Here is a 54,891-nt window from a genome sequence, read left to right as displayed (position 1 = left end):
GGCCAAGGTGGTGGTGATTGCCGCCGGCGGCGGCTCCTTCCAGCCCAAGCGTCCGCCGATCCCCGGCATCGAGCCCTATGAAGACAAGAGCGTCTTCTATTCGGTGCGCCGGATGGAGGATTTTCGCGGCCACGACCTCGTCATTGTCGGCGGCGGCGACTCGGCGCTCGACTGGACGCTGAACCTGCAGCCGGTGGCAAAGAGCGTGACGCTGGTGCACCGGCGGCCTGAGTTCCGCGCCGCTCCCGACAGCGTCAACAAGATGTATGCCATGCAGGAGATGAAGCAGCTCGAATTCCAGGTCGGCCAGGTGACCGGATTGACCGGTGCCGACGGCCAGTTGTCATCGGCCACCATCAAGGGACCGGATGGCGACGTCGAGGTGCCTTGCACGCGCATGCTGCCGTTCTTCGGCCTGACCATGAAGCTCGGACCGATCGCGGAGTGGGGTCTCAACCTTCACGAGAACCTCATTCCGGTCGATACCGAAAAATTCCAGACATCGGTGCCCGGCATCTTCGCGGTCGGCGACATCAACTGGTATCCGGGCAAGCTGAAGCTGATCCTGTCGGGTTTCCACGAAGTGGCGCTAATGGCGCAGGCCGCCAAGCGCATCATCAGCCCCGGCGAGCGCATCGTTTTCCAGTACACGACCTCATCGACCAGCCTGCAGAAGAAGCTCGGCGTCTCCGGCTGAACTTTACTCGGCCAGCATCGGCGCCGCATTGTCGGCGTAGCCGCGAAGCTCCTTTTCGGGCATCAGCGTCAGCGTGATCAGCCCCAGCAGCAATGTGGCGGCGGCGACGGCAAAGATCATCACGAACGGCTCGACCGTCGCGCTATGGCCAGCGATCCGCACGCCTTCACCGGCAAGCGGCAAGCCGTAGCCCAGAGCGACCGCGCCGAGCATGGCGACCCCAAGCGCACTGCCAAGCGAACGCAGGAATGTCAGCACGCCCGTCGCGACGCCGAGATGCACGCGATCGACGGCGTTCTGGACCGACACGGTGGTGACCGGAAACGTCGTTCCGGTTCCAAACCCGATGCAAATCGTCAAGACCTCGACCTCCAGCAGCGTTGCATATCCTGCGACGACGGCCAGCAGGCAGAGGCACAGCATGCTGAAGACGACGCCCACCATCGCAATGCGCTTGTAGTGGGTGAAATGCGGGATCATACGCCCGCTGAATGCCGCGCCGCCGACGGTCCCCAGCAGAAGCCCAAGCATCGCGATGCCCGACTCCGCTGCCGACAAGCCGAGCACCGCCTGAAGATAGACGGGCAGGTACACAGCCATGCCGACGCTTGCGGCCTGAAGCAGGAACATCGAAAGCGTGCCCGCCAGAACGATTGGATTGCCAAGCACTTCGAGTGAGATGAGCGGCTCGGCGGCGCGCATGAGCCGCAAGGCAAAAGCGCTCCAGAAAATCGCCGAACCGCAGAGAACGCCGATGACTTCAAGCGAAGTCCAGGGATAGGCGCTGCCGCCCCAGTTCAAGGCGAGCAGCAGCAGCGCCGTGGCAATTATCAGAAGCAGCGCGCCCAGGCCGTCGATGCGATGGCGCTTTGCGGCAATGGGCAGTTTCTTGAGCGGCTTGTTGATGATCGCCATCGCAAGAAAACCAAGCGGAATGTTGATCCAGAAGATCAGTGACCAGTGCAGGTGCTCTGCGAAAGTGCCGCCGAGCAACGGACCGGCAACGCTGGCGACAGCCCATGTGCCGGAGAACCAGGCGGCATAGCGTGCCCGCTCGCGCGGCGGCACGAGATCCCCGACGACGGTCTGCGTCAAAGCGAACAAGCCGCCGCCACCGGCGCCCTGGATCGCCCGCCCGACAACCAGCACAAACATGTTGGGAGCCATCGCACTGACCACCGATCCCGCCAAAAAGATCAGGATCGCGGCATAGACGGTCGGCCGGCGGCCGTAGACGTCGGAAATCTTGCCGTAGAGCGGAGCCACCGCGGTAGCGGTCAGGAGATAACCGGTGACGATCCATGGCAGATAGTGTGCGTTTCCGAGCGCATGCCCGATGGTCGGCATGGCCGGCGCGACAATGGTCTGATCGAGTGCCGCCAACAGCATCGACAACAGCACGCCGCCGATGATGGCGTTCTTTTCGCGCTCTGTTATCGGCGTGCCGGTTTCCGCCATCGTTTTCTCATCGACAGCCTGGTCCATGATCGTTCATCCATAAGCTTGCGATTTGACCGGCGCTGTTCAGCCGCTCCGGCTTCATGACCGTTTGGATCGCATTGGTGTTTTAAGCTCGTCTGGCGAGCCTGATATGTCGTCCCATATAGGCCGGTTTCGACGGCGGCTCGAAAGTTTTTCGAATCTGGCACTACGCTTCGGTGAATTTGGCTTTCAGTTCGGGTGCGTTCAGGCCGGCGGCAGTCGTCCGTTGCCGATGCGCTCCATGCGGTAGCGCAGCAGCCGCAAGATGCGGCTTTCGAAATTGACGCTTTCGACGCGGTCGAACTGAAGCTGGGCGCGGTCGTGCCTGGCCAGAACAGCCGCGGTGATCGCGGCCGCCTTGGCCTTGGCGGCGTCGCAGTTCTTTTGCGGGTAGGTGGCTTTCAAGGCCTCTTCGAGTTCGCCGCCATGGTTCTTGGCGATTTCGACATGGCGCTCCTCATGGCGCTTGATGTCGGCCGACAGCGTATCCCAGAACAGCCTGACATCGGCATCGGCCTTGCGCGGCCGGCGCCACTCGGGAAGGATCACCTTCACCTTGACGGTCACCACCGCGTCGGCAATCCGGCAGGAACTCGGTGTCTGCGCATAGCTGATGCGGGTGGTGAACGCCATTTGCGTGGCGCCCGGGTGCCGCGTGCCGGTGCTTTTCACCTCCGGCCCGCGTTTGGAGAGTTGTGCCTCGATGTCATCGAGCGTGCTGCCGCCAATGGCGAAATAGCTGTACGTCTTGACGAGATTGGCCGCCGCCGCCGGGTGCGGCGTTATGGCGAGCAGCAGCGCGCAAGCCAAGGATTGTTTCACGCCCAAGGACTGTTTTTTCATGCCAAGTATGGATCGTTTCATCATGTTGCCTCTTCGACCACCTTGCTTTACGGCCGTTGCCGGCGCAATGAAATTGATCCGCCAGGGATCACACATGATTGATGAACTCCATGGTCGATGAGCAATGACGGCCAGGCGATGGCAGTTGGCGCATGGACGCCATCTCGACCTTGGCGGCAAGGCCGTGGTCGTCGGCATCCTCAATGTCACGCCCGACAGCTTTTCCGACGGCGGCCAGTTCGACGCCCCTGAAAAGGCGCTGGCCCAGGCACGCCGCATGATCGGGGAAGGGGCACTGGTTGTCGATGTCGGGGGAGAATCGACGCGCCCAGGTGCTGCCGCGGTATCGGCCAGCCAGGAACAGGCCCGCATCCTGCCGGTGATCGAAGCGCTGGCGGGCGTGAACGAGGTGCTGATTTCGGTCGATACCTATCGCGCCGACACGGCGCGGCTGGCGGTCGCCGCCGGCGCGCATATCGTCAACGATGTCTGGGGTTTGCAGCGCGAGCCCGATATTGCTCGTGTCGCCGCCGATACCGGTGCCGGGCTTGTCATCATGCATACCGGGCGGGATCGCCAGAAGCTGCCGGACGCGATTGCCGATCAGTTGGCATTCCTGCGAAGGTCGCTGGAAATCGCCCGCCAGACCGGCATCGCCGATGATCACATCGTGCTCGATCCCGGTTTCGGATTCGCCAAGGAGACGGCGGAGGAAAATCTCGACCTGATGGCACGCTTTTCGGAATTGCATGCACTCGGCCTGCCGCTGATGGCCGGCACGTCGCGAAAACGCTTCATCGGCACGGTCACCGGCCGTGATGCCGCCGACAGAGGGGTCGGAACAGCGGCGACCAGCGTCATTTTGAGGCTCCAGGGCGCCGATCTGTTTCGCGTCCACGATGTCGCATTCAACGTGGACGCATTGGCGCTCGCCGATGCTATGCTGGCGCGTCAAACCGACCGGGCGAGAAACTGACCGATGTATGTCATCCGCATGAAGAACTGCGCTTTCTTTGCCCGGCACGGCGTGCTGGACGAGGAGGAACGGCTCGGCCAGCGCTTCTATGTCGATGCCGTTCTGACCGTTGATCCAGGCCGGGCGCTTGCCGAAGATTCGATCGAGGATACAGTCCACTACGGCGTTGCATTCAGCGTCATTGAAAAGATCATCACCGGGCAGCGCCGTTTTCTGATCGAGTCGCTGGCGCTCGAAGTGGCCCGTGCGCTGACGGCGCGTTTTCCGCAGATAAAGAAAGCCGAGATCACGGTGCGCAAGCCGAACGCACCAGTGCCCGGCGTGCTCGATTATGTCGAGGTGACCGTTGTCTGGCCCGAATAGTACCGTTTATCTCAGCCTTGGCGGCAATCTTGGCGATCCGGCGAAATCCATGAGCGCGGCGCTGCGCATGCTGGATGCCGACGCGGATACGCGTGTCACCGGCGTCTCCTCGCTTTATCGCACACCGCCCTGGGGCAAGCTCGATCAGCCGGATTTTCTCAATGCGGCCGCCGAAATTTCCACCGTGCTTGCACCGCGTGCCTTGCTCGACCTCTGCCTCGATGCGGAGCGCAAGCTGAAGCGGGTGCGCGAGGAGCGGTGGGGGCCGCGGCTGATCGACATCGACATTCTGGTGTTCGGCGACCGCGTCATCCACGAGACCGGGCTGGAGGTGCCGCATCCGCGCATGCTGGAGCGCGCCTTCGTGCTGGCGCCGCTGGCCGAGATCGCGCCCGGCCTGGTTGTCAGCGGTCGCAGCATCACCGATCGCCTGGTCGCCGTCGATACCTCAGGCATCGAGCGATTGTCGTCCGGCCGGGATTGGTGGCTGGCCTAGGTGCGTTGATATTCAGGTGATACCGGCCTGCAAACGGCGCAGCGAGGCCTCTAACCCGAGAAGCCGCCACCATCCAGGAACGTCTGCTCCTGCGAGGTGGTTTCGCGGCCAAGCATCTTGTTTCGATGCGGAAAACGGCCGAATTGCTCAATGATATCACGATGTTCGACAGCATACTTCAGATAGGGCTCGGCTCTGGCCTCCGTCAGCTCGACCGAAATATCCTGGTCGGCCAGTAGCTCCGAATGCTCATAAGGCAGGTAGAGGAAAACGCGGAGTTCTTCCTCGAGTGCCAGGTCATGACCAGCCGCGATCGCCTTCTCTGCGAAATATCTGGCGAGCGGATCGGTCGCGTACATATGGCCGGTGCCGCGAAAGCAGTTCCGCGGAAACTGGTCGAGCAGGATCATCAGCGCCAGCGCGCCTTCGGCATGTTCCAGCCAGTCGTCGCATTCACGCCGCGCGGCGGCGTAGTGCAGGTCGAGAAAGCGGTCGCGGAATTCGGCATCGAATGCTTCGTTCTTCTCGAACCAGGCATCCTCGCCGGCATCGCGCCAGAATTTGGTGACCGACAGGGCTCTGCTGTCCAATTCCATACCTAATTCCTTGCTCAATCGGCGGGTTCGGACTTGTGCAGCACACCCGCGGTCTCTTCGTTGAGTGCCTGACCAGGCCGGCGCGGCGTCGAGAGCGGTGTCGGAATCGGCGTGCCGATATTGCCTCTCAGGAAGCGCTGTCCGGCGCGAATGCCTTCGGCGAGCTGGGTTTCGAAGCGGTCGGTGTCGCGGCGCCTGACATCTTCGATCGTTTCAGCCACGTCTTCGGGATCGACGCCCAGAGATTCCAGGGCCGAGCCGCCGAAAACAAGTGCGGATTCGAAGGTTTCGCGAAGTTGGTAGTCGACGCCGGCACGTATGAGCTGCAGCGCCGTTCCACGGTCGAATGCGCGGGCCAGCACGGTGAGCAGTGGGAATTCGGCTTTGATCAGCTGGGCGATGCGAACAGCCACATCGGCCTTGTCGACGCAGATCAGCACGGCGCGCGCCCGGCCGGCACCGGCGGCATGCAGGATGTCCAGCCGCGTGCCGTCGCCATAGTAGACCTTGAAGCCGAAATCGGCCGCCGCCTGGATCATTTCGACGTCATTGTCGATGATCGAGACGTCGATGCCGCGCAGCAGCAGCGGCTGGCTGGCGATCTGGCCGAAGCGGCCGAAGCCGATGATCAGCACGCTGCCGGTCAGGCCATCGGCGACGTCGACGCCGTCGAGCGACTGCTCGTCGCGCGGCGTCAGATAGCGCAAGGCGATGATGGCCAGCGGCGTCAGCACCATGGAGATGATGACGATCGCCGTCAGCGTCGCATTGGCGTTGCCGTCGATGATGCCGACCGCCGCGGCCGCCGAATAAAGGACAAAGGCGAACTCACCGCCTTGCGCCATGAAGACCGCGCGCTCAAGCGCCTCGCGGTGGCTGGTTTTCAGGATGCGGGCGACGATGTAGATGCCGAATGCCTTCATCACCATGTAGGCGACGACATAGATGGCAATCAGCCGCCAGTTCGCCGCGACCACATGCAGGTCGAGCGACATGCCCACCGCGAGAAAGAACAGACCGAGCAGGATGCCGCGAAACGGTTCGATATCGGCTTCGAGCTGATGGCGGAAGGTCGATTCGGACAAAAGCACACCGGCCAGGAAGGCGCCCATCGCCATCGACAGGCCGCTGAGCTGCATGGCGAGCGCGGATCCGAGAACGACCAGAAGTGCCGCCGCCGTCATCACCTCGCGGGCACGGGCATCCGCCAGGATGCGGAAGAACGGATTGAGCAGATAACGGCCGGCCACAACCAGGCCGACGATCGCGGCGAGGCCGATGCCGACCTCGGTCAGCCGCTCCGATAGGCTGGTGTCGGCACCGCCGGGCGCCAGAAACGCGATCAGGGCCAGCAGCGGCACGATGGCAAGATCCTCGAGCAGCAGGACCGATACGATGCGCTGGCCTTTCGGCGCGGCGATTTCGCCGCGTTCCTCGAGAAGCTGCATGACGATCGCTGTCGAGGTCAGCACGAAGCCGGCGCCGGCGACGAAGGATTGCGCGATTGGAAACCCTCCAGCCATGCCGACCCCGGTCAGAAGAAGCGCGCAGACGCCGACCTGCAACGCACCGAGGCCAAAGATCTCGCGGCGCAGGCCCCAGAGCCGCGATGGCTGCATTTCCAGCCCGATGATGAACAGGAACATCACCACGCCGAGTTCGGCGACATGAAGAATGGCTTCCGATTCGGAAAAGACGCCGAGGCCGAACGGGCCGATCACCACGCCGGCAGCCAGATAGCCGAGGATCGAGCCGAGGCCCATGCGCTTGAAGATCGGAACGGCGACGACACCGGCAGCAAGCAGCGCCACCACCTGAACCAGATCACTGCCCGATGCTTCCGCCGCCATGCCTCTTGTCCCTGTGTCTTGCAGCACTCCTTGCATGCAGTTGGAGCGGGAGGCAAGGCGAGAAATCTGCCGGAAAGGGTAGGGTGCCGTTGCAGTGATTGACCTGGTGGAGCAACGGTCCCCGCTTGCCTGCCGGACGTTCGGCATCTATATCACGTATATGCCTGACTATTCGTCCCGCACGTCTGCGACGCCACATATCCCGATGGATGCGCTCAGCGAAGTTTTACAAGACTTTCGCTTGAGTGGTGTCAACTATGGCCGCTGCGAGCTCCGGCACCCATGGAGCATAGACTTTCCGCAACAACAGCTGCTTCGGTTTCACTTTGTCGGCCAGGGCCCGTGCTGGATTCATACTGAATCGCAAGGCTGGCAGGAGTTGCGCGATGGCGATCTGGTGCTGCTGCCGCAAGGCATCGCCCATCGGCTGGCGAGCGCGCCGGACGTTGCAGGGGACTCGCTCGAAGGTTGCCAGGTGATCAAGTTGGGGGGCAACGTCTGCGAAGTGGTACGGCAAGGAACGGGCGCGACGAGCACCCTTTTCTGCGGCTCCATGGCCTTGGACTCCTATGCGCTCAACCCATTGATCACGTTGATGCCGCCTGTCATCAAGGGTTGCGACGTGGCCGGCAATGACCCGGTCGTCGGTCCTTTGCTGGCGGCCATGACGGTGGAGGCCTCGCAGCCGCAGATGGGCAGCGCCACGATTCTATCGCGTATGGCCGACTTGCTGACGGCCCGGCTCATACGCTGCTGGGTCAATTGCAACGGAGCATCGACCACCGGTTGGCTCGCAGCCATCCGCGACCCCCATATAGGCCGCGCTTTGGCGGCCATGCACCGCGACCCCGGCCACAACTGGACGCTGGGAAGCCTGGCCGGCGTGGCAGGCCAATCGCGTTCGATTTTCGCCGAGCGTTTCAGTGCGGTATTGGGAGAGGGTGCCGCACACTATCTCGCCCGCCTGCGTATGCAGCTTGCCCGCGAATTGCTGGGCCAAAACGGCTTGTCGGTTGCCGAAGTCGCTACCCGTTTGGGCTATGATTCCGAGGCATCCTTCGCGCGCGCGTTCAAGCGCATCACCAATGTCTCGCCGGGCGTTGTGCGTCGCACAATTCCCGGACGAATGGATATGAATTTCGGATTCTAAGATACATATCATCCGAGCGGACTCGCCTATTTAAGACCTCCAAACTTTGGAGATCTTTCCGTGACTGACACAACATTACAGATTGAAGACGCCGCCATTGGCCTTGATGCCGATGCACCAGCCGCGTGGAGTTCAGCCACCTGGTTCGCGGTCATTTCATTGGCGGCCACCAGCTTTGCCCTGGTGTCGGCCGAATTCCTGCCCGCAGGTCTGCTGACGCCAATGGCACGCGATCTCGGCATCAGCGAGGGGACGGCCGGCCAGGTCGTCACCGCCACCGCTTCCGTCGGCGCCGTGACGGCCATGTTGAGCAATGTTCTCATCGGCCGCTTGAACCGCAAGGCGGTGCTGGTTGGTCTCAGCGCTCTTGCGGTCGGTTCCAATATCCTGGCGGCGCTGGCGACCGATTTCTGGCTGTTGCTGTTGGGCCGGGCCGGGCTGGGCATCGCTCTCAGCGCTTTCTGGGCACTTTCGGTCGCCGTCGTGGCGAGGCTGGTTGGCGCCAATGCGACAGGTCGGGGCATGGCGATCGTCACCCTCGGCGTCTCGCTTGCTACCATTGCCGCACCGTCGATGGGCGCGCTGATCAGTGACTGGATAGGGTGGCGCAGTGCCATGGCCATGACGGCGGGGCTGGCCGCGCTTGCCATGCTGCTGCAGTTTCTCAGCCTGCCGACCTTGCCTGCAACGGCAAGCAACAGCCTTGCAGATGTATTTCGGCTGACCCGGCGGCGCGGCATCCAACTCGGCATGCTGGCCATTGTTTTGCTGATGACGGGGCATTTTGCCGGCTCGGTCTATGTGCGTCCCTTCCTCGAACAGGTGACACTCCTTACAACCGGACCGATTGCCCTGGCTCTGCTCGGGTTTGGCATCGCTGCCGTGATCGGTAATGTTGCCGGCGGCCGCATGGCCGACACCAACATCCACATGGCCCTCGCAGTCACCGCGGCGTTGATGGCGGTTGCGGCACTTACTTTGGTGCTTTGGGGCTCGCATATCGGCGTTGCCTTCGGTTTCGTTACGCTGTGGGGTTTCGCCTTTGGCATGGCGCCGGTGGTGCTGCCGACCAATATGTCGCGCGCGGCGCCTGATGCGCTGGAGGCAGCGGGCAGCCTGATGGTCACCTCTTTCCAAATTGCCATCACCATCGGCGCGGTTGTCGGCGGCTATGTCGTGGACACCTATGGCGCGACTGGGCCCTTGACTCTGACTGCTATCCTTGCCGCATCGACCGCCGTCTTGGCGCTGCTGCAGCCTCGCAGCTGAACTTTGCAGCCGCCGACACAGTAGCCTCAAATCCTGCCGCCAGCGATGTTGCAGGCGCGATACACAAGTTGAGGCCGGGAACACGTTGCATCTTGCCGCAATCGAAGGCTAAGGACGCTCGGCTTCGGCCATTGGAGGGTGATCGACGATCAAGTCGCGCCCTTTTTGAGGAGATGACTGACATGAAGAAGTTTTTGTTTGTTGCCGTCGGCCTGGCGGTGCTTGCCGGTTCGGCTTGCTCGAAGGCGCCTGAGTGCACGGCGGAGATCGCAACCAAGAAGGCGCAGGACATGGCTGCAGCACTTCAGGAGGCGATCACCAAGGACCCGGCCAAGGCGGCTGATCTGACCGCCAAGGTCCAGGCGGTGACAACCAAGTATCAGGGCACCACGACGTTGGCCGACGCCTGCAAGGCCTATGACGAAGTGACGGCCGCGATCAAGGGCTGACACCCTGATTTGAGATCAAGGCCTAAGCGCCTGATTCGATGGGCTCAAGTGAGAGGGCGGTGACCGTTGGGTCGCCGCCTTTTTCTTCGGATTTTTCAGTTCGGCGCGATTTCAGTTCGGCGCGATGGAACCGACTTCGACCGCGTCGACCCGCTTCAGGCTCATGCCGATCACCGGCACCAATTGGTCGTTGACGCGCACGGCGATAGTCACCGTCATCGAATTGTCGTCAGGGATGCGAGCCTGCATGACGCCGCGCAGCTGGTTGCGGTTGATGGTGAAGACCACCTTGCGGGGATCGACGACGTTGCCGCCGATGATGTCGAGGCCGGAACCGGTCGCGCCACCCATGAAGCTGCCCTTGTAGCCCTCGCGGCCCTTGCGCTCGATCTTGGCCGACATTGGCTGGGTGAACATACCGACCCGGCAGCCGCCGTCGAGCGACATGCCGACCTTGCCGTCGGGCGTCGAGCCGGTGAAGCTGCAGTTGAACTTGGTGCCCTTGTACTTGCCGGCGACGATTTCGCCGGGACCGATCCACTTGCCTTCGGCAGACTGGAAGAACTGCTTGTCCGGCTCCGCCGCAGAGGCCACTCCGGCAATGCCGACGACTGTCGTAATCACCGTTGCCAGGGACAGGACGCTGGATAGAATTACGCTTTTCATCGACGACACCCGGCAACAAAGATGCTGTTTGGAACCCGTCTGACCATGAACAAGATTGGTTAATGCTTCGTCACCGCGGGGCCGCCGCAGAGCAGTCCGGTAACGATTCCGAATGCCCGGACACTCCAGCCCGGCTCACTTGCCGGAGGGGGTCGTTGCACCGTCTTTCCTGGTTGCGAACGATGTCAGCGCCGAGAGGAAGTCGCCCAATCCGGGACGTTTGAAGGCGCTGAAGGGCAGGGGTCGAGCCGTCTCCATCGCGGCGATGCCGATGCGCGCCGTCATCATGCCGTTGACGACGCCCTCGCCAAGCTTGGCCGAAAGGCGCGCGGCCAGGCCGTGGCCAACGATCTGCTGGACGAAACTGTCGCCGACCGCGATCGAACCGGTGACCGCCAGATGCGCCAGAACGCTGCGCGCCAGGCGGAAGAAACCCAGCGTTCCCGGCCGTCCGCCATAGAGTTCCGACAGGCGTCGAATGAGCCGCCCGGCCTCGAACACGACATAGGCAACATCGACCAGTGCGCGTGGACTGACCGCCGTCACCAGCGAGACGCGTTTGGCAGCTTCGAGAATCATCACTTTCGCCCTGGCATCGAGTGGTCCGAGAATTTCAGCCTCCGCCAGACGCACGAGATTGCCGCCGTCGATGATTTCGCCGCGCAATTCGGCCAGCGCGCGCCGGCCGGCCGCGGTCTCGGGTTTGGCCGAGACAAAGGCCGACAGTTCGTCGACGACCGATCGTGCCGCCTTGGGATCGTCGCGGGCGATCGCATCGAGCGCCCGCTTCTGCAGCTTTTCGACCTCGGCGAGGCGGGCGATCGCCAGGAATTCGCGAATCAGGATCACCATAAGCGCCAGCACGGCGATGGCGGCCATGCCGGCCGCCAGCCAGCCCAGCCACTCAGCGCGCGCAAAGAGGTCGCGTATGAGCTGGTCGGTCCACAGGCCGACCGCCAGCGAAACCAGCACGCCGAAGGCGCCGAAGAAGATGCTGCCGAGCAGCGAGCGTTTCCTGGGGGCGACGGCTGGTGGCGGCTCCGCGGCAATGATGTCGGGCTCGTCGAAGACATCGACTTCCGCCGGCATGACCATCGCGACATCGGTTTTCATCGCGCGGGGTTTGCGTTGGGTGTCGGCCTGGATGTTGCGCGGCTCAGGGGCCGCTTGTCTCGGTGGGGCTTCCGGTTCGATGCGGAATGCCGCCGGCTTGCGGGGCGCGGTCATGCCAGATGATCTCCGATCAGGAACTGCAAGGCACGGTCGAGCCTGATATGCGGCAGCGACAGCGTGACGCCTTCGGCCGTGCGTTCGAGCTTTGGGGGACGGAAACGGACGAAGCGGATTGCGGGGTCCGCGGAGTCCTGCCTGTGATCGGCTCCCGAAACATCGAACACCGCGTCAATATTCTCCGGTAAGTCACCGGGAAATATGGCTGTTTCAGTTTTTCCATCGAAGGTTTCGCCGTTGATCTTCTCACCGGCTATCGGCGTGCCGATGATGACGGGAAGCGTCTCCCGGCCTTGCCTGACGGTGCCTTCGCGCGTCGCGCGCACCGCCGCCATGGCGACCACATCGACATCGGCGCCGGTGAAATTCGCCCGTGCCACGGCGCGGTCGGCAAGCCGCCGCACGATCGCCTGCAGCCGGTCATGGCTTTCGTGATGCAGATGGTCGGCCTTGGTCGCGGCAACCAGAATGCGGTCGATGCGCCGCGAGAACAGATCGGTGAGGAAGCTGCCCCGGCCGGGGCGAAAACAGCTGAGGATCTCGGTCACCGCGCGTTCCAGGTCGGCCATGGCGCCTGGGCCGGCGTTCAGCGCCTGCATAGCGTCGATCAGCACGATCTGGCGGTCGAGGCGGGTGATGTGTTCGAGGAAGAAGGGTTTGACGACATGCGTCTTGTAGGCCTCATAGCGCCTGTCCATCATGGCGTGCAGCGAGCCTGCGCGCGGGCGCTTGTCGTCGATCCCGGCCAGTGGCGCGAAGGTCAGGGCCGGCGAGCCTTCGAGATCGCCCGGCATCAGGAAGCGGCCGGGCGGCAAGGTCGAAAGCGCCCGCTCGTCGAGCTTGCAGGCCTTCAGATAGGCGGCGAAACTCTCGGCCAGGCGGCGCGCCGTCATCTCGTCGGCATCGGCGTTCGGGTCGATCCCGGCCGATAGTGCCCGCCAGGCTTGCGACAGGTCCTCGCGCACCGGCAGAACAGCCATTTCAAAGGCTTCGTGGGAAAAATCGGCGAAGGATTTGCCGAGCAGCGGCAGATCGAGCAGCCATTCGCCGGGATAGTCGACGATATCGACGGACAATCTGCCCGAGGAAAACATGCGGCTCCAGCCGGAAGCCGATTCATATTCGATGGTCAGCCGCAGCTCCGAAATGGCGCGCGTAGAATCGGGCCAGACGCGGTCGTTGACCAAGGCTGCGATGTGGTCCTCGTACTGGAAACGCGGCACCGCGTCGTCGGGCTGCTGCTCGAGGAAGGCGCGCGCGATGCGCCCCGATTTCTGCGCCTCGAACAGCGGCAGGCGCCCGCCATGGATCAAATTGTGGACAAGGGCCGATATGAACACCGTTTTGCCGGCGCGGGACAATCCGGTCACGCCGAGGCGCAGCGATGGGGAAAAAAGCCCGGTGGCGCGGCCCGATAGCGTGTCGAGGGCAATCCTCGCCTCGTCGGTGAAGGTGGTCAGCGATGATGCCAAAATATGCTCTCTCGAACTTCGGTCCGTCCGATATAGGCGCTGCAACAAGGCTTTGAAATGGCTTCAGAGATCGGCCGGCGTCAGGAACACTTCGAGATAGCCGGTGCCTTGGGCGGCGCTGGCAAGATCGCCGTCGAAGCGGACGACCGCCAGGCCCGCGGTCGGGAACCCATGGTTCAGTGTGGCCCGCGCAGCCTCGTCGCCGCCGCCCGAAACTGCCAAGGCAAGGTCTTCCATCATCGGGTTGTGGCCGATGACCAGCAACGAGCCCGATCCGCCATTGTCCCTGATAAGGTTGAGATAACCGGCCGCGTCCGCGCTGTAGAGCCCGTCGAAGAACAGGACCCGGCCGGTGTCGGTCTGGCCGGCCAGGCCTTCCAGCGTCTCTTTGGCGCGTTTGGCGTTGGAGCACAGCGTCCGGTCCGGAACATAGAGGCGGGAGCGCATGGCGGCGCCCATCATTTCGGCATCGGCGCGGCCGGACGCATCGAGCGGACGGTCGAAATCGCGCATGCCGGGCAATGCCCAGCCTGCCTTGGCATGTCGCAACAGATAAAGCCTGCTCACCCAACCTCCGAATGCCGAAGCCTCCCGGGATTAGCCACGAGAACGGCGTCGCGCACAATGGCCCGTGCTCTTCAAACACGGCGAATCAGCCAACGCTGGCTGCTGCAAAAGGCGCTTGCATATCGGCCCCGGGGTCACCGCGATCAGGGAAAATATGCGTCACCGGATCCAAAGTGCCGCGGCGGAGTTTGTACCAAAGCGACCGTACGCGGCTGCAAAGACGCGTGCCCGGGTACTTTAACAATTGCGTGAAACAGCGGCCGATTGCGCTTGTGCAGGCGTCGGACGACGAATATATAGGCGCCAAATTTGGGGCAGTTTGGGTGAGTCGAATGAACGACATCGTTACCGCCGATTACGTACCCTCCGAAGACGAGCCGTTCATGAACGAGCGGCAGAAATCCTACTTCCGCTCAAAGCTCGTCACCTGGAAGAATGACATATTGCGCGAAGCGCGCGAAACACTGGAAATCCTGCAGCAAGAAAACGCCAACCACCCCGATCTGGCCGATCGCGCCTCTTCGGAAACCGACCGTGCCATCGAACTCAGGGCCCGCGACCGTCAGCGCAAGCTCATTGCAAAGATCGATTCCGCCCTGCAACGCATCGACGAAGGCACCTACGGCTATTGCGAAGAAACCGGCGAGCCGATCGCGCTGAAGCGGCTCGATGCACGTCCGATCGCGACATTGTCGATCGAAGCGCAGGAGCGGCATGAGCGCCGCGAAAAAGTCTATCGCGACGACTGAAGCTCACGGCCGGCTGTCTCGAACGAACTCGATTCTGAAAATGGCCGGTTTTCCGGCCATTTTCATTGGTGCGGCATCCACCGCTCAGGGCGCGCGAAGATCGAAAACCCTCGGGGCTTCGGACGAGGTGGTTCGGCAGCCGGACCGGCGACGGTGTTTCGCGGGGATAGCGACCCGGCGGTCGCTCATTTCTTCTGGCTGGAGAGTTCACCGAGAAGCTTGGTCATCTCGTCGTCGAGCGACTGCGGCGCCGCCGGCTTGCCCACCTGGCCGCCCGAACGGGGCTGGTCCAGTGATACTTCAAGTTCTCTCATCAGCGTGTCGTCGATGCTGTCCTGCACCGGCTGCGGTGGTGGCGGGGCGTGCCGGGCGGTGTTGGCGTTGGCGGAGCCGTAGGCGGGCAACGGCGTGACATTGGTCGGCTGGTAGCTTTGCGTTGCCGGCTTCGGTGCAGGTGCCGGCGGCGCTGTCGGACGGGGGCGGGCGGGCGGCGTCGTATTCACCGGCTGTGGAGCGGGTGCCTGTCTCAGCGGCGGCGGAGCGGGTTGCGGCGGACGCGGCCTTGTCGGAGCGGCGGCCGGAACCGGCTGCAAGCCGCCATCTCCAGTCAATGCCGGCCGGCGCGGCGCCGAAAGCCGGATATCGCGCTCGACGACGACGTCGGTCGGACCGCCGATCAGAAGCAGATGTTCGATGTCGTCGCGGCGTATCAGCACCAATCTGCGATGGCTGTCGACGGCGGTGGCATCCATGACGGCCAGTCGCGTCTTGCGGTTCCGGCCGCCGGCGACGAAGGTTCCGAATGTCAGGTTGCGCACCAGCTTGACGATGACGAGAACGATGACCAGCAGGACGAGCGCTGCAAACGTCCACAACAATGCTGCGGCATAACCGGGACCTGCCACGCTATCGAGCCATTGCATTGGTTTCCCCTGATCGCCCCTTGGAAGTGATAAGACACTAGACCGTTGAAGCGGGCCACCGCAAGTTGCGTTTCACGCTGTTGAACAGCTTGAAAAACTCCGAAGGCCGGAAGACATCATTTTTATCCGACATTTGCCGCCCAGGCCTTTTCCGGACTAGGAGAATGTGATTCAACCCGGTACGGGGCGGGTGTCGGAACACCGGAATTCACGAGCAGGGGGCACATGGCCAAGGAAGCGCGCGGCGATTTCTATCCGGTACCGATCGTCGACCAGAATACGCGACCGGGCGCGGTTACCCGGCTTATCATTTTCATCGTCGTTCTGACGGGGGCCGCGATCGTCTTCGGTCTTTTCCGCGAGCGCCTCGGCGATCCTTTCCTGCTCGGCATGCTCGGCGTGCTGGCGATGATCGGCGTCGGCTTCCTGTTCGCGACGGCGATCGGCTTCGTGCAGGTCACGCCACGCTCGACAGGCGACGAACTGTCGAAATCCTTCGTCGATTCGATGTCGCAGGGGCTTCTCGTCACCGACACCAAGGGCCGCGTCGTCTACGCCAACCGCGCCTATGCGGATATGACCGGAGCATCGTCCGCTGCCGATCTGAAGACCGTCGAGGGATTGCTCTCGGATGTCCCCGAAGCCTCGGTGACGATCTATCGCCTGGCGTCCGGCCTTCGCGACGGCCAGCCGGGCGACGGCGAGTTTAGGCTCGCACAGTCCATTCGGCCCGGTGCCGAGCCGGGCGCCCGCTGGTACCGCGCGCGCGCCCGCGCCTTCAGCGTTCCGGGCCAGCGGCTGCCGATGCTGGCCTGGCAGCTTGCCGATATCTCGCAGGAGCGGGCCGAGCAGGAGCGCTTCTTCCTCGATCTGCAGAAGGCGATCGATCACCTCGACCACGCGCCGGCCGGCTTCTTTTCGGCCGACCAGGAGGGCCGCGTCACCTACATAAACGCCACGCTCGCCGAATGGCTGGGCATCGACCTCACCAGCTTCACGCCCGGCGCCGTGTCTCTGTCGGAGATCGTGGCCGGCGACGGCATGGCGCTGGTCCGCTCGGTCAAGGCCGACCCTGGCACCACACGCAACGCGGTGATCGATCTCGATTTGACGACCATGACGGGCGAAGCGCTGCCGGTGCGCTTCATGCACCGCGTTTCGGCCAGCCGCGAAGGATTGAATGGGCCGACACGCACGATCGTGCTCAACCGCACGCAAGGCGAGGATGCCTCTGCCGATTTGCGGGCTTCGGAAGTGCGCTTCACCCGCTTCTTCAACTCGACACCGATGGCAATCGCCGGCGTCGACCACAACGGACGCATCCTGCGCACCAATGCGCCGTTTTTGTCGTTGTTTTCGTCTGTCGTCGATCGCGACGCCGTCGACCGTCGCGTGCGGCTCGACACGGTAATCCACGAACGCGACCGGCCGGCCTTCGCGGCTGCCTTCGAGAAAGCGCAGCAGCGGCAGGCCGACATCGAGCCGATCGACACGCTTCTGCCCGGCAACGACGAACGGCACATCCGCTTCTACGTCAACGCCGTCGCCGACGGCACCGGCGGCGAGGGCGCCGAGGAGTCGGCCATCGTCTACGCCGTCGAGACAACGGAGCAGAAAGCGCTCGAAGGGCAGATGGCGCAAAGCCAGAAGATGCAGGCAGTCGGCCAGCTTGCCGGCGGCATCGCGCATGATTTCAACAATGTGCTGACCGCCATCATCATGGCGTCCGACCTTTTGTTGACTAATCACCGCCCGTCGGACCCGTCCTTCCCCGACATCATGAACATCAAGCAGAATGCCAACCGGGCGGCTTCGCTGGTGCGGCAGTTGCTGGCCTTCTCGCGCAAGCAGACATTGCGGCCGGAAGTGCTCAACCTGACCGACGTGCTCGCCGATCTCAGGATGCTGCTGGCCCGCCTTGTCGGCAACGACATCAAGCTGAAGGTCGACCATGGCCGCGACCTGTGGCCGGTCAAGGTCGATATCGGGCAGTTCGAACAGGTGGTGGTCAACCTTGCGGTCAACGCGCGCGATGCTATGCCGGCGGGCGGCGATCTGACCGTGCGCACCCGCAATGTGACCGCCGAGGAGTGCAAGGCCTTTTCCTACCGCGAACTCGCCCCGGCGGACTATGTCGTGGTTGAAGTCGAGGACACCGGCAGCGGCATCGCGCCCGACGTGCTGAAGAAGATATTCGAGCCCTTTTTCACCACCAAGGAAGTCGGCAAAGGCACCGGCCTTGGCCTGTCGATGGTCTACGGCATCATCAAGCAGACCGGCGGCTTCATCTTCTGCGATTCCGAAGTCGGCAAAGGCTCGACTTTCCGCATTTTCCTGCCGCGTCACATCGCCGAAGCGAAAAAGGCAGGCGAGCCCGGCGATGCGCCGGCGGCGCCGGCAAAGGTCGCCGATCCGGCCAAGGATCTGTCGGGCTCGGCCACGGTGCTGCTCGTCGAGGACGAGGATGCCGTGCGCATGGGCGGCATGCGGGCGCTGACCTCGCGCGGCTACACCGTGCACGAGGCGTCGTCGGGCGTCGAGGCGCTGGAAGTGTTCGAGGCGCTGGGCGGCAAGGTCGATATCGTCGTTTCCGACGTGGTGATGCCGGAAATGGACGGGCCGACGCTGCTCGGCGAATTGCGCAAGCGCCAGCCCGACATCAAGTTCGTCTTCGTGTCCGGCTATGCCGAGGACGCATTCGCCAGAAACCTGCCGGCAGATGCGCATTTCGGCTTCCTGCCGAAGCCGTTTTCGCTCAAGCAACTGGCCACGATCGTCAAGGACGTGCTGGAGTCCTAAAGCCTTCCCCATGTTCCTCCTTGCGCAACGCCGTGACAACGCCATGATTGAGGGGTGAACGGCAGGAAGGCTTAGGGGAGCAACCGGTGACGCCGCACAACGAAGCGGACAAGGACGACTATGCCGACACGGTGTTGTTGCCGGGCGACCCGCAACGCGCCGAATGGATGGCGCAAACGTTCCTGGAAGCGCCGCGCTGCATCAATCGCCGACGCGGCACGCTTGGCTTCACCGGCTTGTTTCGTGGCAAGTCCATCAGCATTCAAGCGACGGGCATCGGCGTTTCATCGTTTCTGATCTATGCGCATGAACTGCTGGACCATTATGGCGCCCGGACGCTGATCCGTACCGGCACCTGCGGCAGCCTGACCGCAAAGGCAAAGCTGCGCAGCCTTGTCATCTCGCAATCGGCACAGGCGGAAAGCGCCCAGAGCGGCCAGGTTTTCGGCCTTTATGGACCGGCTGGCCCGGACCCGGCGCTCCTCGCATCGTCACGGGCCAAGGCGGTAGAATTTGGCATCGACCATCATGTCGGCCTGACGGTCTGCAGCGACATCTTCTATCACCCGGATGGGCGTGCCCGTTTTGCCGATGCACGGGCGCAAGGAGCCCTGGCCGTGGATATGGAAACCAGCGCGCTCTATGGCATATCGGAGCATTTCGGAGCACGTGCGTTGTCGATGTGTGTCGTGGTGGACAACATCGAGACCGGCGAACAGACCGACTATTCCGAGCGCCAGGCGCTTTTCACCGACATGAGCCGTCTGGCGCTCGCTGTCGCAGCCGAGAGCTAGAGTACGGGTCTACTGGGTCAATCCCTTGCGTACGGCAGCGACATCGCCGGACGAGACTGCAGGAGCCGCGTTGCCCCAACTGGCGCGCACATAGGTCAAGACGTCGGCGACCTCCTGGTCTTTCAGGCGCCAGGCCAGGGAAGGCATGGCGGGCGTCGTCGGTGCATCGGCCGTGTGCACGGCCTGGCTGCCGGCAAGGACGAGCCGTGCCAGTGTTTCGGAACTGCCCTGCGCGACGATCGAATTGCCGGCAAGGGAAGGGAAAAGCGCGCCTGACCCGGCACCATCTCCACCATGGCAGGCCGAGCAATTGTCGCGATAGATTGCCTCGCCCGCGGTCATCCGTGTTGCGTCAGGCTTTGCCGGTTGGGCGCTGTCGACATCCGAGCCCAGGCTCTTGAGGTAGACTGCAACCGCCTTGAGATCGGGATCGGTCATTTTCGACGTGGAGTTCTCGATGGCCTCCGCCATCGGACCGGAGGCAATCGAATGCGCATTGACGCCGGTCTTGAGGTATTTCACCAGATCCTCTTCCGACCATTTGCCCAGGCCCGATTGCGCATTGTTGGTGATGTCGGGGGCAAACCAGCCCTGCAGGGAGGCACCTTGCAGGAACTCGCTGTCCTTATCGGCGCCAAGGAAAGATTTGGGCGAGTGGCAGGTGCCGCAATGGCCCGCACCCTGGACGATATAAGCGCCGCGATTCCACTCCGCCGACTTGGAGGGATCCGGCTGAAAGCTTGCTTCGGTGAAGTTGAGGGCATTCCAGCCCAGCATCGCCAGCCGGATGTTCAACGGGAACGGCAGCTGATTGGCTTCGACCTTGTTCGATACCGGTTGAACCGTCGTCAGATAGGCCCACAAGTCGGAAATGTCCCGATCGTTCATCCTGGTATAGGCGGGGTAGGGCATTGCGGGGTAGAGCCGCACACCATTGTGGCCGATGCCTGACTTCATCATGCTGCGGAAGTCGGCTTCCGACCAACTGCCGATGCCCGTCTCGCGGTCAGGCGTTATGTTGGGCGGCACAAGCGCGCCGAACGGCGTTTCGAGCGGCAGACCGCCGGCCAGCGGTTTGCCCTCGGCTCGCGTATGACAGCCTGCACAGTCGCCGAGCACCGCCTGATACTGTCCACGTATGATCTGGTCCGCCTGGTCGGCACTCCATGCCGGGCCGCCAGTGAGGGCCGCAGCACCGATGGCGAGCGTGAGAACGAGCTTGTTCATGCCTGCACCAGGGGTGCACCGGGATTGCGCAGATATTGATTGCGGATGGCATCGGCGGCGCGGAAAGCGAGCGCGCCGACCGTTCCTGTCGGATTTTTGCCGGCATTCTGCGGGAAGGCCGACGCACCGATGACAAAGACGTTGGGGACGTCCCAACTCTGGAGGAAGGTGTTGACCGCGCTCTTCTTCGGGTCCGTTCCCATGATGGCGCCGCCCGTATTGTGGGTGCTCTGGTAGGGGACGCTGTCCCAGCCTTTCTTGCGGCGGCTGACGGCGTACTGCTTTCCGCCGAGCGCCTTGGCAATTTCCTCCATCCGGTCGCAGACATAGTTCGACATGCGGATGTCGTTGTCGGGAAAATCGAACGTCATGCGCATCAGCGGCCGCCCGAAACGGTCCTTGTAGGTCGGGTCGAGGTCGAGGTAGTTGTTGCGCGTCGCGTAGCTGCTTCCCTGGGACGAGTAGCCAAGCGTGCTCTTGTAGCCCTCGACCGTTGCCTTCTTCCAGGCGCTGCCCCATTTCGGCGTGCCGGGCAGGGTCGGCCTGGTTCCGATCGGGCGCCCGTTGGTGGGAATGCAGTTGATGCCCGCGCCGCCGACGAAGTCCAGCGCGCCGTGGTCGAACGCGTCACCATTGTAATCGTCGATCGTCTGGCCGAGCGCGCCTGCGGCGATGAACGGGTTGAAGTTCTTGTCGTCGAAGAACACCTGCACGCCGGCGTTTGTCTGGTAGCAGTAATTGCGCCCAACCGTTCCTTCGCCGCTGCCGGGGTCGTAGATCTTGCCGATGCCGGACAGCATCATCAGCCGGGCATTGTGCAGGCCGTAGGCGCACAGCAGCACCAGATCGGCCGGCTGGAAGTACTCCTCGCCTGAGGTATCGACGTAGGTCACGCCGCGCGCCGACTTGCCTCCGGGAGCCAGATCGACATGCAGTACCTCGCTGTCGGTGCGGACTTCGAAATTGGACTTCTTCATCAGCACCGGAAGGACGGTGGTCTGGGCGCTCGACTTCGAATAGTTGGCACAGCCGAAGCGTTCGCAGAATCCGCAATAGGTGCATTGACCCATGGCGATGCCGAGCGGGTTGACATAGGCCCGCGACATGTTGGCGGATGGGGTCGGGAAGGGATGCAGGCCGATCGACCGGCCGACCTCGGCGAACAGGGTTGGCGCGTAGGTCATCTGCATCGGCGGGTTCGGATAATCCCGCGACCTTGGATCCTCGAACGGATTGCCGCCTTCCTGCAACTGCCCCTTGATATTGCCGGCCTTGCCCGAGATGCCTGCCAGATACTCGAACTGGTCGTAATAGGGCTCCATCTCCGCGCCGGTCACGCCCCAGTCCTCGACCTGGAGATCGGCGATTCTCGATGCACCATATTTCTTCGTCAGATTGGTCTTTATCTGAAAGTCTGAATCCCAGAACCGCCAGGTGTGGCCGTTCCAGTGGACGCCGGCGCCGCCGACGCCGTTGCCGGGGAGGAAGGAGCCGAAATCGCGCATCGGCAGCGCCTTCTGCGACGGGTCGTTGCGCACCGTCATGGTTTCCACGGCGGGCTGCAGGAAGAGGTCGCGCCGGATGCTGTAGCGCAACTCATCCTGCGCGTAGCCGATGTTGAAATCGGTTGCCGTATCGCGCCAGGGGCCGCGTTCTATAGCCACCACGTCCAGGCCCTGATCGGTCAATTCGTGGGCCAGAATGGATCCCGTCCAGCCGAGGCCGACGATCACGACGTCTTTGCGAGGCAGTATCTTGGTCATGATCAGGCGCCTTTGCCGAGCCATTCGGGGCGCCCGATGATCGAGACAGGCGGCTGCGGATATGGCTGATTGTGTTTGCTGACATGGTCGCGGTAGTCGTAGCGGGCGCCTGGAAAACCAAGCATGCGCCACGAGACCATGTCCTTGTTGCCGCCATAGACGGGGTCGGCAAAGAACCCCTCCATGGTGTTCTGCAGCAGAAGCCCGAAGAAACCCGGCCCCTTGACGCCATTGGGCAGGTCGACCTTCCCGGCCTCCATAGCCGTCAGGAAGGCATCCTGTTCGGCCGGTGCGAGCTCGACGAATGTCTTGCCGTCCCGCTGTTTCAGGAAAGCGTCGATGGCGGCAAGCCCGGTGCGGTAACGCTGCGCCGGATTGGCCTCGCCCTGATAGCCCTGGGTGGGCAGTCCAGGCAGAAACGGGCCTTGCGTGTAAAGCCGGCTCGACGCACCGAACGCCCCCATCAACTGCCTGTCGATATAGACGGCGCAACCGGCTTCCTTGCCGCCCATGCTGAGCTCGTCGGCCGGAATGATGCGGTCGACGATCGCCTCGACTAGGGCTGCTTCCTGGGCCGAGAAAAAGTGCCAGCCGCCTGCCACGACCTGCGTCGGTGGATCGGATGCCATTGGCGTCCAGGGCAAAGTGCCCGAGAACGATCGCGCAAAACCGGCCGATGTCGCGGTTGCCGTAAACATTGCGACCGAGGACAGGAAAAGACGCCGATTCATTCGGACAGGGTTGCGACGGTTCATATTAGGAATCTCAAAAATAAGAGAGCACGCTTGGGAAGTGATTCCCAAGTATTCATGACAAAGATAGTTAGGTTAAGCCGCAGATCGAATGCCGATAGACTGCGAGATGAAAATGACCTCGTCAACCACATCACAAAATCGTTAGCGAGGGTTTGGTCTACTGTCGACCAGGTCTGCTTGTGCTGTTGGAAGCCGGTTTTCGCCCGGAACTTGGGCTGCAGCGTCGCCTTTTGCAGAGCGTCCTGGCATACGCGGTCGGATACTGGACCGATAGAAACAGCATCGTGCCATCAGGCATGAATCAGGGACAGCCACAGACCGGCTGGCGTTCGAGGTAGTGGTCGACACCAGGGCGCCACCGCGACGTATCACGAGGCGTTCCGGACCCCTTGATCATACCTGCTCAGCTGGCAAGCAGCCTAATGAGTTTACGACCTGGACGACGCCTTGTAGACTGAACACATGGCGCTCAAACGGATGGACAACATAGGAATCGTCGTCGATGACCTCGAAGAGACGATTGGTTTCTTTGGCGAGCTCGGCCTTGAGCTCGAAGGGCGGGCCACGATCGAAGGAGAATGGGCCGGACGTGTCACTGGACTGGGCGATCAACGCGTCGAGATTGCCATGATGCGGACGCCGGACGGCCACAGCCGGCTCGAACTGTCCCGCTTCCTCACGCCGCCTGTCGTCTCGGATCACCGCAACGCCCCGGTTAACGCCCTCGGCTACCTCCGCGTCATGTTCGCCGTGGACGACATTGACGGGACGCTTGAAATGCTCCGCAATCGCGGTGCGCGGCTCGAAGGCGAAGTTGTCCAGTATAGAGACGTGTATCGGCTCTGCTACATTCGAGGGCCCGGAGGGCTTCTCATAGGGCTCGCGCAAGAACTCAGCTGAGCGCAATGCGCTAAGCAGCCTCCCGTTTCGGCACCATCTGCTCATCCATCCCCGGCCGATGGCCGCGCAGATAGAGCGCGCAGGTGGTGCGCAGCATCGACGCAAAGTTCGGGATGGCGCCGTTGATCTCTATGGCTTCGTCATAGAGCTTGGAGATGAATTTCGGCGTCGTCAGGTTCTGGTTTTCGGCGATCTCGTCAAGCAACGCCCAGAACGTCGCTTCGAGCTGGATGCTGGTCGAGTGACCGTCGATGCGAATCGAGCGGTTGATCTGGCGATAGCCTTCGGGGTCCTGGCCCGCAAACACCCTGCACATCCGACAAACCTCCCATGATTGTTGGTCTTGGGTGGACGGGCGTCCAGTTTGATACTGCTTGACCTGTCCCCACACGTATTCTCGGGCAAAATTGCCGGTCCGGCAATCGGACTTTCGTCCCGTTCGCGGCTGCGGGCGTGGTAACCGGCTGCCACCACCTTTTATCCGCGCCGCGCATAATCGCCTCCACACCAGCGCGGAGACTAATTTGGCCAAGGCGATCCACAGTATGATCCGGGTTCTCGACGAGACCCGATCGGTCGATTTCTACAGAAACGCCTTCGGGCTCAATGTCGCCGACAGGCTGGATTTCGAGACGTTCACGCTCCTTTACCTCAGCAATGCCGAGGCAGGGTTCGAGCTCGAACTGACCGTGAACAAGGATCGGCAGGAAGCTTACGGGCTCGGCGACGGCTACGGTCACTTCGCTGTCTCCGTCGCCGACCTCGACAGCGAACATGACCGTCTCGGTGCGCTTGGCCTGAATCCGAAGAAGATCGTCGAGTTCAACCGCGACGGATCGCTGATCGCCCGCTTTTTCTTCATCGAGGACCCCGACGGCTACAAGATCGAGGTTCTGCAGCGCGGAGGTCGCTTCCAATAGGAGACATAGCAGTCGCGCCGGCAGGTGCGGCGCCAGCAAACGCACTCTCAACAGTGCACATAGCAAGCAGGGAGGAATAAAATGGTCACGATCTATGACGCGAAGCCCGGGCTTTCACGTCGCGAGCTTCTCAAACGCGGCGGCATCGGCGCGCTGCTCGTCATCTCCGGTAGCGCCGTCATCAGTCCTGAACATGCCTGGGGGCTCGAGACATCGGCACTCAAGCCCGAAACCATGGCGACGCTGATCCAGATGGCGCGCGACATCTATCCGCACGATCAGGTGCCGGACAAATACTACGCCATTGCCGTGAAAGGTCATGACGAGCAGGCCGGCAAGGACGCCGCCTACAAGGCGATGCTCGAGGATGGCGTCGCCGACCTCGACAAGAAATCCGGTGGCGGCGGCTATCGCGGCCTCGGCTGGGAGGACCAGCGCGTCGGCGTGCTGAAGCAGATCGAGGCGACGCCGTTTTTCCAGGCCATCAGAGGCGGCCTTGTGGTCGGCCTCTACAACCAGAAAGAGGTGTGGCCGATCTTCGGCTACGAGGGCGAGTCCTATTCCAAGGGCGGCTACATCGCGCGCGGTTTCGACGACATCGAGTGGCTCTGAGCCCCGTCGTTCCTGAACCCGCAAACAGAAATCATGGGAGGAAACCATGGCAGCTTCATTTGATCTGAACAACGACGGCGTGGTCGTCATCATCGGTTCGGGCGCCGGCGGCGGCACGCTCGGCAACGAACTTGCCCAGAAGGGTGTCGACGTCGTCATCCTGGAAGCCGGCGCGCGCCACGAATACGAGGATTTCGTCAATGACGAGTGGGGTTCGTTCGCCCAGCTCGCCTGGACCGACAAGCGCACCACGTCCGGCGACTGGCGCGTGGCAAAGGATTTTCCGAACCTGCCGGCCTGGATCGTCAAGTCGGTCGGCGGTTCGACCACGCATTGGGCGGGAGCCTCGCTGCGCTTCCAGGAGCACGAGTTCAAGACGCTCTCGACCTATGGCAAACTGGAAGGCGCCAACCTGCTCGATTGGCCGATCACGCTGGCCGAGATGGAGCCCTACTACGCCAAGGCCGAGGCCAAGATGGGCGTCACCGGCACCAATGACTGGCCGCGGCTGCCGGGCAACAACAATTTCAAGGTGTTGAAGGCCGGCGCCGACAAGCTCGGCTACAAGGAATGCCACACCGGCAACATGGCCATCAACTCGGTCGATCGCGACGATCGTAATTCCTGCCAGCAAACCGGCTTCTGCTTCCAGGGCTGCAAATGGGGCGCCAAATGGTCGACGCTCTACACCGAGATCCCCAAGGGCGAGGCGACAGGCCATCTCGAAGTCAGGCCGAATGCCATGGCGATCAAGATCAACCACGACGCCAGCGGAAAGGTGACCGGCGTCGTCTACGCCGACAAGGACGGCAAGCTGCAGGAGCAGAAGGCGCGCATCGTCGCGGTTGCCGGCAACTCGATCGAGAGCCCAAGGCTGCTGCTCAATTCGGCGTCGGGAAAATTCCCCGATGGGCTTGCCAACTCGTCGGGCCAGGTCGGCAAGAACTACATGCGCCACACCACCGGCTCGGTCTATGCCATCTTCGACAGGCCGGTGCATATGTATCGCGGCACCACCATGGCCGGCATCATCCGCGACGAGGCGCGGCATGATCCGTCGCGTGGGTTCGTGGGCGGCTACGAGTTCGAGACGCTGTCGCTCGGCCTGCCGTTCATGGCCGCATTCCTCGATCCGGGCGCCTGGGGGCGCTCGTTCACCACCGCACTCGATCACTACGACCACATGGCCGGCCTGTGGATCGTCGGTGAGGACATGCCGCGCGCGGAGAACCGCATCACGCTGCATGCAGACGAGAAGGACGCGCACGGCATGCCGATCGCCGACGTGCATTTCGACGACCATCCGAACGACACGGCGATGCGTAACCACGCCTACAAACAGGCTACGGCACTTTACGATGCGGTCGGCGCCACCCGCACCTTCCCGACGCCACCGTATCCGTCGACTCACAATCTCGGCACCAACCGGATGAGCGAGAAAGCGGAAGACGGCGTCGTCAACAAGCACGGCCAGGCGCACGACATCAAGAACCTGTTCGTGTCGGACGGCAGCCAGTTCACCACCGGGGCCGCTGAAAACCCGACCCTGACGATCGTGTCGCTGGCGATCCGCCAGGCCGACTACATCGCCGCGCAGATGTCGGCAAAGACGATCTAGTCCCATCCTCCCGACGGACTGCTGGCGCGGAACCCGCGGGTTCCGCGCCTTTTTCTTGCCGCCTTATTGCTTGGTGCAGGTCGATGCGGTGAAGGCGCCGTCGGGTTGCTTCATGATGATGTCGAAGGAGGGCACGGTTTCGCCGTCCAGCGTCGCCTGGGTCAGCGACAGCGAGTTGCCGCCGGCGGTGTAGCCGCCCAGTGGTCCCAGCCAGGAAATCACGCCGTTCGCATCCATTTGGTAGTTGTACCCTTGCTGAGCGGGGCCGAAGACGCCGAGGCTGGTGTAGACAGGGCCGCTGTAGACGTTCCCCTTGATGGTGATGTCGCCGAGGCTGAGGAACATGCCAAGCAGGTACACTTCGCAATGATAGGTGCCGTCAGGCATCTTGCCATCGCTGAAATCGGCTCGCGCGGCTCCGGTTGCTGCGGCCAGAAGCAGTATGCCGATGAAAAAGCGTGAAATCCCTGAAATCATGACGTCGCTCGTTTGAAGAGCGAGCTTGCCCTATTTTTGCACCGCGCCGCAACATCGGTCGCCCAAGGCGCCGCTATTCAGATCAAAATCTAGGCAGTCTGGGAGAATGAGCGAAAATTAGGCAAAAACTGTGTAAGCTGCGCAAATTTCCCTCAATCGATTTCTGGCCGGCTCTCTTTGTTTTGGAAGCCCCTGTATTCCAAGGCGCTGATATCTATGAACTATTTGCACCCTTTCAGGATCGCTGGAGCGGTTGGCATGGGGGTTGCATTGTAGTGTTGCGGTGCAATCAACTAGCTTGGGAGTCCGTAATATGAGGGGTAATTTCTCGACAATAACAAAAATGTTTTCGGCTGGTGCGGTCGCCGCCGGCCTGTTGATGTCGGCTCCGGCCAAGGCCGCCGACGACACGATCAAGGTCGGCATTCTCCATTCGCTCTCGGGGACCATGGCGATTTCGGAGACGACACTGAAGGACGCCATGCTGATGCTCATCGACGAGCAGAACGCCAAGGGCGGCCTGCTCGGCAAGAAGCTCGAGGCGGTGGTCGTCGATCCGGCTTCCAACTGGCCGCTGTTTGCCGAAAAGGCGCGCGAACTGATCTCCAAGGACAAGGTCGCGGCGGTGTTCGGCTGCTGGACCTCGGTGTCGCGCAAATCGGTGCTGCCGGTGTTCTCCGAACTCAACAACATCCTGTTCTATCCGGTCCAGTATGAGGGCGAGGAGAGCGAGCGCAACGTGTTCTACACGGGGGCGGCGCCGAACCAGCAGGCGATCCCGGCGGTCGACTATCTGATGAGCGAGGACGGCGGTTCGGTTAAGCGCTGGGTGCTGGAAGGCACCGACTACGTCTATCCGCGCACCACCAACAAGATCCTCGAGGCCTATCTGAAGGCCAAGGGCGTGGCGGCTGAAGACATCATGGTCAATTACACGCCGTTCGGCTTCTCCGACTGGCAGACCGAGGTTTCGGCGATCAAGAAGTTCGGTTCGGCCGGCAAGAAGACCGCCGTTGTCTCGACCGTCAACGGCGACGCCAACGTGCCGTTCTACAAGGAACTCGGCAACCAGGGCATCAAGGCCGAGGACATTCCGGTCATGGCCTTCTCGGTCGGCGAGGAAGAGCTTGCAGGTCTCGACACCGCGCCGCTGGTCGGCCATCTCGCCGCCTGGAACTATTTCGAGAGCATCGATACGCCCGAGAACAAGAAGTTCATCGCCGACTGGCACAAGTTCATCAAGAACGACAAGCGCACCACCAACGACCCGATGGAGGCCCATTATATCGGCTTCAACATGTGGGTGAAGGCGGTCGAGAAGGCCGGCACCACCGATCCGGACAAGGTCATCGACGCCATGATCGGCGTGTCGGTGCCGAACCTGACCGGCGGCTATTCGACGATGATGCCGAACCACCACATCACCAAGCCGGTGCTGATCGGCGAAATCCAGGCCGACGGCCAGTTCGAGACCGTGTCGCGCACGCCGGGCCTGGTGATGGGCGACGAATGGTCCGACTATCTGCCTGATTCCAAGGACCTGATCTCGGATTGGCGCGCGCCTCTGTCCTGCGGCAACTTTAATGTTGCCACCGGCAAGTGCGGCGGCAAGGGCACGAACTGATCCCTCCCAGGGCTGACCCAGTCAGACCGCGCGCGTCCGGACGGCTTCCTCCGCCGTCCGGACGCCCACTTCAACCTTCAGGGGTTACCAGAAACCGATGACCTTAATCCGCACGGGTTTGATGCTGTTGTTCCTGCTGGCGACACTGTCGTCATCGGGCGCTGGCGAAACCGATCTGCGCGGCATCATCGCCAAATTCGCCACGGCCAAGGGCTTTTCCGAGATCGGAGCCGTCGTCCACGAACTGGCAGCCGCCGGCGACCCGGCGGTGGAGCGGCCGCTTGCGGCACTTGCCGACGGCAACCTCTATGTCCGCAAGGCCGATTCCCTGGTGTTTGTCGGCAAGGAAGCGGGCGAGAGCGTCCAGCTTTCCGACCCGTTGAGCGGGGAGGCATCGGGTGAGGCGGCCAAGGACGGCATCACCAAGATCAAGGTCAACAACACGCTGCGTCGCGTCATCCGCGATGCGTTGGGCACGCTGACGCTCGGCGCCAAGGATCCGGCTGTCCGTATCGCCGCCGCCGACACCATGTTCAAGACACCCGACGCCGCAAACATCGGACCGCTCGACACGGCGATCGCCAGTGAGACCGTGGCCAGCGTCAAGGCTCTGCTCGAACAGGCCCGTGCCGCGTCAGTTCTTGTCTCGGATCGGCCCGAGGCCGACAAGCTCGCCGCCATCGCGCTTATCGGGACACGGGGCGATCGCGATGCTGTTTCGCTGCTCACTTCGATCGTGGCGAATTCCACTGACGCGGTTAGGCAAGCGGCGACAGCCGCGATCGCCAACATCAATTCGACGCTGGCCTTCTGGGACGCCGGGCAGAACGTCTGGTACGGCATCTCGCTGGGCTCGGTGCTGCTGCTGGCGGCAATCGGCCTCGCCATCACGTTCGGCGTCATGGGCGTCATCAACATGGCGCATGGCGAGATGGTCATGCTCGGCGCCTACACGACCTTCGTCGTCCAGCAGGTGATCCGTACATCCTTCCCGGACCTGTTCGACTGGTCGCTGGTCATCGCACTGCCGCTCGCTTTTCTCGTCGCGGCCCTGGTTGGCCTGATCATCGAGCGCGGTGTCATCCGCTTCCTCTATGGCCGGCCGCTTGAAACACTGCTGGCGACATGGGGCGTCTCGCTGATCCTGCAACAGGCCGTGCGCTCAATCTTCGGGCCGACCAACCAGGAGGTCGGCAACCCATCCTGGATGTCGGGCTCGTTCAATGTCGGACAGTTGGCGATCACCTGGAACCGCCTGTGGATCCTGGTTTTCGCGCTCGCTGTCTTCGGCATCCTGCTCTACGTGATGAAGCGCAGGCCCTGGGGCCTGCAGATGCGCGCCGTCACCGCCAACCGGCGCATGGCTGCCTCGATGGGCATCAGGACGCCGTGGGTCGACGCGCTGACCTTCGCGCTCGGCTCCGGCATTGCCGGCATTGCCGGCGTCGCGCTGAGCCAGATCGACAACGTCTCGCCCAATCTCGGCCGCGGGTACATCATCGACAGCTTCATGGTCGTTGTCTTCGGCGGCGTCGGCAATCTGTGGGGCACGCTGGTCGGCGCCTTCTCGCTCGGCATCGTCAACAAGTTCCTCGAGCCTTATGCGGGCGCGGTGCTCGGCAAGATCGTCGTGCTGGTGCTGATCATCCTGTTCATCCAGAAGCGCCCGCGCGGCCTGTTCGCGCTCAAGGGCAGGGCGGTGGAAGCATGATCACGGGACGCTTCTTTGCCGCCGGCGCGGACCGCCGCATCGCGATCACGATCTTCATCCTGCTGGCGGTGGCCGTCATCGTGCCGTTGCTCAACCTTGCGGTGTCTCCTACCAGCGCCTTCTACATCCCATCCTACATCGTCGCGCTGACCGGCAAATATCTCTGCTACGCGCTGCTTGCCTTGGCGCTCGACCTGGTCTGGGGCTATTGCGGCATTCTTTCGCTCGGTCACGGCGCCTTCTTCGCGCTCGGCGGCTATGCAATGGGCATGTATCTGATGCGCCAGATCGGCTCGCGCGGCGTCTATGGCAATCCCGTCCTGCCCGACTTCATGGTGTTCCTGAACTACAAGGAACTGCCATGGTTCTGGTAATGGCTTCGACCATTTCTGGTTCGCCGGCCTTATGGTGCTCGCGGTGCCTGGCCTGCTGGCTTTCGTCTTCGGCTGGTTCGCCTTCCGCAGCCGCGTCACCGGCGTTTATCTCTCCATCATTACCCAGGCGATGACGTATGCGCTGCTGCTTGCCTTTTTCCGCAACGACATGGGTTTCGGCGGCAACAACGGCCTGACCGATTTCAAGGATATTCTGGGCTTCAACGTGCAGGCCGACGCGACGCGCTCGGCGCTGTTTGCCGCCAGCGCGGTGATGCTGGCACTTGCCGTCTTCGTCACCTGGGCGATCGTCGGCTCAAAATACGGCAAGCTCTTGATGGCGGTACGCGATGCCGAGAGCCGCACGCGCTTTCTCGGCTGGCGGGCGGAGAACGTGAAACTGTTCGCCTTCACTGTCTCGGCCGTCATGGCCGGCATAGCCGGCGCGCTCTACGTGCCGCAGGTGGGCATCATCAACCCTGGCGAATTCGAGCCCTCGAATTCGATCGAGGTGGTGATCTGGGCGGCCGTCGGCGGGCGCGGCACCATCGTCGGGCCGATCATCGGCGCGTTGCTGGTCAATGCCGGCAAATCCTGGTTCACCGGTGTGCTGCCGGAGTTCTGGCTGTTTGCATTGGGTGGACTGTTCGTCGCCGTCACGCTTTTGCTGCCCAAGGGCATCATCGGCATGTGGGACAGCTGGCGCGGCAACGCCAAGGCGTTGCGAGCTGCTTCGATTGCCGAGGAAGCCGGCACCGATGCCGATGTCTCGCCGCCGGCGAAAATCGTGCGCAGTGAAGCAAGAAAGCCAGGTGACTGGTCCGCCAGCAACCCCGAACCACAGCCGGCGGAGTGAGCGACCATGTCAAAGTCGAACACGATCCTTTATCTCGACGGCGTCTCGGTCTCCTTCGACGGCTTTCGCGCCATCAACAATCTGTCGCTGGTGCTCGACAAGGGCGAGATGCGCGCCATCATCGGCCCCAACGGCGCCGGCAAGACGACGATGATGGACATCGTCACCGGCAAGACGCGGCCCGACGAGGGCGAGGTGTTCTTCGACGGCCAAGTCGATCTCACCAAGCACGACGAGGCCGAGATCGCCATGATGGGCATTGGCCGTAAATTCCAGAAGCCGACCGTCTTCGAAAGCCACACGATCGAGGAAAACCTGATGCTGGCGCTGAAGGGTCCTCGCTCGATCTTCCCGGCGCTGTTTCACCGCCGCTCGGCCGCCGAGACGCGGCAGATCGATGACATCCTCGGCATCATCCGGCTTGGCGACAAGCGTGACGAACTGGCGGCCAATCTCAGCCATGGGCAAAAGCAGTGGCTGGAGATCGGCATGCTCTTGGCGCAGGACCCGAAACTGCTTCTGGTTGACGAGCCGGTCGCCGGCATGACCGATGCCGAGACCGAGGAAACCGCGCGGCTGCTCAAGGATATCGCCCGCGACCATTCGGTCATCGTCGTCGAGCACGACATGCATTTCGTGCGCGAGCTCGGCGTCAAGGTCACCTGCCTGCACGAGGGCTCGGTGCTCTCGGAAGGCACACTCGATTTCGTGTCGGCCGACGAGCGTGTCGTAGAAGTCTATCTGGGGAGATGAGCATGGTCTGGCGGGTTCAGTTCCATCACTTCGATCTGTCGTTTCTCAGGTTCTGGAGACGGCGCTGACATGCTCGAAGTTTCCAATGCCACGCTGCACTACGGCGCCGCCCAGGCGCTGCGCGGCGTATCACTGAAGGCGGGCGCCGGCAAGATCACCTGCGTGCTCGGCCGCAACGGCGTCGGCAAGACCAGTTTGATGAGATCGATCGTCGGCCACCACCGGCTGACGAGCGGAAGCGTTGCCTTCGAGGGGAAGGCGCTCGACCGGAGCGCGGCGTATGACCGCGCCCGGTCGGGCATCGCATTCGTACCGCAGGGCAGGGAGGTCTTTCCGCTGCTCACCGTGCGAGAGAACCTGGAATCAGGCTTTGCGCCGCTGAGGCGAGCCGACCGCAACATTCCGGCGCATGTCTTCGAATTGTTCCCGGTGCTGAAGCAGATGCTCGGCCGTCGCGGCGGCGATCTTTCCGGCGGCCAGCAGCAACAGCTCGCCATCGGGCGGGCGCTGGTGATGCGGCCGAAACTGCTCGTGCTCGATGAACCGACCGAGGGCATACAGCCGTCGATCATTAAGGACATCGGCCGCGCCATCCGCTATCTGCGCGACCAGGCGGGCATCGCCGTGCTTTTGGTCGAACAATATCTCGATTTCTGCCGCGAGCTCGCCGACGAGGTCAACATCATGGACCGGGGCGTGATCGTCCATACCGGCCCGGCTGAAGATTTAGACCGGGCTGATGTGCGGAAGTTCCTTACCGTCTAGCATTGGCGGTGAACTTCAGTTGGCGATCCGAAGTTCTTGCCAAGTCCAATATTTCTCCATCCGATCACCTGCGTCTCTGGCACGCTCAATATCGCGTGCTAGTCTTTTCCATGGCTTTGTGAGTCGGCCGCTTCCGTATCAGTCTGGTTATCGCAGATCGAGGACCACGGCCAATGCCGGGCAAGTTTCACGCAAGCAAGGCTGCCTAGCTTCCCTCCTGCGATCTCTGTCGTTCAAACGCGTTTGGGCACACAGGCTAAAGGACAGCCATGGAACGTTACGTCGAGGATTACCAGAAGCGGCGGCTTACCGAACGCGTCGACATCATCGCTGCCATCAATATCTTGAGATCACAGGGCTGCGACTACGACGATCTGATCGAGGAGATCACCAAGGTCTTCTATGTCGATCTCGATACCTTCAATGAGATTGTCATGGCGGCCTAGGAGCCGCATTCGTCTCCCCACGATCAGAGGCCGGTGTTGCGCGATTAGCTTGCGCGCCTGAACGGAGACGCGGTGACGCGGTTACGGCCTCCGCGCTTGGCGTCGTAGAGCGCCTTGTCGGCGGCGTTGAGCACCTTGTCGAAGCCGAGGCCTTCCTTGGTGCCGAAAGCAAATCCGGCACTGACGGTGCATATCAGCGAGCCTGTCTCGGTTTCGATGCGGTGCGCGGCGAAAGCTGCCCGTATGGCCTCGGCGGTGGCCTCCACCGTTTCGGGCAAGGTCCGCTTCAGCACCAGCGCGAACTCCTCGCCGCCCATGCGCGCGGCGACGTCGGCCGGGCGGCGATTGCTGGCGAGTTCCCGTGCAAACACCCTCAGCACTTCATCACCGGCGGCGTGGCCGAATTCGTCGTTGATGGCCTTGAAGTTGTCGAGATCGAAGACGACCACCGCCGTGAAGGCGCCGACCGGCGCATCGCCGTGCAGGTCGAACAGGGCGCGGCGGTTGAGCAGGCCGGTCAGCGGGTCGGTCAGGGCATTGTGGCGGTGATGCCGGGCCAAGCGTCCCTGATTCAGGGCCAGGGAAAGCGCTCCAATCCCGGTCATGCTGGCGATGACGATGATGAGGCTCAGTTCCTCGGCCCAGTTGCTTGGCGCATGTCCAAGGACCAGCTTTCCATCCAAGGCTAAAACCATGGCGCAGAGAGCGAAGGATGCGGCCGTGGCAGAATAGAGCGCGGTGATACCGATCGTCAGGGCAGGGGCTTCGTCGCGGCCCTCCCAGTATTCGACCGCCGTTGCGAACAGAAGCAAGGCGGCGAAGGCATTTTCGAACATGAAGCCCAGCCCGTCATAGCCTAGGGCCATGGGAGGCAACGTCACGGCCAGCGAAATGGCGCTGCCAAGTACAGTTCGGGGCACTGGCGAGCCGCCGGTTCTGAACTGGTAGGCCGCGCCCAGCATTGTCGAGAAACCGAGCAGGAGGAAAGCCAGCGTGGCGATGCCCAGCAGGCGCCCGGGCATGTCGATATAAGCGTCATAGACAAAAATATCGCCGACCACGAACACCAGGCTGATCGCCCATGTCAGCAGGAATTTCTCCGAGCGAGCGGTCAGCCACATGCCGAACAATGTCAGGCTCAGGCAGGCCGCGGAAAAACCGACAGCCAGGAGAAGTGAAGTGTAGTCGAGCGACATGCCCCTCGTCCTTGCCCGTGGCGGCCCAGATCTGCGACTGGTCTGGCTGGATTCATGCAGCAAGGAGGTATCGATAAGGTTACGACGGTGGCGAAGATGCCATGATTCCGCTGCGTCAGGGCACCGGTTGACCCTGGTCCACTCGCTTCATCAGTGCCATGGCGCCGAACGGCGCGCGCACCTTGCCCTCGGTGATGAAGTAAACGAACACGTCGCGCGGCTTGACCGGCGCATCGGTGGCGGGGTCGGCGCGCCGCAGGTCGGCCGGCTGCTTGCCTTGCGCCCAGGTCTTTACCCGCGCGGCCCATTCATCGAGGCCTTTCGGCGTATAGCAGTCGGGATTGTCATCGCTGCCGGTCTGCAGTCGGGCGTAGACGAAATCGGCGGTGATGTCGGCGATATCAGGATATTTGGCATGGTCGGCGTAGACGATCGCGGCCTTGTATTTTCGGGCAAGTGCTGCGAATTCCGGCACGACAAAACTGTCGTTGCGGACTTCGAGCGCATGGCGCAGCGCAACGCCGTCCTGCTTTTCCGGGAGCAGCTTCAGGAAGGCTTCGAAATCGTCCGGATCGAATTTCTTGGTCGGTGCGAACTGCCACAGGATCGGCCCGAGCTTTTCGCCGAGCGCCGCCACGCCGGAGCCAAGGAAGCGCATCATCGATTCGCCGGCCTCGCCCAGCACGCGCCGGTTGGTGACGAAGCGGTTGCCCTTCAGCGAATAGACAAAGCCGTCCGGCGCCTCGCTGGCCCATTTGACGAAGGTCGGCTCCTTGAAGCTGGAATAGTAGGTGCCGTTGACCTCGATGCTCGGCACCTGGCGAGTGGCGTAGTTCAACTGCTTGGCCTTGGGAAGCTTGTCGGGATAGAAGGACGTATCCCAGGGTTCGAAGGTCCAGCCGCCCATGCCGGCGCGGATTGTTCCCGATGTGCTCATTGTCATCCTCCCAATGCAGAAAAAGATCAGGCCGCGGTAATCTCATCGACGGTTTTGATCATGTCGACGAGCACCCATCCTGGCCGGTAGGGATTGGGCCGGCGACCCGTTTCGTGGAAACCATAGGCAAGATAGAGCGCAATGTTCCGCTCCATCCTGGCGTTGGTGTAGAGCCGCACTTCTGGCAGACCCCAGAGATGGGTCTGCTCATCCGCGTGTTTCAGCAGCGCAATGCCGAAGCCCTTGCCTTGAAAGTCGGGGGAGACCGCGACGGAGAAGATCATCGCGTGGTCGTCATGTCGCTCCAGCGCGATCAGCCCGGCAAGCTCGCCGCCACTTTCCAGCAACCAGACCTCGCCGCGCGCGATGCGCGGCGCATAGTCCTCGGTGACCGGGATCGGCGGCGCGCCGAACAGCGCGATGTAAGGCGCATAGGCCGCTTCCGTCAGCGAGACGACGGTTTGGAGATCACCGGCAAGCGCTCTTCTGATTGTCATTCAAAAGCTCTCCAGAGCTCTCCAGGCGCCAACCGGTCGATCACTCCGCCGCTTCGCGTTTGCCTCCGGGACGTCGCTCCAGAAGCTCCTTGAGGAACTGGCCGGTGTAGCTGCGTTTTTCGCGCACGATGGCTTCCGGCGTGCCGGAGGCGACCAGTTCGCCGCCGCCGTCGCCGCCTTCGGGGCCGAGGTCGAGCACCCAGTCCGCGGTTTTTATCACTTCGAGATTGTGCTCGATGACCACCACCGTGTTGCCCTGGTCTACCAGTTCGTGCAGCACTTCCAGCAGTTTGGCAACGTCGTGGAAATGCAGGCCAGTGGTCGGCTCATCCAGGATGTAGAGCGTCTTGCCCGTCGCCTTGCGCGACAGTTCCTTGGCCAGCTTGATGCGCTGCGCCTCGCCGCCGGACAGCGTTGTCGCCTGCTGGCCGATATGGATGTAGCCGAGGCCGACCTGCTTCAGCGTGTCGAGCTTGTCGCGCACGCCGGGCACGGCGGCGAAGAAATCGACGCCTTCCTCGACCGTCATGTCGAGCACGTCGGCGATCGACTTGCCCTTGAACAGGACATCGAGCGTCTCGCGGTTATAACGCTTGCCGTGACAGACGTCGCAGGTGACGTAGACGTCGGGCAGGAAGTGCATCTCGATCTTGATGACGCCGTCGCCCTGGCAGGCCTCGCAGCGGCCGCCCTTGACGTTGAACGAGAAGCGTCCCGGCTGATAGCCGCGCGCCTTGGCCTCCGGCAGGCCAGCGAACCAGTCGCGGATCGGCGTGAAGGCGCCGGTATAGGTGGCCGGGTTTGAACGCGGTGTGCGGCCGATCGGCGACTGGTCGATGTCGATGACCTTGTCGAGGAATTCGAGGCCCTCGATGCGGTCGTGGTCGGCCGGATGTTCGCGCGAGCCCATGATGCGTCTCGAGGCGGCCTTGAACAGCGTCTCGATCAGGAAGGTCGACTTGCCGCCGCCGGACACGCCAGTGACGGCGGTGAAGGTGCCGAGCGGGATTTCGGCGGTGACGTTCTTCAGATTGTTGCCGCGCGCGCCGACGATCTTTATGCGGCGGTTCTTCTTCGCTTCACGCCGCACGCCGGGCGTCGCCACTTCGAGCGCGCCCGACAGATATTTGCCGGTGATCGAATTGGGATTGGCCATGACCTGCTGCGGCGTGCCCTGGGCGATGATCTCGCCGCCATGGATGCCGGCGGCCGGGCCCATGTCGACGACATAGTCGGCATGCAGGATGGCGTCCTCGTCATGCTCGACGACGATCACCGTGTTGCCGATGTCGCGCAGGTGCTTCAGCGTATCGAGCAGGCGCGCATTGTCGCGCTGGTGCAGGCCGATCGACGGCTCGTCCAGCACATAGAGCACGCCGGTCAGGCCGGAGCCGATCTGCGATGCCAGCCGGATGCGCTGGCTCTCGCCGCCCGACAGCGTGCCGGAATTGCGCGACAACGTCAGATAGTCGAGCCCGACATCGTTGAGGAAGCGCAGCCGTTCACGGATTTCCTTGAGCACACGCACCGCGATTTCGTTCTGCTTGTCGTTGAGCGACGCGGGCAGGTCGGTGAACCACTGGTCGGCCTTGCGGATGGAAAGCTCGGTGACTTCGCCGATGTGCCTGCCGGCGATCTTCACCGCCAGCGACTCGGGCTTCAGCCGATAGCCCTTGCAGACCGGGCAGGGTGTGGCCGACATGAAGCGCTCGATCTCCTCGCGCATCCAGGCGGATTCGGTCTCTTTCCAGCGCCGCTCGAGATTGGGGATGACGCCTTCGAAAGTCTTCGTCGTCTTGTAGGAGCGCAGGCCGTCATCATACTGGAAGGTGATCTCGCGCTCGCCGGTGCCGCGCAGGACGGCTTCCTTGGCCTCTTCGGACAAATCCTTGAACTTGTCGCCGAGCTTGAAGCCATAGGCCTTGCCCAATGCCTCCAGCGTCTGCGCGTAATAGGGCGAGGTCGACTTCGCCCACGGGCTGACGGCGCCGTCGCGCAGCGAGATGTTTTCATCCGGCACGATCAGATTGCCGTCGATGGCGCGCTGGCTGCCGAGACCGTCGCAGGTCGGGCAGGCGCCGAACGGGTTGTTGAACGAGAACAGCCGCGGTTCGATTTCCGGAATGGTGAAGCCGGAGACCGGGCAAGCGAACTTTTCCGAGAACAGGATGCGCTCATGCGTCTCGTTCTTCGACTTGTTGACCGAATCCTCGCCGGTCTGACTGGAATCGAGCGGCTTGTCGGCGAATTCGGCGACCGCCAGCCCATCGGCCAGCTTCAGCGCCGTTTCGATGGAATCGGCAAGCCGCGTCGCGAGATCGCCGCGCACGACGATGCGGTCGACGACGACATCGAGGTCATGCTTGTACTTCTTGTCCAGCGCCGGCACGTCGGCGATCTCATAGAAGACGCCGTCGACCTTGACGCGCTGAAAGCCCTTCTTCTGCAGTTCCAGCAACTCCTTGCGGTACTCGCCTTTGCGGCCGCGCACCATCGGCGCCAGGATGAACAGGCGCGTGCCTTCCTCGATCGCCAGCACGCGGTCGACCATCTGCGAAACCGTCTGGCTCTCGATCGGCAGGCCGGTGGCCGGCGAATAGGGGATGCCGACGCGCGCAAAAAGCAGGCGCATGTAATCGTAGATCTCGGTGACGGTGCCGACCGTCGAACGCGGGTTCTTCGATGTGGTCTTCTGCTCGATGGAAATGGCAGGCGACAGGCCGTCGATCTGGTCGACGTCAGGCTTCTGCATCATTTCGAGGAATTGCCGCGCGTAGGCCGACAGGCTTTCGACGTAGCGGCGCTGGCCCTCGGCATAGATCGTGTCGAAGGCGAGCGATGACTTGCCGGACCCCGACAGGCCGGTCATGACAATCAGGCTGTCACGCGGCAGGTCGAGATCGACATTCTTCAGATTGTGTTCGCGCGCCCCGCGAATGGAAAGATATTTATGGTCGGCCATAGCCGGTCGCCGCCTCAGAATCTGGAATTTCCTGGAATGGCGGGTTTTCCCGGCCATCCCCTATGTAGGTAGTTTTGCCGCCACGTCGAGAGACGCCACAATTCCCGACAAAAGCGTTTAAGCGTCTTTCGCGTGAACGGGCAAGCGGAAAGAACAAAGGCCGAACACGCTCCTGACAAAGCTGTGCAAAAACTGACTTGTACGTAACCTCCCGGCGATCACGTTTTTCGGTAACCGGCTATTGATGGTTGACGCGGGCAACCCAGGAGCGCAGTCTCCGGAAGTCAACGAAGCCGGCCGTCTTTCGATGGCCTCGCCGCCCAAAGGCGGCCTGCGAGACGCCGCAGGCATTTGCGATTTGTGCTTCGAATTGACAACAATCGCAACGGACAGAGGAGCGGAGCTATGACGCCACCGGATCGTCCCCTAGGGTTCCAGTTGTCACTGGAGCCGCGGCAGGCATAAGTGCCAGGGTTTAGCGTCTGCGCCACCCGGCAAACCGTGACCTGCCATATCCCCTAAAAATCAGAGACTGCTAGTCGGATCGTCGGCCGAACGCCGCGGTGCATCCGAAATCAAACGCCGGCAGTACACTCCCGGTAAAGTTGGATTTGAGATCCAGAAGGCCCCGTCCGTTTGCCCAAGGCACGGCGGGGCCGTTTTATGTGGGGAACGCTCATTTCCGCGCGCACGTGACGCGTCCGCGCGCACTCAGTGACGCGGCGGCCCGATCGAGCCGGCGCCGACATCGACGGTGATGCTGCCGGAAATCCTGACATCCGTATCGCCGATCTTGAATGTGCCGTTCTCGCCGGCCGGCAGCGCATCGTCCGGCTCGGGAGCCGGCTTGGCGATGCGGTAGTCGCCGGTCACGCCGGGCAGGGCGCTTTTTTGCGTCGACGGCGAACTGTCCTCTGCAAGAGCCGCGCCGCTCAGGAGGCTGGCAAATGCGAGCACCACGACGGCGATGACGGGGCGCAGTGGTCTGGAAGGATGAGTGTCGGTCATCCCAGGACTATAGTGGCGCGCCGCCGATGGAACCAGACCGGCATCGTCAAATCTTCGGCAGCCGGCCGGACTCCGCTCCGGCCCTGGCTTACGCCGCCTTTTTGCGCGTGTCGAAAACATGGTCGACGATGCCCCATGCCTGCGCCTCGCGGGCGGTCATGAAGTGGTCGCGGTCCAGCGTGCGCTCGACCTCTTCATAGGTACGGCCGCAATGCTGCGCGTAGAGCTCGGTCATGTGCCGTTTCGTCCTGCCGATGCGCTCGGCATGTCGCTGGATGTCGGAGGCCTGGCCCTGGAACCCGCCCAGCGGCTGATGCAGCAGGATGGTGGCGTTCGGCAGGGAAATCCGGCGCCCCGGTGTGCCTGCCATCAGCAGGAACGAGCCCATCGAAGCGGCAAAGCCCATGCATACGGTCGACACCGGGCAGCTGATATATTGCATCGTGTCGTAGATGGCGAAACCACTGGTCACTACGCCGCCCGGCGAGTTGATGTAGAGCGAGATCTCCTTGTCGGGATTGTCCGATTCCAGCGACAAAAGCTGCGCGCAGACCAGCGCCGAGATGTCGTCGTTGATCTCGCCGTTGATGAAGATGATGCGCTCGCGCAGCAGCCGCGAAAAGATGTCGAAGGCGCGTTCGCCGCGGCTCGATTGCTCGATGACCATCGGCACCAGACTGGCAACACCGCTCATTTTTCTTCTCCGATTTTCTATTATGCCGCGCGCAGAAGGCGCGGTGCGTTCGCGGCGATGGGCTTTCCAATTGCGCGCAAACCGAGCGAAAGACGGCAGCCGGCGCCTGCCATGGCGATGGCAGGCATGGCCTTGCGGGCAAAGCCGTCATGGACGACACGCAGATGCGTGCCGCCGGAAACGGTTCGGGCAAGTGTGAAGGTGACGGTACTGTCGAGCGGATCCTGCCTGGCTGCGTCGCCCGGCTGCTCCCGCCAGGAATAGCGCAGCAACTTCTCGGGTTCGGCGTCGAGGATTTCGCATTCGATCGGCGCGCCCGTCCCGGCGAAGGCGAAACGGTTGCCGATCTCGAGGCTGATGTCGTTCGGCATCATCCAGGCGGCCAGCAATTCCGGTACGGTCAGGGCCCGCCAGACCTTTTCCGGCGGCTCGGCAAGGTCGTACTCGAACTCGAGCGCATCCGCGGCGTCGATTTGGCCCTCGTTGGTCGTTGATCCCGCCTTCTTCATTGATCCATGTCCTTCAAAACCGCCTTCAGCCTTTCGATGCGTTCCGGCCAGAAAGTCCGGTAGCGTTCGATCCAGGAGAGCAAGGGAGCGAGCCCCTGCGGATCGGCGCGGTAATAGGCGTTGCGGCCGGCTCGCCGCTCGACCACCAGGCCGGCGCCACGCAGCACCGCCAGATGCTGCGACACCGCGGGCTGCGACACCGTCATACCGGTGCGCAATTCCGACACGCTCATCTCGCCTGCGGCCAGCCGCTCAAAGACGGCGCGGCGCGTCGGGTCGGCCAGTGCGCGAAAAATCTCTGCTTCGATCATGTCAAAAGCATAAGTGAATACTTATTGATTTGGCAAGCACTGTTTTACGAGATTGTCGGAAGCCAGCGTCTCACCATTCCGGCAGGCCCATCGAACGTCGCCTCGAAAATCGGCGACGCAAGGACGGCGTGGATGTGAAGCGTTCCAGTGCCGGCGTTCTTGAACCCGTGTTTCCTGTTCGCGGGGACAACGAGAGACTGGCCCGATGTCACGACTGTATGCTCATCGTCGATCCACATCTCAGCCCTACCGGCGATAACGGTCAGCACTTCCTCCACGGGATGCCAATGCGTTGGGGCGCCGACCGTGGGCTCGACCCATTGCTCGAATATGCAAAGTTGCGATGCACCATTGCTGGCCGACACATGCATGCGTGTTTCCACACCTGCTCGCCATTGCTCGCGCTGCTGGTCCTCATGTGCGACAGACTTCATTTGATCGCCCCCGGTCAGATCCGATTTCATGGAAATTTCCGGCCGGGACACTACATCTTGCTGACAAACATTGACAGAACGTCATCTGCACCATAGAACGAACAGGGAACAAAAACCTTGTGGGTAAAGGCAGCCACGGCAAGCGGCTGACGCCTGCAGCCTGTAAGGTGCTGCGACAAAAAAATTTGTTTCGGATGAGCGCGGAGAAATATCATGGCGGGTAGCGTCAACAAGGTCATTTTGGTCGGCAACCTCGGCGCGGATCCCGAAATCCGTCGCCTCAACTCGGGCGAGCCGGTCGTCAACATTCGCATTGCGACGTCGGAAAGCTGGCGTGACAAGAATTCCGGCGAGCGCAAGGAAAAGACCGAATGGCACAACGTCGTCATCTTCAATGAGGGCATCGCCAAGGTGGCGGAGCAGTATTTGAAGAAGGGCATGAAGGTCTACGTAGAGGGCCAGCTGCAGACGCGCAAATGGCAGGACCAGACCGGCGCCGACAAGTACACGACGGAAGTCGTGCTGCAGAAATTCCGCGGTGAGCTGCAGATGCTCGACGCGCGCGGGCAGGGTGAAGGCGGCCAAGTCGGCGGCTATGCCGGTGGCGGCAGCAGCCGTGGTTCCGATTTCGGCCAGTCCAGCCCGAGCGAAGGCTTCAATCGCGGTGGTGGCGGTGCCAAGAGCGGCGGCGGTGGCGGTTCGTCGCGCGAACTGGACGACGAAATCCCGTTCTGATCGCAACTGCAGATGTTATTTTTGGCTTAAGTCAAACATTGCGCCCCGAGAGTCCCTCATGGACTTTCGGGGTTTTGCATTGTCGAACTGAACGCCGACATGGCGATCAACGAAATATGGCGAAGGACGAGTTCGATGAAAGCACGCGTAAAATGGGTCGAGGAACGCACTTTCGTCGGCGAGTCCGGTAGCGGCCACAAACTGGTGCTGGGAACCGCGCCCGGATCGGAAGGCAGGACGCCGGGACCGAGCCCGATGGAGCTGGTGCTGATCGGCACCGGCGGCTGTTCGGCCTATGATGTCGTGCACATCCTCGAAAAGGGGCGCGAGGCGGTCGAGGACTGCGTGGTCGAGCTCGAGGCCGACCGGGCGGAAACCGAACCCAGAGTGTTCACCCGCATTCATATGCATTTCGTCGTCAAGGGCAGGCAACTCTCCAGCGACAAGGTGAAACGCGCGATCGACCTTTCGATCGAAAAATATTGCTCGGCCTCCGCGATGCTTGCCAAGACCGCCACGATTACCCACGATTTCGAGGTCGTCGACACAACGGCGAGATAGAGCCGGCTTTGAGATTCTCGCCGCGTCAGCCTGTCAGCCCGCTATCAGCGCCTTGATGCCGTCGGCGACGAATTGCACGGCCAGTGCTGCCAGGATGACGCCGAGCAGGCGGGTCAGGATCGAGCGGCCGGTCTGGCCGAGGATGCGGTCTATGCGTTCCGACAGCACGAACACCAGATAGGTGATGGCAAGGCAGACGAAGATGATGCCGACCAGCGCCGCCTGCGCCGCAAAGCCTTGAAAGGAACCTGAGAGCAGCACAGTTGCCGAAATGGCGCCTGGGCCGGCGATCAGCGGGATTGCCAGCGGGAAGGCGGCGATGTTGTGGATCATGTCCTTGGTGATGGCGACGTCGCCGATCTTCTCCTTGCGGTCCTGCCGGCGCTCGAACACCATTTCGAAGGCGATGAAGAACAGCAGGAAACCGCCGGCGACGCGGAAAGCCGGCAGCGTGATGCCGAACACCGACAGGATCGAGGCGCCTGCAACCGCAAACAGCGCCATCACCAGGAAACCGATGATCGAGGCGCGGACGGAAACCTGCTGGCGCTCCTCGCGGTTCATGCCGCGCGTCACGGCGAGGAACAGCGGCGCCAGGCCGGGCGGATCGATGGTCACGAGAATGGTGACGAACGCGTTGAACAGGCTGTCGAAACTCGGCATCTCTGACCCTCCCGCCGGGCCGTGCCCGTACCAGGATAATTGGTAGAGCAAAGCCCGTTCGGTGGGAACTGTTCGTGAGAAAGTGGTTGATGCCGGCGAGACAGCGGAGGGCGCAAAGGGTCGCGACGCTTTTATTCCGGGCTGCTGCATTCTTCGGCGATCAAACCGCTCGGCGCGCCAGGAACTCGACCTCCAGCCGCCATGTCGCGCCATTGTCGTGCGAGCGCTCGCCCAGCCATCGGAAGGCGTTTTCGGTGATGCGTGAAAAGCCCCAGCGTACTGAGCTGCCGGTGCCGTCGGTGCCCACTTGCACGATCGTGTCGCCCTCGGCGCGGCCGAGCTGGCGGCTGAAATACTGGTTGCGCGGGTCGCTCCAGAAGATGTGCCAGGCATCCGCGCCGGGATCATAGACGCGCAGCGTCGTGCCATAAAAAGTCCATTTGCCGAGCGAAGGCTGGGAACCAGTGTCCCGCGCGGGCAGGATCCAGACGTCCTGGATCGCCCGGCCTTCCAGCACCCAGCCGAAATGCACCTCGCCGCGCCCTGTCAGCACCGTGCCGTCCTCGAGGTGGCGCGAGGCGTCGAAAGTCCAGGCGCCGACGAAGCGGCCGTAAAGGCTCAGTTTTTCGGCAAGGCCTTCGATCGGTCCGGGGCTATGCAGAGCATCGGCAAACGAAGATTGATCGAACATGGTTGTGGCCTCTTCTTGTCAGGAGATTGGGAGGGAATAGGCGGTTACGGGGTTCTGGGCTTGGGAAAAATTGCTATATTTCGACTATGACGACGACCACGCATAGTCTCGCATCCGGAGCCGGTTGGCATGTGACGGATGTGATCTGCACGGCCGGCGCCGGCCGGCCGTTCGAGGAGGCGCATCAGGATTTCTGTGTGGCTGCAGTCACCAGCGGCACGTTCCGCTACCGCGCCCAACAAGGAACGGCGATGCTGGCGCCCGGCGCGCTCCTGCTCGGCAATCCCGGCACATGTTACGAATGCGGGCACGAGCATGGCGGCGGCGACCATTGCCTCTCGTTCCATTTCAGGCCGTCCTACATGGAGCGGATCGCGGCTGGCGTGCCGGGCGCCAGGAAGCTGGCTTTCGAGGCGGCGCGCCTGCCGCCTTTGCCGGTCCTGGCGCCACTCCTGGCCGAGGCGGAAACCGCTCGCGAGACGGCCGACATCGACGCCTTCGAGGAACTTTCCCTCCGCATGGCCGGTGCTGCCGTAGCTACAGCCTCCGGCGCTACGCATGTCAGGCGCGCGCCGAGCCGCCGCGATCAAAAACGGGTTGCCGAAGCTGTGCGGCGCATCGAACTCGATGCCGACGGGCCGGTTTCCCTTTCAGCGCTTGCCGATGGGACGGCGACCAGTCCGTATCATTTCCTGCGCATCTTCCGGCAGGTGGCGGGCATGACCCCCTACCAATTCCTGCTCAAGACGCGATTGCACAGGGCCGCGGTGCGGCTACGCATGTCGGACGATACGGTTTCCGCGATCGCTTTCGGCGCTGGCTTCAGCGATCTGTCGACCTTCAATCGTCGTTTTCGGCGGATCATGGGGCAGACGCCAAGCCAGTATCGCAGCCGCCGTGGCGCATAGGTCGTTTCTGCTTGGTGAATCGGCCCGGTGCACCGCAAAGGCAGACGCGCAGGCTTTTGCGTCAAGGCGGCGAAAACCGCCTTGGCCATATCGTCGCAATCATCGGTATCCATTTGAAATTACCATCAAAAATGACACTGGAAAAGTGCCGTGAAGGTTGGAGTTTCGGGCTTGCTTCCTATATAAGCACCAAGTGATTCCTGATTAGATTGTGATCCGATTTGACCGACCAGAAGACACCGCGCGGCGCCGACGGCGGCCCCACCGGCATCGAGCCGATATCCATCGTCGAGGAGATGCAGCGCTCCTATCTCGATTACGCCATGAGCGTGATCGTCAGCCGTGCGCTGCCGGACGTGCGCGACGGCCTGAAGCCGGTGCATCGCCGCATTCTCTTCGCCGCCCATGAGAGCGGCTACCATTGGAACCGCAAATATGTGAAGTCGGCGCGTCCTGTCGCCGACGTGATGGGTAAATACCATCCGCATGGCGATGCTTCCATCTATGACGCCTTGGTGCGCATGGCGCAGGACTGGTCGTTGCGCGTTCCGTTGATCGACGGGCAGGGCAATTTCGGCTCCATCGACGGCGATCCGCCTGCGGCGATGCGCTACACGGAAGCGCGGCTGACCAAGGTCGCGCACGAGCTCCTGGAGGATATCGACAAGGATACCGTCGATTTCCAGGACACGTATGATGCTTCCGGCAGCGAACCTAAGGTTCTGCCGGCACGTTTTCCCAACCTTCTGGTCAATGGCTCGGGCGGCATCGCCGTCGGCATGGCGACCAACATCCCGCCGCACAATCTCGGTGAAGTCTGCAATGGCGCCATCGCCATCATCGACAATCCGGCGATCGACCTGCCGGCGCTTATGGAGATCATTCCGGGGCCGGATTTCCCGACCGGTGGCATCGTGCTTGGCCGTTCGGGCATCTACAGCGCCTATTCGACCGGCCGCGGCTCCATCGTCATGCGCGGGCGCGTCAACATCGAACAGCGCGGCAACGACCGCGAGTCCATCATCATCACCGAAGTTCCCTACCAGGTGAACAAGTCGTCGATGATCGAGAAGATGGCTGAACTGGTGCGCGACAAGCGCATCGAGGGCATTTCCGATATCCGCGACGAGAGCGACCGCCAGGGCTACCGGGTCGTCATCGAGCTGAAGCGCGACGCCGTTGCCGACGTCATCCTCAATCAGCTCTACCGCTTCACGCCGCTGCAGACCTCTTTCGGCGCCAATATGGTGGCGCTGAATGGCGGCAAGCCGGAAGTGATGAACCTGACCGATATGCTGAAGGCTTTCGTCGCCTTCCGCGAGGAGGTGATCACAAGGCGGACGAAGTTCCTGCTGCGCAAGGCGCGCGATCGCGCCCATGTGCTGGTCGGTCTCGCTATCGCAGTCGCCAACATCGACGAAGTCATCAAGCTGATCCGCACCGCGCCGGATCCGCAGACGGCGCGTGAGCAGTTGATGGAGCGGCGCTGGCCCTCTGGCGACGTGGAATCTCTGATCCTCCTGATCGATGACCCACGCCACCGGATCAACGAGGACGGTACCTACAATCTGTCCGAGGAGCAGGCGCGCGCCATCCTCGAGCTGCGCCTGCAGCGCCTGACCGCGCTCGGTCGCGACGAGATCGCCGACGAGTTGAACACGATCGGCGCCGAAATCATCGATTATCTGGACATTTTGTCTTCCCGCGCGCGCGTCCAGCAGATCGTCAAGGACGAGCTTGCCGCCGTGCGCGACGAGTTCGGCACGCCGCGCCGCACCGAGCTCACCGACGGCGGTTCGGACATGGAAGACGAGGATCTGATCCAGCGCGAAGACATGGTCGTGACGGTGAGCCATTCCGGCTACATCAAGCGCGTGCCGCTGTCGCTCTACCGGGCGCAGCGCCGCGGCGGCAAGGGCCGCTCCGGCATGTCGACCAAGGAAGAGGATTTCGTCACCCGGCTGTTCGTCGCCAACACCCATACGCCGGTGCTGTTCTTCTCCTCGCGCGGCATCGTCTACAAAGAAAAGGTCTGGCGGCTGCCGATCGGCAATCCGCAGTCACGCGGCAAGGCGCTGATCAACATGCTGCCGCTGGAGCAGGGCGAGCGCATCACCACCATCATGCCGCTGCCGGAGGACGAGGCCAGTTGGGGCGAACTCTACGTCATGTTCGCCACCACGCGTGGCACCGTGCGCCGCAACGATCTATCCGACTTCGTCCAGGTCAACCGCAACGGCAAGATCGCCATGAAGCTGGAGGAAGAAGGCGACGAGATCCTCGGCGTCGAAACCTGCACCGACAAGGACGACGTGCTGCTGACCGCCAGTTCCGGCCAGTGCATACGCTTCTCCGTCGGCGACGTGCGCGTCTTCCAGAGCCGCAATTCGGTCGGTGTGCGCGGCATAACCATGGCCGAGACCGACCGCATCATCTCGATGTCGGTGATCGAGCATGTCGATGCTTCGCCGGCGGAACGCGCCGCTTACCTGAAGCGCGCGGCGGCGGAGCGGCGGCTTGCCACGGAAACGGCCGGAGAAGAGGAAGAGATCGCGCTGACCAATGAGGAGATCGGCGAGGAGACAGAGCTTTCCGACAGCCGATACGAAGAACTCAAGGCGCACGAACAGTACGTGCTGACGGTGACCGAATTCGGCTACGGCAAGCGTTCGTCGTCCTATGATTTCCGGCTGACCGGACGCGGCGGCAAGGGCATCCGCGCCACCGACGTGTCGAAGGCGGCCGAGATTGGCAGGCTGGTGGCGACCTTCCCGGTCGGCAATGACGACCAGATCATGCTGGTGTCGGACGGCGGCACCGTCATCCGGGTGCCGGTCAACGGCATTCGTTTCGCCAGCCGCGCCACCAAGGGCGTGACCATCTTCAACACGGCTGAAGGCGAAAAGGTGGTTTCGGTCGAGCGGATCTCTGAACCGCAAGCGGACGAAGAAACCGAAGAGACCGTCGAGGGCGGTGCCGATGCCGCTGCGGCGTCTGACGCCGGTCCGGAGGGTGCGGACTAAGTCCGGCACCCAGGTTTTGACATGGCAACGCCGGCCAACTGGCCGGCGCGGCAGCAAGTTCAGGCTTTATCAGTAGTGGCGATATGGCTTACGCGGGCCGAAGCCTTCGAAGCGCTTGGTGTTTGCCTTGACGCGGATGCGTTGTGCCTCCTGATGCAGCCCAAATACGGTGGCGATCAGCATGGCGACGGTCATTGCGGTGGCGAGCATGTAGATCAGCATGTGCGTGTTCTCCTGCGCCTAACAACGGATAGATGGGATTTTGGTTTCATCTAATTAAGGTGCAACCTAGTGAACGCTGCGTGAAGGCTTCGTGATCAGCGTGTTCATCTGTCGTTCATGTGCCGGAAAAGGTTCACGGCCGGCGCGCCGATCGGATTTGCCTTTGCGAGAGAGGCTCGCTAGAGCCTGTTCCATCTTGGTGGACGGAAGATGGATCAGGCTCTAGCTTCATTTGAGCATGATCTCTAGGACAAACGAAAAACCGTTTGTCCGCAAAAACCGGTTTCCACTTTTTGGGATCATGCATTAGAAGCACCTGCCATGACCGAACGCATCGCCCTCTATGCCGGCTCCTTCGACCCGCTGACCAACGGCCATCTCGATGTGCTGAAGGCATCGCTGGCCGTGGCCGACATCGTCTACGCGGCGATCGGCATCCATCCGGGCAAGCAGCCGCTGTTTTCCTTCGAGGAGCGGGTGAAGCTGATCGAGACGGCGGCGAAGGCGGAATTCGGCAGCGATGGTGCCCGTATCAAGGTCGTCGCCTTCGACGGGCTGGTCATCGACGCCGCCAGGAAGCACGGCGCCTCGATCATGATCCGCGGCCTGCGCGACGGCACCGACCTCGACTATGAGATGCAGATGGCCGGCATGAACGAGACTATGGCACCTGAGTTGCAGACGGTTTTTCTGCCCGCCAGCCCGTCCGTGCGCACCATTACCGCCACACTTGTCCGCCAGATTGCCTCTATGGGAGGCAACATCCGCCCCTTCGTCCCGGCGGCGGTTGCCGGTGCGCTCACCGCCAAATTCGCGAAATAAGATTCCGGAGATAGATATGCAGCTGAAAAAGCTCGCCTCGTTCCTCGTTGTGCTTGCCGGTCTTGTGACCGCATCGGTCTCGGCCTTCGCCGCCGACCCGGAAAACACCATGGTCATCACGCTGAAGGACGGCGACGTCACCATTGCGCTTCGGCCCGATCTGGCGCCAAAGCATGTCGAGCAGATCAAGAAGCTGGTGCGCCAAGGCGCCTATGACAACGTCGCCTTCCACCGCGTCATAGACGACTTCATGGCGCAGACCGGCGACGTCAAGTTCGGCAATATGAAAAAAGGTTTCAGCGCCGAGGCCGTCGGCACTGGCGGTTCCGACCTGCCCGACCTGCCGGCCGAATTCTCGCAGACCGAACATTACAAGCGCGGCGTGGTCGGCATGGCCCGCTCGCAGGACCCCAATTCGGCCAATTCGCAGTTCTTCATCATGTTCGCTCCGGCACCGCCGCTCGACGGCCAGTACACCATCGTCGGCAATGTCGTCAGCGGCATGGAACTGGTGGATCACATCAAGAAGGGCGACCAGGCGGATAACGGCACGGTCTCCGACCCCGACCGGATGATCAAGGTGCGCATCGCCGCAGACAAGTAAAATTGCCAAATAACTCTGTTTTCTCAAAAGGATATCTGACATGGCCGAAATCAAGGACCGCGAGAACGCGCTCATCATGGAAACGACCAAGGGCACGGTCGTCATCGAACTTTTCCCCGACCTGGCGCCGGGCCACGTCTCCCGCATCAAGGAACTGGCTAGGGAAGGCGCCTATGACGGCGTGGTCTTCCACCGCGTCATCGAAGGCTTCATGGCCCAGACCGGCGACGTCAAGTTCGGCAATTCGAGCAAGCCTTCCTTCGCGCCGTCCCGCGCGGGCATGGGCGGCTCTGAGAAGCCGGACCTGAAGGCCGAATTTTCCAACGCCAACCATGGCCGCGGCACCTGCTCGATGGCCCGTTCGCAGAACCCGAACTCGGCCAATTCGCAGTTCTTCATCTGCTTCGACGATGCCGCCTTCCTCAACCGCCAGTACACGGTCTGGGGCCAGGTCATCGAAGGCATGGACAATGTCGACAAGATCAAGCGCGGCGAGCCGGTGCAGGATCCCGACAAGATCGTGTCGCTGAAGGTCGCGGCCGACGTCAAGTAAGGGCAAACGACAATGATGGGCGTCGTCTGGTCGCTTCTCGGCATCCTGTCCGGCGCCTTCATTGCCATTCAGGCGCCGATCAATTCGCAGCTGGCGCGCGGCCTGGGTCTCCCGGTCGCGGCGGCTGCGTTTTCGTTCCTGTCGGGCGCGATCGTGCTCGGCATCATCTCCGTTACGGTGGTGAAGCTGCAAGGCATCTCGCTCGACTGGAAAGCGCCGGCGCCCTGGCTGTTCGTGGCCGGCGGCATGCTCGGCGGTTTCTATGTCACGCTGTCGACGATCCTGACGCCACGCATAGGTGCTGCCGCGCTGATGGCGTTTCTGGTCGCCGGCCAGTTGCTGGCCGGCATGCTCATCGACCGCGTCGGCTTCCTCGGCGTCGCGGTGCGTGAAATCTCGCTGGGACGCGTTGCCGGCGCGGTGCTGCTCTTGGCCGGAGCGCTGCTCGTCCGGCTCTACTGATGCGCGTCGATGTCTTTGACTTCGACTTGCCGGAGGAGCGCATCGCGCTCCGCCCGGCGCAGCCGCGTGACAGCGCCAAGATGCTTCTGGTCAAGCCCGGCGAAGGGCTCGAGGACCGGACGGTTGGCGACCTGCCGTCCTTGCTCAGTGCCGGCGACGTGCTGGTGTTCAACGACACCAAGGTCATTCCGGCGCAACTCAAAGGCATAAGGCGGCGGGGCGAGGCGACGGCGCAGGTCGAAGCCACGCTGCATATGCGCATGGCGCCGGACCGCTGGCTGGCCTTCATGCGGCCGGGCAAGCGCATTGCCGCCGGCGACCGCATCCATTTCGGCCATGACGGCAATTCCTGTTTCCTCGGTCAGCTCGACGCCACGGTGATCGAGAAAGGCGAGGGCGGCGAGGCGCTGCTTGGCTTCGATCTGTCGGGGCCGTTCCTCGACGAGGCGCTGCACGCGGTAGGCCATATTCCGCTGCCGCCCTATATCGCCTCGAAACGCGACGACGACGAACGCGACCGGGCCGATTACCAGACCATCTATGCAAGCGAGGAAGGCGCCGTCGCGGCTCCGACAGCGGGCCTGCATTTCACGCCGGAGCTTTTTGCAGCGCTTGACGCCAAAGGCGTCGAACGCCGCTTCGTCACCTTGCATGTCGGCGCCGGTACGTTCCTGCCGGTGAAGGCGGACGACACCGCCGACCACAAGATGCATGCCGAGACCGGGTCGGTCAGCGAAGCCACTGCGGACGCCCTGAATGCCGCAAGAGCAAGGGGCGGGCGCATCGTTGCTGTCGGCACGACCTCGCTGCGTCTGCTGGAGAGTGCGGCGCGTGAGGACGGTACTCTGGCTGCGTGGTCCGGCCCGACCGATATCTTCATCACGCCCGGCTACTGTTTTCGCACCGCCGACATGCTGATGACCAATTTCCATCTGCCGCGCTCGACTCTGTTCATGCTGGTTTCGGCCTTCAGCGGCCTCGACACGATGCGCGCGGCCTATGCCCATGCGATCGAGAACCGTTACAGATTCTATTCCTATGGCGACGCAAGCCTGCTTTTCCGAGCGGAGACGAGCGATGGACGATGATCTGCAAGCCTTTGACCGCGATGCGCTGATCGCGGAAGTGAAAAAACTGCGCGCCGGCATTCGCCAGCACCGCGATTCCACCGGCCATGAATTGTGCTGGCATCACCCCGATCTGTGGAACCTGCTGCCGGAAAAAAACGAACCATCGATCGCCGTGCCGCCCTGGCCAAAATTCATGCGCGGCTGCATCCACTACCGCCAGTCGCTCGACAAGCAGGCGCCGGACGCCCCGGTCCACGACAAGGAATTCAATGGCTAAGCAGTTCAGCTTCAAGGTTCTGGCAATCGACGGCAAGGCGCGGCGCGGCGTGATCGACATGCCGCGCGGCGAAATCCGCACGCCGGCCTTCATGCCGGTCGGCACCGGCGGTACCGTCAAGACGATGTATATGGACCAGGTGCGCGGCGTCGGCGCCGACATCATCCTTGGCAACACCTACCATCTGATGCTGCGGCCAGGCGCCGAGCGTGTGGCGCGGCTCGGCGGCTTGCATGAATTCGCCCGCTGGCCGCATCCGATCCTGACCGACAGTGGCGGCTTCCAAGTCATGTCGCTGTCGAAGCTGAGAAAGCTGACCGAAAAGGGCGTCACCTTCCGCTCGCATATCGATGGCGCCGCCTACGAGATGTCGCCGGAGCGGTCCATCGAGATCCAGGGACTGCTCGATTCCGATATCCAGATGCAGCTCGACGAATGCACGGCGCTGCCGGCCGAAATGAAGGAGATCGAGCGCGCCATGGAGCTGTCGCTGCGCTGGGCCGAGCGCTGCAAGACGGCGTTCGGCGACCAGCCGGGCAAGGCGATGTTCGGCATCGTGCAAGGCGGCGACAACGCAGCGCTGCGGGTGCGATCGGCGCAGGCGCTGAGCGCGATGGAGTTGAAGGGCTATGCGGTCGGCGGCCTGGCCGTCGGCGAACCGCAAGCGGTGATGCTCGAGATGCTCGACATCACCTGTCCGGAGCTGCCGGCGGACAAACCGCGCTATCTGATGGGCGTCGGCACGCCTGACGATATCCTGAAATCGGTGGCGCGCGGCATCGACATGTTCGACTGCGTGATGCCGACACGGGCCGGCCGCCACGGCCTCGCCTATACAAGGCGCGGCAAGGTAAATCTGCGCAACGCCCGCCATGCTGACGATCCGCGCCCACTGGACGAGGAAAGCGACTGCCCGGCCGCCCGGGACTACTCACGCGCCTATCTGCATCATCTGGTGCGCTCGCAGGAAGCGCTCGGCGCCATGCTTTTGACGTGGAACAACCTGTCCTACTACCAGAAACTGATGCAGGACATCCGCGCTGCGATCGAAGCTGGCACCTTCGAGGCGCGCGGCGCCGAAATCACCGAGGGCTGGGCGAGGGGCGATATCCCGTTGCTGTAAGGCCTCAAGTGCTGAGCGAATTCGAGGCGCGCAGGCTGCAGCCGGTGATCTGGAACGTGCCGTCGGGCTGCTGCTGCAGCGTATAGACCGCCTCGTAATCCTTGCCATCGGGGCCGACGATCAGCACCTGCTGGACGATCGAACCCGGACCGGTCTCCTCGACCTTGCCGAAGGAATAAGTCTGCGGCTTGCGCACCGGCGGATAGCCGTTGGTCACCATGTTCATGAAGGCATCGACGGTCGGGAAGATCCGCTTCACATTCGGGGCGGCGAAGCTGTAGGCGGTGGCGCCGTCATTGGCGATGAGGGCCTTTAGCTGACCGTCGATAACGGACTGGCCTGCCTTGATCTCGGCATCGCCGGCCAATGCCGACGACACCCAGAGGAATGGAACGACTGCGAATGCGAAAAAGGCGCGGCGCATGGCCTGTCTCCGTTGTCCCGCGAAACATCTTCC

General features: G+C 62.5%; 57 protein-coding genes and 1 pseudogene (1 of these 58 only partly in view). 31 read left to right on the top strand and 27 right to left on the bottom strand.

Annotated elements, in window-relative coordinates; translation table 11 throughout:
• Positions 1-697, top strand: partial view of an NAD(P)/FAD-dependent oxidoreductase gene (locus LB559_RS00855; protein ID WP_224672866.1) — the 3' portion only. The gene continues 332 nt to the left of window position 1, outside the view; only the last 697 of its 1,029 coding nucleotides appear in the window; its start codon lies off the left edge, out of view; the stop codon is at positions 695-697.
• A 3-nt stretch (positions 698-700) separates the two neighbouring features.
• Here the strand turns inward: LB559_RS00855 and LB559_RS00850 are convergent, their stop codons facing one another.
• Both LB559_RS00850 and LB559_RS00845 read right to left on the bottom strand, forming a co-directional pair.
• Positions 701-2,182 (bottom strand): MDR family MFS transporter, encoded by a 1,482-nt coding sequence (locus tag LB559_RS00850; RefSeq protein ID WP_064995821.1) that lies wholly within the window; start codon positions 2,180-2,182, stop codon positions 701-703.
• Between the two features lie 201 nt (positions 2,183-2,383).
• A complete protein-coding gene (locus LB559_RS00845; RefSeq protein WP_164920055.1) occupies positions 2,384-3,022 on the bottom strand; it encodes a DUF922 domain-containing Zn-dependent protease in 639 nt (212 codons plus the stop codon).
• A gap of 124 nt (positions 3,023-3,146) precedes the next feature.
• On the opposite strand from LB559_RS00845, the gene folP reads away from it, so the two are divergent.
• The 3 genes from folP to folK are packed head-to-tail and all read left to right on the top strand — an operon-like array spanning position 3,147 to position 4,857.
• Positions 3,147-3,998, top strand: coding sequence for a dihydropteroate synthase (gene folP, locus LB559_RS00840; protein ID WP_013531874.1), 852 nt, complete (start codon positions 3,147-3,149; stop codon positions 3,996-3,998).
• A gap of 3 nt (positions 3,999-4,001) precedes the next feature.
• Entirely contained in the window at positions 4,002-4,361 is a 360-nt protein-coding gene (gene folB, locus LB559_RS00835) for a dihydroneopterin aldolase (protein WP_013531873.1), read from the top strand.
• Positions 4,345-4,857: a 2-amino-4-hydroxy-6-hydroxymethyldihydropteridine diphosphokinase gene (gene folK / locus LB559_RS00830; RefSeq protein WP_013531872.1), complete on the top strand. Its 513-nt coding sequence runs from the start codon at positions 4,345-4,347 to the stop codon at positions 4,855-4,857. The genes folB and folK overlap by 17 nt, the downstream gene beginning before the upstream one ends.
• A gap of 50 nt (positions 4,858-4,907) precedes the next feature.
• Here the strand turns inward: folK and LB559_RS00825 are convergent, their stop codons facing one another.
• Entirely contained in the window at positions 4,908-5,453 is a 546-nt protein-coding gene (locus LB559_RS00825; RefSeq protein ID WP_024503540.1) for a DUF924 family protein, read from the bottom strand.
• A gap of 14 nt (positions 5,454-5,467) precedes the next feature.
• Positions 5,468-7,303, bottom strand: coding sequence for a monovalent cation:proton antiporter-2 (CPA2) family protein (locus LB559_RS00820; protein ID WP_013531870.1), 1,836 nt, complete (start codon positions 7,301-7,303; stop codon positions 5,468-5,470).
• A 160-nt stretch (positions 7,304-7,463) separates the two neighbouring features.
• On the opposite strand from LB559_RS00820, the gene LB559_RS00815 reads away from it, so the two are divergent.
• The 3 genes from LB559_RS00815 (at position 7,464) to LB559_RS00805 (ending at position 10,171) form a co-directional block, all read left to right on the top strand.
• Positions 7,464-8,453: an AraC family transcriptional regulator gene (locus LB559_RS00815; protein ID WP_224673096.1), complete on the top strand. Its 990-nt coding sequence runs from the start codon at positions 7,464-7,466 to the stop codon at positions 8,451-8,453.
• A 60-nt stretch (positions 8,454-8,513) separates the two neighbouring features.
• Positions 8,514-9,722, top strand: a complete 1,209-nt coding sequence (locus tag LB559_RS00810; protein WP_224672865.1) for an MFS transporter — start codon at positions 8,514-8,516, stop codon at positions 9,720-9,722.
• A 182-nt stretch (positions 9,723-9,904) separates the two neighbouring features.
• A complete protein-coding gene (locus LB559_RS00805; RefSeq protein ID WP_024503536.1) occupies positions 9,905-10,171 on the top strand; it encodes a hypothetical protein in 267 nt (88 codons plus the stop codon).
• 111 nt (positions 10,172-10,282) lie between these two features.
• Here LB559_RS00805 and LB559_RS00800 read toward each other — a convergent pair whose 3' ends face one another.
• The 4 genes from LB559_RS00800 to LB559_RS00785 form a co-directional block, all read right to left on the bottom strand.
• On the bottom strand, positions 10,283-10,837 hold the full coding sequence (locus LB559_RS00800; protein WP_024503535.1) for a hypothetical protein: 555 nt from the start codon (positions 10,835-10,837) through the stop codon (positions 10,283-10,285).
• A gap of 135 nt (positions 10,838-10,972) precedes the next feature.
• Positions 10,973-12,064, bottom strand: coding sequence for a YcjF family protein (locus LB559_RS00795; RefSeq protein WP_224672864.1), 1,092 nt, complete (start codon positions 12,062-12,064; stop codon positions 10,973-10,975).
• Complete coding sequence (locus LB559_RS00790) at positions 12,061-13,539, bottom strand: YcjX family protein (protein WP_224672863.1); 1,479 nt, start codon at positions 13,537-13,539, stop codon at positions 12,061-12,063. The genes LB559_RS00795 and LB559_RS00790 overlap by 4 nt, the downstream gene beginning before the upstream one ends.
• A gap of 63 nt (positions 13,540-13,602) precedes the next feature.
• Positions 13,603-14,106: a SixA phosphatase family protein gene (locus tag LB559_RS00785; protein WP_224672862.1), complete on the bottom strand. Its 504-nt coding sequence runs from the start codon at positions 14,104-14,106 to the stop codon at positions 13,603-13,605.
• 332 nt (positions 14,107-14,438) lie between these two features.
• Here LB559_RS00785 and dksA point away from each other — a divergent pair, with 332 nt between their 5' ends.
• Positions 14,439-14,855: an RNA polymerase-binding protein DksA gene (gene dksA, locus LB559_RS00780; RefSeq protein WP_013531862.1), complete on the top strand. Its 417-nt coding sequence runs from the start codon at positions 14,439-14,441 to the stop codon at positions 14,853-14,855.
• A gap of 185 nt (positions 14,856-15,040) precedes the next feature.
• Here dksA and LB559_RS00775 read toward each other — a convergent pair whose 3' ends face one another.
• On the bottom strand, positions 15,041-15,778 hold the full coding sequence (locus LB559_RS00775) for a flagellar biosynthetic protein FliO (RefSeq protein WP_024503531.1): 738 nt from the start codon (positions 15,776-15,778) through the stop codon (positions 15,041-15,043).
• 225 nt (positions 15,779-16,003) lie between these two features.
• On the opposite strand from LB559_RS00775, the gene cckA reads away from it, so the two are divergent.
• Together cckA and LB559_RS00765 are read left to right on the top strand one after the other, a co-directional pair.
• Positions 16,004-18,577, top strand: a complete 2,574-nt coding sequence (cckA, locus tag LB559_RS00770) for a cell cycle histidine kinase CckA (RefSeq protein ID WP_024503530.1) — start codon at positions 16,004-16,006, stop codon at positions 18,575-18,577.
• Positions 18,578-18,663: 86 nt separating this feature from the next.
• Positions 18,664-19,371, top strand: a complete 708-nt coding sequence (locus LB559_RS00765; RefSeq protein ID WP_013531859.1) for a DeoD-type purine-nucleoside phosphorylase — start codon at positions 18,664-18,666, stop codon at positions 19,369-19,371.
• Positions 19,372-19,380: 9 nt separating this feature from the next.
• On the opposite strand, the gene LB559_RS00760 is transcribed toward LB559_RS00765, so the two are convergent.
• From LB559_RS00760 to LB559_RS00750, 3 genes are read right to left on the bottom strand one after another with little or no spacing between them, the layout of a single operon-like run.
• Positions 19,381-20,598 (bottom strand): c-type cytochrome, encoded by a 1,218-nt coding sequence (locus tag LB559_RS00760; protein ID WP_127367115.1) that lies wholly within the window; start codon positions 20,596-20,598, stop codon positions 19,381-19,383.
• Positions 20,595-22,361, bottom strand: coding sequence for a GMC family oxidoreductase (locus tag LB559_RS00755; RefSeq protein ID WP_024503527.1), 1,767 nt, complete (start codon positions 22,359-22,361; stop codon positions 20,595-20,597). The genes LB559_RS00760 and LB559_RS00755 overlap by 4 nt, the downstream gene beginning before the upstream one ends.
• Positions 22,362-22,363: 2 nt before the next feature.
• Complete coding sequence (locus LB559_RS00750) at positions 22,364-22,990, bottom strand: gluconate 2-dehydrogenase subunit 3 family protein (protein ID WP_224619294.1); 627 nt, start codon at positions 22,988-22,990, stop codon at positions 22,364-22,366.
• Positions 22,991-23,578: 588 nt separating this feature from the next.
• Here LB559_RS00750 and LB559_RS00745 point away from each other — a divergent pair.
• A complete protein-coding gene (locus LB559_RS00745; RefSeq protein WP_224672861.1) occupies positions 23,579-24,016 on the top strand; it encodes a VOC family protein in 438 nt (145 codons plus the stop codon).
• 10 nt (positions 24,017-24,026) lie between these two features.
• On the opposite strand, the gene LB559_RS00740 is transcribed toward LB559_RS00745, so the two are convergent.
• On the bottom strand, positions 24,027-24,332 hold the full coding sequence (locus LB559_RS00740; protein WP_013531854.1) for a ribbon-helix-helix domain-containing protein: 306 nt from the start codon (positions 24,330-24,332) through the stop codon (positions 24,027-24,029).
• Between the two features lie 208 nt (positions 24,333-24,540).
• Between LB559_RS00740 and LB559_RS00735 the strand changes: the two genes are divergently transcribed.
• The 3 genes from LB559_RS00735 (at position 24,541) to LB559_RS00725 (ending at position 27,166) form a co-directional block, all read left to right on the top strand.
• Positions 24,541-24,936 carry a VOC family protein gene (locus LB559_RS00735; RefSeq protein ID WP_027161507.1) on the top strand — a complete coding sequence of 132 codons (396 nt, stop codon included), beginning with the start codon at positions 24,541-24,543 and terminating at the stop codon, positions 24,934-24,936.
• A gap of 81 nt (positions 24,937-25,017) precedes the next feature.
• Positions 25,018-25,548 (top strand): gluconate 2-dehydrogenase subunit 3 family protein, encoded by a 531-nt coding sequence (locus LB559_RS00730; RefSeq protein WP_224619292.1) that lies wholly within the window; start codon positions 25,018-25,020, stop codon positions 25,546-25,548.
• 46 nt (positions 25,549-25,594) lie between these two features.
• Complete coding sequence (locus tag LB559_RS00725; protein WP_013531851.1) at positions 25,595-27,166, top strand: GMC family oxidoreductase; 1,572 nt, start codon at positions 25,595-25,597, stop codon at positions 27,164-27,166.
• Positions 27,167-27,229: 63 nt separating this feature from the next.
• Here the strand turns inward: LB559_RS00725 and LB559_RS00720 are convergent, their stop codons facing one another.
• Complete coding sequence (locus LB559_RS00720; protein ID WP_027161509.1) at positions 27,230-27,643, bottom strand: hypothetical protein; 414 nt, start codon at positions 27,641-27,643, stop codon at positions 27,230-27,232.
• A 343-nt stretch (positions 27,644-27,986) separates the two neighbouring features.
• On the opposite strand from LB559_RS00720, the gene urtA reads away from it, so the two are divergent.
• From urtA to LB559_RS00690, 6 genes and pseudogenes are all read left to right on the top strand, one after another.
• On the top strand, positions 27,987-29,267 hold the full coding sequence (gene urtA, locus LB559_RS00715) for an urea ABC transporter substrate-binding protein (RefSeq protein WP_411970020.1): 1,281 nt from the start codon (positions 27,987-27,989) through the stop codon (positions 29,265-29,267).
• A 97-nt stretch (positions 29,268-29,364) separates the two neighbouring features.
• Positions 29,365-30,978, top strand: a complete 1,614-nt coding sequence (gene urtB, locus LB559_RS00710) for an urea ABC transporter permease subunit UrtB (RefSeq protein ID WP_224672859.1) — start codon at positions 29,365-29,367, stop codon at positions 30,976-30,978.
• Positions 30,975-32,208: pseudogene (gene urtC, locus LB559_RS00705) on the top strand (urea ABC transporter permease subunit UrtC). The gene urtB and the pseudogene urtC overlap by 4 nt, the downstream one beginning before the upstream one ends.
• Positions 32,209-32,214: 6 nt before the next feature.
• Positions 32,215-32,961: an urea ABC transporter ATP-binding protein UrtD gene (gene urtD / locus LB559_RS00700; RefSeq protein ID WP_013531846.1), complete on the top strand. Its 747-nt coding sequence runs from the start codon at positions 32,215-32,217 to the stop codon at positions 32,959-32,961.
• Between the two features lie 69 nt (positions 32,962-33,030).
• Positions 33,031-33,726 (top strand): urea ABC transporter ATP-binding subunit UrtE, encoded by a 696-nt coding sequence (gene urtE, locus LB559_RS00695; RefSeq protein WP_013531845.1) that lies wholly within the window; start codon positions 33,031-33,033, stop codon positions 33,724-33,726.
• Between the two features lie 269 nt (positions 33,727-33,995).
• Positions 33,996-34,172: a hypothetical protein gene (locus LB559_RS00690; protein ID WP_013531844.1), complete on the top strand. Its 177-nt coding sequence runs from the start codon at positions 33,996-33,998 to the stop codon at positions 34,170-34,172.
• 44 nt (positions 34,173-34,216) lie between these two features.
• Here LB559_RS00690 and LB559_RS00685 read toward each other — a convergent pair whose 3' ends face one another.
• The 9 genes from LB559_RS00685 to LB559_RS00645 all read right to left on the bottom strand — a co-directional run bounded on the left by LB559_RS00685 (position 34,217) and on the right by LB559_RS00645 (position 42,750).
• Positions 34,217-35,368 (bottom strand): GGDEF domain-containing protein, encoded by a 1,152-nt coding sequence (locus LB559_RS00685; RefSeq protein WP_224672858.1) that lies wholly within the window; start codon positions 35,366-35,368, stop codon positions 34,217-34,219.
• Between the two features lie 115 nt (positions 35,369-35,483).
• The gene (locus LB559_RS00680; RefSeq protein WP_063167930.1) at positions 35,484-36,305 is read right to left on the bottom strand and encodes a DUF72 domain-containing protein; all 822 of its coding nucleotides are present in this window, start codon (positions 36,303-36,305) and stop codon (positions 35,484-35,486) included.
• A 26-nt stretch (positions 36,306-36,331) separates the two neighbouring features.
• On the bottom strand, positions 36,332-36,802 hold the full coding sequence (locus LB559_RS00675; RefSeq protein WP_224672857.1) for a GNAT family N-acetyltransferase: 471 nt from the start codon (positions 36,800-36,802) through the stop codon (positions 36,332-36,334).
• Positions 36,803-36,842: 40 nt separating this feature from the next.
• Positions 36,843-39,764, bottom strand: a complete 2,922-nt coding sequence (uvrA, locus tag LB559_RS00670) for an excinuclease ABC subunit UvrA (protein ID WP_063167932.1) — start codon at positions 39,762-39,764, stop codon at positions 36,843-36,845.
• Between the two features lie 711 nt (positions 39,765-40,475).
• Positions 40,476-40,772, bottom strand: coding sequence for a hypothetical protein (locus tag LB559_RS00665; protein ID WP_224672856.1), 297 nt, complete (start codon positions 40,770-40,772; stop codon positions 40,476-40,478).
• Positions 40,773-40,860: 88 nt separating this feature from the next.
• Positions 40,861-41,466 carry an ATP-dependent Clp protease proteolytic subunit gene (locus LB559_RS00660; RefSeq protein WP_013531838.1) on the bottom strand — a complete coding sequence of 202 codons (606 nt, stop codon included), beginning with the start codon at positions 41,464-41,466 and terminating at the stop codon, positions 40,861-40,863.
• A 20-nt stretch (positions 41,467-41,486) separates the two neighbouring features.
• On the bottom strand, positions 41,487-41,975 hold the full coding sequence (locus LB559_RS00655; RefSeq protein ID WP_224672855.1) for an SRPBCC family protein: 489 nt from the start codon (positions 41,973-41,975) through the stop codon (positions 41,487-41,489).
• Positions 41,972-42,286, bottom strand: a complete 315-nt coding sequence (locus LB559_RS00650; protein WP_013531836.1) for an ArsR/SmtB family transcription factor — start codon at positions 42,284-42,286, stop codon at positions 41,972-41,974. Before LB559_RS00650 ends, LB559_RS00655 begins: the two co-directional genes overlap by 4 nt.
• Before the next feature lie 44 nt (positions 42,287-42,330).
• Complete coding sequence (locus LB559_RS00645) at positions 42,331-42,750, bottom strand: cupin domain-containing protein (protein WP_013531835.1); 420 nt, start codon at positions 42,748-42,750, stop codon at positions 42,331-42,333.
• Between the two features lie 183 nt (positions 42,751-42,933).
• Between LB559_RS00645 and LB559_RS00640 the strand changes: the two genes are divergently transcribed.
• Together LB559_RS00640 and LB559_RS00635 are read left to right on the top strand one after the other, a co-directional pair.
• A complete protein-coding gene (locus LB559_RS00640; protein ID WP_024503512.1) occupies positions 42,934-43,455 on the top strand; it encodes a single-stranded DNA-binding protein in 522 nt (173 codons plus the stop codon).
• Positions 43,456-43,590: 135 nt separating this feature from the next.
• A complete protein-coding gene (locus tag LB559_RS00635) occupies positions 43,591-44,016 on the top strand; it encodes an OsmC family protein (protein ID WP_224672854.1) in 426 nt (141 codons plus the stop codon).
• A 33-nt stretch (positions 44,017-44,049) separates the two neighbouring features.
• Here LB559_RS00635 and LB559_RS00630 read toward each other — a convergent pair whose 3' ends face one another.
• Positions 44,050-44,679 (bottom strand): MarC family protein, encoded by a 630-nt coding sequence (locus LB559_RS00630; protein WP_013531832.1) that lies wholly within the window; start codon positions 44,677-44,679, stop codon positions 44,050-44,052.
• Between the two features lie 160 nt (positions 44,680-44,839).
• Entirely contained in the window at positions 44,840-45,370 is a 531-nt protein-coding gene (locus LB559_RS00625; protein WP_013531831.1) for a hypothetical protein, read from the bottom strand.
• Positions 45,371-45,456: 86 nt separating this feature from the next.
• Between LB559_RS00625 and LB559_RS00620 the strand changes: the two genes are divergently transcribed.
• Positions 45,457-46,278 carry a helix-turn-helix transcriptional regulator gene (locus LB559_RS00620; RefSeq protein ID WP_224672853.1) on the top strand — a complete coding sequence of 274 codons (822 nt, stop codon included), beginning with the start codon at positions 45,457-45,459 and terminating at the stop codon, positions 46,276-46,278.
• 221 nt (positions 46,279-46,499) lie between these two features.
• Positions 46,500-49,301, top strand: a complete 2,802-nt coding sequence (gene gyrA / locus LB559_RS00615; protein ID WP_224672852.1) for a DNA gyrase subunit A — start codon at positions 46,500-46,502, stop codon at positions 49,299-49,301.
• 69 nt (positions 49,302-49,370) lie between these two features.
• Here the strand turns inward: gyrA and LB559_RS00610 are convergent, their stop codons facing one another.
• Complete coding sequence (locus LB559_RS00610; protein WP_081714296.1) at positions 49,371-49,523, bottom strand: hypothetical protein; 153 nt, start codon at positions 49,521-49,523, stop codon at positions 49,371-49,373.
• Between the two features lie 321 nt (positions 49,524-49,844).
• Here LB559_RS00610 and coaD point away from each other — a divergent pair, with 321 nt between their 5' ends.
• The 7 genes from coaD (at position 49,845) to tgt (ending at position 54,434) form a co-directional block, all read left to right on the top strand.
• The gene (gene coaD / locus LB559_RS00605) at positions 49,845-50,345 is read left to right on the top strand and encodes a pantetheine-phosphate adenylyltransferase (RefSeq protein WP_013531827.1); all 501 of its coding nucleotides are present in this window, start codon (positions 49,845-49,847) and stop codon (positions 50,343-50,345) included.
• Between the two features lie 109 nt (positions 50,346-50,454).
• Positions 50,455-50,949: a peptidylprolyl isomerase gene (locus LB559_RS00600; protein ID WP_224673095.1), complete on the top strand. Its 495-nt coding sequence runs from the start codon at positions 50,455-50,457 to the stop codon at positions 50,947-50,949.
• Positions 50,950-50,989: 40 nt separating this feature from the next.
• Positions 50,990-51,502 carry a peptidylprolyl isomerase gene (locus LB559_RS00595; RefSeq protein ID WP_013531825.1) on the top strand — a complete coding sequence of 171 codons (513 nt, stop codon included), beginning with the start codon at positions 50,990-50,992 and terminating at the stop codon, positions 51,500-51,502.
• Positions 51,503-51,514: 12 nt separating this feature from the next.
• The gene (locus tag LB559_RS00590; RefSeq protein ID WP_013531824.1) at positions 51,515-51,964 is read left to right on the top strand and encodes a DMT family transporter; all 450 of its coding nucleotides are present in this window, start codon (positions 51,515-51,517) and stop codon (positions 51,962-51,964) included.
• A complete protein-coding gene (queA, locus tag LB559_RS00585) occupies positions 51,964-53,052 on the top strand; it encodes a tRNA preQ1(34) S-adenosylmethionine ribosyltransferase-isomerase QueA (RefSeq protein WP_224672851.1) in 1,089 nt (362 codons plus the stop codon). The genes LB559_RS00590 and queA overlap by 1 nt, the downstream gene beginning before the upstream one ends.
• Positions 53,042-53,311, top strand: coding sequence for a hypothetical protein (locus tag LB559_RS00580; protein ID WP_224672850.1), 270 nt, complete (start codon positions 53,042-53,044; stop codon positions 53,309-53,311). The genes queA and LB559_RS00580 overlap by 11 nt, the downstream gene beginning before the upstream one ends.
• A complete protein-coding gene (gene tgt, locus LB559_RS00575; RefSeq protein ID WP_024503503.1) occupies positions 53,304-54,434 on the top strand; it encodes a tRNA guanosine(34) transglycosylase Tgt in 1,131 nt (376 codons plus the stop codon). Before LB559_RS00580 ends, tgt begins: the two co-directional genes overlap by 8 nt.
• A 4-nt stretch (positions 54,435-54,438) precedes the next feature.
• Here the strand turns inward: tgt and LB559_RS00570 are convergent, their stop codons facing one another.
• A complete protein-coding gene (locus LB559_RS00570) occupies positions 54,439-54,858 on the bottom strand; it encodes a DUF4864 domain-containing protein (protein WP_013531820.1) in 420 nt (139 codons plus the stop codon).
• Positions 54,859-54,891: the final 33 nt, after the last annotated feature.

The organism is Mesorhizobium sp. BR1-1-3 (genome assembly GCF_020165455.1).
Classification (GTDB): Bacteria; Pseudomonadota; Alphaproteobacteria; order Rhizobiales; family Rhizobiaceae; genus Mesorhizobium; species Mesorhizobium ciceri.
This window is presented reverse-complemented; position numbering and strand designations above follow the sequence as displayed.

What these genes read in the sequence shown, in the direction of transcription:
- LB559_RS00850 (WP_064995821.1), bottom strand. Translation starts at nt 2,182, where the DNA reads ATGGACCAGGCTGTCGATGAGAAAACGATGGCGGAAACCGGCACGCCG.
- LB559_RS00845 (WP_164920055.1), bottom strand. Translation starts at nt 3,022, where the DNA reads ATGAAAAAACAGTCCTTGGGCGTGAAACAATCCTTGGCTTGCGCGCTG.
- folP (WP_013531874.1), top strand. Translation starts at nt 3,147, where the DNA reads ATGACGGCCAGGCGATGGCAGTTGGCGCATGGACGCCATCTCGACCTT.
- folB (WP_013531873.1), top strand. Translation starts at nt 4,002, where the DNA reads ATGTATGTCATCCGCATGAAGAACTGCGCTTTCTTTGCCCGGCACGGC.
- LB559_RS00825 (WP_024503540.1), bottom strand. Translation starts at nt 5,453, where the DNA reads ATGGAATTGGACAGCAGAGCCCTGTCGGTCACCAAATTCTGGCGCGAT.
- LB559_RS00820 (WP_013531870.1), bottom strand. Translation starts at nt 7,303, where the DNA reads ATGGCGGCGGAAGCATCGGGCAGTGATCTGGTTCAGGTGGTGGCGCTG.
- LB559_RS00815 (WP_224673096.1), top strand. Translation starts at nt 7,464, where the DNA reads ATGCCTGACTATTCGTCCCGCACGTCTGCGACGCCACATATCCCGATG.
- LB559_RS00805 (WP_024503536.1), top strand. Translation starts at nt 9,905, where the DNA reads ATGAAGAAGTTTTTGTTTGTTGCCGTCGGCCTGGCGGTGCTTGCCGGT.
- LB559_RS00800 (WP_024503535.1), bottom strand. Translation starts at nt 10,837, where the DNA reads ATGAAAAGCGTAATTCTATCCAGCGTCCTGTCCCTGGCAACGGTGATT.
- LB559_RS00795 (WP_224672864.1), bottom strand. Translation starts at nt 12,064, where the DNA reads ATGACCGCGCCCCGCAAGCCGGCGGCATTCCGCATCGAACCGGAAGCC.
- dksA (WP_013531862.1), top strand. Translation starts at nt 14,439, where the DNA reads ATGAACGACATCGTTACCGCCGATTACGTACCCTCCGAAGACGAGCCG.
- LB559_RS00775 (WP_024503531.1), bottom strand. Translation starts at nt 15,778, where the DNA reads ATGCAATGGCTCGATAGCGTGGCAGGTCCCGGTTATGCCGCAGCATTG.
- cckA (WP_024503530.1), top strand. Translation starts at nt 16,004, where the DNA reads ATGGCCAAGGAAGCGCGCGGCGATTTCTATCCGGTACCGATCGTCGAC.
- LB559_RS00760 (WP_127367115.1), bottom strand. Translation starts at nt 20,598, where the DNA reads ATGAACAAGCTCGTTCTCACGCTCGCCATCGGTGCTGCGGCCCTCACT.
- LB559_RS00755 (WP_024503527.1), bottom strand. Translation starts at nt 22,361, where the DNA reads ATGACCAAGATACTGCCTCGCAAAGACGTCGTGATCGTCGGCCTCGGC.
- LB559_RS00750 (WP_224619294.1), bottom strand. Translation starts at nt 22,990, where the DNA reads ATGGCATCCGATCCACCGACGCAGGTCGTGGCAGGCGGCTGGCACTTT.
- LB559_RS00745 (WP_224672861.1), top strand. Translation starts at nt 23,579, where the DNA reads ATGGCGCTCAAACGGATGGACAACATAGGAATCGTCGTCGATGACCTC.
- LB559_RS00740 (WP_013531854.1), bottom strand. Translation starts at nt 24,332, where the DNA reads ATGTGCAGGGTGTTTGCGGGCCAGGACCCCGAAGGCTATCGCCAGATC.
- LB559_RS00730 (WP_224619292.1), top strand. Translation starts at nt 25,018, where the DNA reads ATGGTCACGATCTATGACGCGAAGCCCGGGCTTTCACGTCGCGAGCTT.
- LB559_RS00725 (WP_013531851.1), top strand. Translation starts at nt 25,595, where the DNA reads ATGGCAGCTTCATTTGATCTGAACAACGACGGCGTGGTCGTCATCATC.
- LB559_RS00720 (WP_027161509.1), bottom strand. Translation starts at nt 27,643, where the DNA reads ATGATTTCAGGGATTTCACGCTTTTTCATCGGCATACTGCTTCTGGCC.
- urtA (WP_411970020.1), top strand. Translation starts at nt 27,987, where the DNA reads ATGTTTTCGGCTGGTGCGGTCGCCGCCGGCCTGTTGATGTCGGCTCCG.
- urtB (WP_224672859.1), top strand. Translation starts at nt 29,365, where the DNA reads ATGACCTTAATCCGCACGGGTTTGATGCTGTTGTTCCTGCTGGCGACA.
- urtD (WP_013531846.1), top strand. Translation starts at nt 32,215, where the DNA reads ATGTCAAAGTCGAACACGATCCTTTATCTCGACGGCGTCTCGGTCTCC.
- urtE (WP_013531845.1), top strand. Translation starts at nt 33,031, where the DNA reads ATGCTCGAAGTTTCCAATGCCACGCTGCACTACGGCGCCGCCCAGGCG.
- LB559_RS00690 (WP_013531844.1), top strand. Translation starts at nt 33,996, where the DNA reads ATGGAACGTTACGTCGAGGATTACCAGAAGCGGCGGCTTACCGAACGC.
- LB559_RS00685 (WP_224672858.1), bottom strand. Translation starts at nt 35,368, where the DNA reads ATGTCGCTCGACTACACTTCACTTCTCCTGGCTGTCGGTTTTTCCGCG.
- LB559_RS00680 (WP_063167930.1), bottom strand. Translation starts at nt 36,305, where the DNA reads ATGAGCACATCGGGAACAATCCGCGCCGGCATGGGCGGCTGGACCTTC.
- LB559_RS00675 (WP_224672857.1), bottom strand. Translation starts at nt 36,802, where the DNA reads ATGACAATCAGAAGAGCGCTTGCCGGTGATCTCCAAACCGTCGTCTCG.
- uvrA (WP_063167932.1), bottom strand. Translation starts at nt 39,764, where the DNA reads ATGGCCGACCATAAATATCTTTCCATTCGCGGGGCGCGCGAACACAAT.
- LB559_RS00665 (WP_224672856.1), bottom strand. Translation starts at nt 40,772, where the DNA reads ATGACCGACACTCATCCTTCCAGACCACTGCGCCCCGTCATCGCCGTC.
- LB559_RS00660 (WP_013531838.1), bottom strand. Translation starts at nt 41,466, where the DNA reads ATGAGCGGTGTTGCCAGTCTGGTGCCGATGGTCATCGAGCAATCGAGC.
- LB559_RS00655 (WP_224672855.1), bottom strand. Translation starts at nt 41,975, where the DNA reads ATGAAGAAGGCGGGATCAACGACCAACGAGGGCCAAATCGACGCCGCG.
- LB559_RS00650 (WP_013531836.1), bottom strand. Translation starts at nt 42,286, where the DNA reads ATGATCGAAGCAGAGATTTTTCGCGCACTGGCCGACCCGACGCGCCGC.
- LB559_RS00645 (WP_013531835.1), bottom strand. Translation starts at nt 42,750, where the DNA reads ATGAAATCGGATCTGACCGGGGGCGATCAAATGAAGTCTGTCGCACAT.
- LB559_RS00640 (WP_024503512.1), top strand. Translation starts at nt 42,934, where the DNA reads ATGGCGGGTAGCGTCAACAAGGTCATTTTGGTCGGCAACCTCGGCGCG.
- LB559_RS00635 (WP_224672854.1), top strand. Translation starts at nt 43,591, where the DNA reads ATGAAAGCACGCGTAAAATGGGTCGAGGAACGCACTTTCGTCGGCGAG.
- LB559_RS00630 (WP_013531832.1), bottom strand. Translation starts at nt 44,679, where the DNA reads ATGCCGAGTTTCGACAGCCTGTTCAACGCGTTCGTCACCATTCTCGTG.
- LB559_RS00625 (WP_013531831.1), bottom strand. Translation starts at nt 45,370, where the DNA reads ATGTTCGATCAATCTTCGTTTGCCGATGCTCTGCATAGCCCCGGACCG.
- LB559_RS00620 (WP_224672853.1), top strand. Translation starts at nt 45,457, where the DNA reads ATGACGACGACCACGCATAGTCTCGCATCCGGAGCCGGTTGGCATGTG.
- LB559_RS00610 (WP_081714296.1), bottom strand. Translation starts at nt 49,523, where the DNA reads ATGCTGATCTACATGCTCGCCACCGCAATGACCGTCGCCATGCTGATC.
- coaD (WP_013531827.1), top strand. Translation starts at nt 49,845, where the DNA reads ATGACCGAACGCATCGCCCTCTATGCCGGCTCCTTCGACCCGCTGACC.
- LB559_RS00600 (WP_224673095.1), top strand. Translation starts at nt 50,455, where the DNA reads ATGGTCATCACGCTGAAGGACGGCGACGTCACCATTGCGCTTCGGCCC.
- LB559_RS00595 (WP_013531825.1), top strand. Translation starts at nt 50,990, where the DNA reads ATGGCCGAAATCAAGGACCGCGAGAACGCGCTCATCATGGAAACGACC.
- LB559_RS00590 (WP_013531824.1), top strand. Translation starts at nt 51,515, where the DNA reads ATGATGGGCGTCGTCTGGTCGCTTCTCGGCATCCTGTCCGGCGCCTTC.
- queA (WP_224672851.1), top strand. Translation starts at nt 51,964, where the DNA reads ATGCGCGTCGATGTCTTTGACTTCGACTTGCCGGAGGAGCGCATCGCG.
- LB559_RS00580 (WP_224672850.1), top strand. Translation starts at nt 53,042, where the DNA reads ATGGACGATGATCTGCAAGCCTTTGACCGCGATGCGCTGATCGCGGAA.
- tgt (WP_024503503.1), top strand. Translation starts at nt 53,304, where the DNA reads ATGGCTAAGCAGTTCAGCTTCAAGGTTCTGGCAATCGACGGCAAGGCG.
- LB559_RS00570 (WP_013531820.1), bottom strand. Translation starts at nt 54,858, where the DNA reads ATGCGCCGCGCCTTTTTCGCATTCGCAGTCGTTCCATTCCTCTGGGTG.